General features: G+C 50.0%; 58 protein-coding genes and 1 tRNA gene (1 of these 59 cut by a window edge). 48 read left to right on the top strand and 11 right to left on the bottom strand.

Annotated features, from left to right (window positions below):
- Positions 1-11: 11 nt before the first annotated feature.
- The 3 genes from ilvN to ilvD all read left to right on the top strand — a co-directional run bounded on the left by ilvN (position 12) and on the right by ilvD (position 3,492).
- Positions 12-527, top strand: coding sequence for an acetolactate synthase small subunit (gene ilvN / locus H9X84_RS00860; protein ID WP_205132427.1), 516 nt, complete (start codon positions 12-14; stop codon positions 525-527).
- 40 nt (positions 528-567) lie between these two features.
- Positions 568-1,563, top strand: a complete 996-nt coding sequence (ilvC, locus tag H9X84_RS00855; protein WP_205132426.1) for a ketol-acid reductoisomerase — start codon at positions 568-570, stop codon at positions 1,561-1,563.
- Between the two features lie 270 nt (positions 1,564-1,833).
- Entirely contained in the window at positions 1,834-3,492 is a 1,659-nt protein-coding gene (ilvD, locus tag H9X84_RS00850; protein WP_243423481.1) for a dihydroxy-acid dehydratase, read from the top strand.
- Between the two features lie 258 nt (positions 3,493-3,750).
- On the opposite strand, the gene H9X84_RS00845 is transcribed toward ilvD, so the two are convergent.
- Positions 3,751-5,007, bottom strand: coding sequence for an ATP-binding protein (locus H9X84_RS00845; protein ID WP_205132424.1), 1,257 nt, complete (start codon positions 5,005-5,007; stop codon positions 3,751-3,753).
- Positions 5,008-5,241: 234 nt separating this feature from the next.
- Between H9X84_RS00845 and H9X84_RS00840 the strand changes: the two genes are divergently transcribed.
- From H9X84_RS00840 to H9X84_RS00820, 5 genes are all read left to right on the top strand, one after another.
- A complete protein-coding gene (locus H9X84_RS00840) occupies positions 5,242-6,228 on the top strand; it encodes an ABC transporter substrate-binding protein (protein WP_205132423.1) in 987 nt (328 codons plus the stop codon).
- Between the two features lie 10 nt (positions 6,229-6,238).
- Positions 6,239-6,976, top strand: a complete 738-nt coding sequence (locus tag H9X84_RS00835) for an ABC transporter permease (RefSeq protein WP_243424973.1) — start codon at positions 6,239-6,241, stop codon at positions 6,974-6,976.
- Positions 6,976-7,545: an ATP-binding cassette domain-containing protein gene (locus H9X84_RS00830; protein WP_205132421.1), complete on the top strand. Its 570-nt coding sequence runs from the start codon at positions 6,976-6,978 to the stop codon at positions 7,543-7,545. The genes H9X84_RS00835 and H9X84_RS00830 overlap by 1 nt, the downstream gene beginning before the upstream one ends.
- Before the next feature lie 207 nt (positions 7,546-7,752).
- Positions 7,753-9,228, top strand: coding sequence for a 4Fe-4S dicluster domain-containing protein (locus H9X84_RS00825; protein ID WP_205132420.1), 1,476 nt, complete (start codon positions 7,753-7,755; stop codon positions 9,226-9,228).
- 66 nt (positions 9,229-9,294) lie between these two features.
- Positions 9,295-9,822: a GNAT family N-acetyltransferase gene (locus tag H9X84_RS00820; protein WP_205132419.1), complete on the top strand. Its 528-nt coding sequence runs from the start codon at positions 9,295-9,297 to the stop codon at positions 9,820-9,822.
- A gap of 45 nt (positions 9,823-9,867) precedes the next feature.
- On the opposite strand, the gene H9X84_RS00815 is transcribed toward H9X84_RS00820, so the two are convergent.
- From H9X84_RS00815 to H9X84_RS00800, 4 genes are all read right to left on the bottom strand, one after another.
- The gene (locus tag H9X84_RS00815) at positions 9,868-10,530 is read right to left on the bottom strand and encodes a helix-turn-helix transcriptional regulator (protein ID WP_205132418.1); all 663 of its coding nucleotides are present in this window, start codon (positions 10,528-10,530) and stop codon (positions 9,868-9,870) included.
- 145 nt (positions 10,531-10,675) lie between these two features.
- Positions 10,676-10,748, bottom strand: a tRNA-Lys gene (locus H9X84_RS00810).
- A 110-nt stretch (positions 10,749-10,858) separates the two neighbouring features.
- Positions 10,859-11,230 carry a VOC family protein gene (locus H9X84_RS00805; RefSeq protein ID WP_205132417.1) on the bottom strand — a complete coding sequence of 124 codons (372 nt, stop codon included), beginning with the start codon at positions 11,228-11,230 and terminating at the stop codon, positions 10,859-10,861.
- 12 nt (positions 11,231-11,242) lie between these two features.
- Positions 11,243-12,790 (bottom strand): hypothetical protein, encoded by a 1,548-nt coding sequence (locus tag H9X84_RS00800; RefSeq protein ID WP_205132416.1) that lies wholly within the window; start codon positions 12,788-12,790, stop codon positions 11,243-11,245.
- 177 nt (positions 12,791-12,967) lie between these two features.
- Between H9X84_RS00800 and rbr the strand changes: the two genes are divergently transcribed.
- From rbr to H9X84_RS00785, 3 genes are all read left to right on the top strand, one after another.
- Positions 12,968-13,501, top strand: coding sequence for a rubrerythrin (gene rbr / locus H9X84_RS00795; protein ID WP_205132415.1), 534 nt, complete (start codon positions 12,968-12,970; stop codon positions 13,499-13,501).
- 39 nt (positions 13,502-13,540) lie between these two features.
- Complete coding sequence (sfsA, locus tag H9X84_RS00790; RefSeq protein WP_205132414.1) at positions 13,541-14,233, top strand: DNA/RNA nuclease SfsA; 693 nt, start codon at positions 13,541-13,543, stop codon at positions 14,231-14,233.
- Between the two features lie 70 nt (positions 14,234-14,303).
- A complete protein-coding gene (locus H9X84_RS00785) occupies positions 14,304-15,479 on the top strand; it encodes a D-alanyl-D-alanine carboxypeptidase family protein (protein ID WP_205132413.1) in 1,176 nt (391 codons plus the stop codon).
- 45 nt (positions 15,480-15,524) lie between these two features.
- On the opposite strand, the gene H9X84_RS00780 is transcribed toward H9X84_RS00785, so the two are convergent.
- From H9X84_RS00780 to H9X84_RS00765, 4 genes are read right to left on the bottom strand one after another with little or no spacing between them, the layout of a single operon-like run.
- Positions 15,525-16,028: a hypothetical protein gene (locus H9X84_RS00780; RefSeq protein ID WP_205132412.1), complete on the bottom strand. Its 504-nt coding sequence runs from the start codon at positions 16,026-16,028 to the stop codon at positions 15,525-15,527.
- A gap of 25 nt (positions 16,029-16,053) precedes the next feature.
- A complete protein-coding gene (locus H9X84_RS00775) occupies positions 16,054-16,476 on the bottom strand; it encodes a hypothetical protein (protein ID WP_205132411.1) in 423 nt (140 codons plus the stop codon).
- Positions 16,477-16,491: 15 nt separating this feature from the next.
- Positions 16,492-16,929 carry a hypothetical protein gene (locus H9X84_RS00770; RefSeq protein WP_205132410.1) on the bottom strand — a complete coding sequence of 146 codons (438 nt, stop codon included), beginning with the start codon at positions 16,927-16,929 and terminating at the stop codon, positions 16,492-16,494.
- Entirely contained in the window at positions 16,926-17,132 is a 207-nt protein-coding gene (locus tag H9X84_RS00765) for a helix-turn-helix transcriptional regulator (protein WP_205132409.1), read from the bottom strand. The genes H9X84_RS00770 and H9X84_RS00765 overlap by 4 nt, the downstream gene beginning before the upstream one ends.
- Positions 17,133-17,317: 185 nt before the next feature.
- On the opposite strand from H9X84_RS00765, the gene H9X84_RS00760 reads away from it, so the two are divergent.
- The 14 genes from H9X84_RS00760 (at position 17,318) to H9X84_RS00695 (ending at position 30,013) form a co-directional block, all read left to right on the top strand.
- Positions 17,318-17,920: a site-2 protease family protein gene (locus tag H9X84_RS00760; RefSeq protein WP_205132408.1), complete on the top strand. Its 603-nt coding sequence runs from the start codon at positions 17,318-17,320 to the stop codon at positions 17,918-17,920.
- Between the two features lie 12 nt (positions 17,921-17,932).
- Positions 17,933-18,697: a segregation and condensation protein A gene (locus H9X84_RS00755; RefSeq protein WP_205132407.1), complete on the top strand. Its 765-nt coding sequence runs from the start codon at positions 17,933-17,935 to the stop codon at positions 18,695-18,697.
- Positions 18,694-19,239 carry an SMC-Scp complex subunit ScpB gene (scpB, locus tag H9X84_RS00750; protein ID WP_205132406.1) on the top strand — a complete coding sequence of 182 codons (546 nt, stop codon included), beginning with the start codon at positions 18,694-18,696 and terminating at the stop codon, positions 19,237-19,239. Before H9X84_RS00755 ends, scpB begins: the two co-directional genes overlap by 4 nt.
- Positions 19,240-19,345: 106 nt before the next feature.
- Entirely contained in the window at positions 19,346-20,500 is a 1,155-nt protein-coding gene (locus tag H9X84_RS00745; RefSeq protein ID WP_205132405.1) for a D-alanyl-D-alanine carboxypeptidase family protein, read from the top strand.
- Between the two features lie 72 nt (positions 20,501-20,572).
- A complete protein-coding gene (locus tag H9X84_RS00740) occupies positions 20,573-21,295 on the top strand; it encodes a pseudouridine synthase (RefSeq protein ID WP_205132404.1) in 723 nt (240 codons plus the stop codon).
- Positions 21,296-21,445: 150 nt separating this feature from the next.
- The gene (locus H9X84_RS00735) at positions 21,446-22,093 is read left to right on the top strand and encodes a histidine phosphatase family protein (RefSeq protein ID WP_205132403.1); all 648 of its coding nucleotides are present in this window, start codon (positions 21,446-21,448) and stop codon (positions 22,091-22,093) included.
- Positions 22,094-22,095: 2 nt separating this feature from the next.
- Positions 22,096-23,334: an NAD(P)/FAD-dependent oxidoreductase gene (locus tag H9X84_RS00730; protein ID WP_205132402.1), complete on the top strand. Its 1,239-nt coding sequence runs from the start codon at positions 22,096-22,098 to the stop codon at positions 23,332-23,334.
- 13 nt (positions 23,335-23,347) lie between these two features.
- The gene (gene cmk, locus H9X84_RS00725) at positions 23,348-24,022 is read left to right on the top strand and encodes a (d)CMP kinase (RefSeq protein ID WP_205132401.1); all 675 of its coding nucleotides are present in this window, start codon (positions 23,348-23,350) and stop codon (positions 24,020-24,022) included.
- An 11-nt stretch (positions 24,023-24,033) separates the two neighbouring features.
- Positions 24,034-24,621 carry a lysophospholipid acyltransferase family protein gene (locus H9X84_RS00720; RefSeq protein WP_205132400.1) on the top strand — a complete coding sequence of 196 codons (588 nt, stop codon included), beginning with the start codon at positions 24,034-24,036 and terminating at the stop codon, positions 24,619-24,621.
- Entirely contained in the window at positions 24,618-26,588 is a 1,971-nt protein-coding gene (locus tag H9X84_RS00715) for a bifunctional 4-hydroxy-3-methylbut-2-enyl diphosphate reductase/30S ribosomal protein S1 (protein WP_205132399.1), read from the top strand. Before H9X84_RS00720 ends, H9X84_RS00715 begins: the two co-directional genes overlap by 4 nt.
- Before the next feature lie 396 nt (positions 26,589-26,984).
- Positions 26,985-27,638, top strand: coding sequence for a deoxyribose-phosphate aldolase (gene deoC, locus H9X84_RS00710; protein ID WP_205132398.1), 654 nt, complete (start codon positions 26,985-26,987; stop codon positions 27,636-27,638).
- Between the two features lie 74 nt (positions 27,639-27,712).
- A complete protein-coding gene (locus H9X84_RS00705) occupies positions 27,713-28,498 on the top strand; it encodes a transporter substrate-binding domain-containing protein (protein ID WP_205132397.1) in 786 nt (261 codons plus the stop codon).
- A 115-nt stretch (positions 28,499-28,613) separates the two neighbouring features.
- On the top strand, positions 28,614-29,288 hold the full coding sequence (locus tag H9X84_RS00700; RefSeq protein ID WP_205132396.1) for an amino acid ABC transporter permease: 675 nt from the start codon (positions 28,614-28,616) through the stop codon (positions 29,286-29,288).
- On the top strand, positions 29,285-30,013 hold the full coding sequence (locus H9X84_RS00695) for an amino acid ABC transporter ATP-binding protein (RefSeq protein ID WP_205132395.1): 729 nt from the start codon (positions 29,285-29,287) through the stop codon (positions 30,011-30,013). The genes H9X84_RS00700 and H9X84_RS00695 overlap by 4 nt, the downstream gene beginning before the upstream one ends.
- Before the next feature lie 84 nt (positions 30,014-30,097).
- Here the strand turns inward: H9X84_RS00695 and H9X84_RS00690 are convergent, their stop codons facing one another.
- Positions 30,098-31,291, bottom strand: coding sequence for an alanine racemase (locus H9X84_RS00690; protein ID WP_205132394.1), 1,194 nt, complete (start codon positions 31,289-31,291; stop codon positions 30,098-30,100).
- Between the two features lie 317 nt (positions 31,292-31,608).
- Here H9X84_RS00690 and rimP point away from each other — a divergent pair, with 317 nt between their 5' ends.
- The 21 genes from rimP to H9X84_RS00585 all read left to right on the top strand — a co-directional run bounded on the left by rimP (position 31,609) and on the right by H9X84_RS00585 (position 53,861).
- Positions 31,609-32,076 carry a ribosome maturation factor RimP gene (gene rimP / locus H9X84_RS00685; RefSeq protein ID WP_205132393.1) on the top strand — a complete coding sequence of 156 codons (468 nt, stop codon included), beginning with the start codon at positions 31,609-31,611 and terminating at the stop codon, positions 32,074-32,076.
- A gap of 16 nt (positions 32,077-32,092) precedes the next feature.
- Positions 32,093-33,226: a transcription termination factor NusA gene (nusA, locus tag H9X84_RS00680; protein WP_205132392.1), complete on the top strand. Its 1,134-nt coding sequence runs from the start codon at positions 32,093-32,095 to the stop codon at positions 33,224-33,226.
- Between the two features lie 22 nt (positions 33,227-33,248).
- Positions 33,249-33,524, top strand: coding sequence for an RNase P modulator RnpM (rnpM, locus tag H9X84_RS00675; RefSeq protein ID WP_205132391.1), 276 nt, complete (start codon positions 33,249-33,251; stop codon positions 33,522-33,524).
- Positions 33,517-33,849 (top strand): L7Ae/L30e/S12e/Gadd45 family ribosomal protein, encoded by a 333-nt coding sequence (locus H9X84_RS00670; protein ID WP_205132390.1) that lies wholly within the window; start codon positions 33,517-33,519, stop codon positions 33,847-33,849. Before rnpM ends, H9X84_RS00670 begins: the two co-directional genes overlap by 8 nt.
- A gap of 26 nt (positions 33,850-33,875) precedes the next feature.
- Positions 33,876-36,203 carry a translation initiation factor IF-2 gene (gene infB / locus H9X84_RS00665; RefSeq protein WP_205132389.1) on the top strand — a complete coding sequence of 776 codons (2,328 nt, stop codon included), beginning with the start codon at positions 33,876-33,878 and terminating at the stop codon, positions 36,201-36,203.
- A gap of 12 nt (positions 36,204-36,215) precedes the next feature.
- Complete coding sequence (rbfA, locus tag H9X84_RS00660) at positions 36,216-36,599, top strand: 30S ribosome-binding factor RbfA (protein ID WP_205132388.1); 384 nt, start codon at positions 36,216-36,218, stop codon at positions 36,597-36,599.
- Positions 36,586-37,539, top strand: a complete 954-nt coding sequence (locus H9X84_RS00655) for a DHH family phosphoesterase (RefSeq protein WP_205132387.1) — start codon at positions 36,586-36,588, stop codon at positions 37,537-37,539. The genes rbfA and H9X84_RS00655 overlap by 14 nt, the downstream gene beginning before the upstream one ends.
- Positions 37,540-37,551: 12 nt before the next feature.
- Positions 37,552-38,451, top strand: a complete 900-nt coding sequence (truB, locus tag H9X84_RS00650) for a tRNA pseudouridine(55) synthase TruB (RefSeq protein WP_205132386.1) — start codon at positions 37,552-37,554, stop codon at positions 38,449-38,451.
- 16 nt (positions 38,452-38,467) lie between these two features.
- On the top strand, positions 38,468-39,424 hold the full coding sequence (locus H9X84_RS00645) for a bifunctional riboflavin kinase/FAD synthetase (RefSeq protein WP_205132385.1): 957 nt from the start codon (positions 38,468-38,470) through the stop codon (positions 39,422-39,424).
- Positions 39,425-39,436: 12 nt separating this feature from the next.
- The gene (locus H9X84_RS00640; RefSeq protein ID WP_205132384.1) at positions 39,437-40,318 is read left to right on the top strand and encodes a DMT family transporter; all 882 of its coding nucleotides are present in this window, start codon (positions 39,437-39,439) and stop codon (positions 40,316-40,318) included.
- 203 nt (positions 40,319-40,521) lie between these two features.
- Positions 40,522-40,785, top strand: a complete 264-nt coding sequence (gene rpsO / locus H9X84_RS00635; RefSeq protein ID WP_205132383.1) for a 30S ribosomal protein S15 — start codon at positions 40,522-40,524, stop codon at positions 40,783-40,785.
- A gap of 180 nt (positions 40,786-40,965) precedes the next feature.
- Complete coding sequence (locus tag H9X84_RS00630; RefSeq protein WP_205132382.1) at positions 40,966-43,101, top strand: polyribonucleotide nucleotidyltransferase; 2,136 nt, start codon at positions 40,966-40,968, stop codon at positions 43,099-43,101.
- Positions 43,102-43,299: 198 nt separating this feature from the next.
- Positions 43,300-44,565, top strand: coding sequence for a M16 family metallopeptidase (locus H9X84_RS00625; RefSeq protein WP_205132381.1), 1,266 nt, complete (start codon positions 43,300-43,302; stop codon positions 44,563-44,565).
- Between the two features lie 69 nt (positions 44,566-44,634).
- The gene (locus H9X84_RS00620) at positions 44,635-44,871 is read left to right on the top strand and encodes a DUF378 domain-containing protein (protein WP_205132380.1); all 237 of its coding nucleotides are present in this window, start codon (positions 44,635-44,637) and stop codon (positions 44,869-44,871) included.
- Between the two features lie 47 nt (positions 44,872-44,918).
- On the top strand, positions 44,919-45,752 hold the full coding sequence (dapF, locus tag H9X84_RS00615) for a diaminopimelate epimerase (protein ID WP_205132379.1): 834 nt from the start codon (positions 44,919-44,921) through the stop codon (positions 45,750-45,752).
- Between the two features lie 14 nt (positions 45,753-45,766).
- Positions 45,767-47,050: a GTPase HflX gene (gene hflX, locus H9X84_RS00610; RefSeq protein ID WP_205132378.1), complete on the top strand. Its 1,284-nt coding sequence runs from the start codon at positions 45,767-45,769 to the stop codon at positions 47,048-47,050.
- Positions 47,051-47,329: 279 nt separating this feature from the next.
- Entirely contained in the window at positions 47,330-48,046 is a 717-nt protein-coding gene (locus tag H9X84_RS00605) for a phosphatase (RefSeq protein ID WP_205132377.1), read from the top strand.
- Positions 48,047-48,125: 79 nt separating this feature from the next.
- Positions 48,126-48,443 carry a YerC/YecD family TrpR-related protein gene (locus H9X84_RS00600; protein WP_205132376.1) on the top strand — a complete coding sequence of 106 codons (318 nt, stop codon included), beginning with the start codon at positions 48,126-48,128 and terminating at the stop codon, positions 48,441-48,443.
- Between the two features lie 110 nt (positions 48,444-48,553).
- Positions 48,554-50,794 (top strand): DNA helicase PcrA, encoded by a 2,241-nt coding sequence (pcrA, locus tag H9X84_RS00595; protein WP_205132375.1) that lies wholly within the window; start codon positions 48,554-48,556, stop codon positions 50,792-50,794.
- Between the two features lie 18 nt (positions 50,795-50,812).
- Positions 50,813-52,759, top strand: a complete 1,947-nt coding sequence (gene ligA, locus H9X84_RS00590; RefSeq protein WP_205132374.1) for an NAD-dependent DNA ligase LigA — start codon at positions 50,813-50,815, stop codon at positions 52,757-52,759.
- Positions 52,760-52,958: 199 nt separating this feature from the next.
- Positions 52,959-53,861 (top strand): LysR family transcriptional regulator, encoded by a 903-nt coding sequence (locus tag H9X84_RS00585; protein WP_205132373.1) that lies wholly within the window; start codon positions 52,959-52,961, stop codon positions 53,859-53,861.
- A 71-nt stretch (positions 53,862-53,932) separates the two neighbouring features.
- Here the strand turns inward: H9X84_RS00585 and H9X84_RS00580 are convergent, their stop codons facing one another.
- Entirely contained in the window at positions 53,933-54,871 is a 939-nt protein-coding gene (locus H9X84_RS00580) for a P1 family peptidase (protein ID WP_205132372.1), read from the bottom strand.
- Positions 54,872-55,001: 130 nt separating this feature from the next.
- Here H9X84_RS00580 and murA point away from each other — a divergent pair, with 130 nt between their 5' ends.
- Both murA and H9X84_RS00570 read left to right on the top strand, forming a co-directional pair.
- The gene (gene murA / locus H9X84_RS00575) at positions 55,002-56,267 is read left to right on the top strand and encodes a UDP-N-acetylglucosamine 1-carboxyvinyltransferase (protein WP_205132371.1); all 1,266 of its coding nucleotides are present in this window, start codon (positions 55,002-55,004) and stop codon (positions 56,265-56,267) included.
- On the top strand, positions 56,264-56,437 hold the 5' portion of the coding sequence (locus H9X84_RS00570) for a cell division protein FtsQ/DivIB (protein WP_205132370.1). It continues 621 nt past the right edge of the window; the window shows 174 of its 795 coding nt (coding positions 1-174); the start codon lies at positions 56,264-56,266; its stop codon lies beyond the right edge, outside the window. Before murA ends, H9X84_RS00570 begins: the two co-directional genes overlap by 4 nt.

Raw genomic sequence — 56,437 nt, 5'->3', positions numbered from 1 at the left:
GAGGCGACAGTATGACAGAATTAAAGGTAGATAAGAATGCACCCAGACAAGTGGTGCGCATGCTGGTGGAAAACCAGCCCAATGTACTTGCCAGGATCTCCAGTCTGTTTGGCAGACGGAATTTCAATATTAGCACTATTACCGCTTCCGAGACCCATATTCCCGGGGTAACACGTATTACGGTAGTGACAGGAGAAAGCGATGAAAATGTGCTGCATCAGATTATTTCTCAGACAGAAAAGCTGGAAGTAGTCAAAGAGATTTATCTGCTGGATATGAAAAACAGCGTATACCGTGAGCTGCTGCTTTTGAAACTGAAAGCAGATAAGACGAATCGGGCTGCGATCCGGGAGATCGTGGAAATTTATCGCGGGAAGATCATTGATCTTTCCAAGAGCAGTATGATTATCGAATTGACGGGCTCCCCTGAGAAGCTGGATGGGTTTATGAATATGATGGACTGCTATGACATCATTGAAGTATGCCGTACCGGTATCACAGGCATTGAGAGAGGCCTTCAAGAATAAACAGAAAACAAAAGAGTAAAAAGAAAAGGAGAGAGCACAAATGATAAAGAAGTATTATGATCAGGATTGTAATTTAGGAATGTTGGATGGTAAGACCATCGCAGTTATCGGCTTTGGCAGCCAGGGTCACGCACATGCGGAAAACCTGAAAGAAAGCGGCATGAACGTAGTTGTTGGTCTGAGAAAAGGCTCCGCACACACTGCAAAAGCAGAAGCTGCCGGCCTGAAAGTAATGGAAATCGAAGAAGCGGCAGAAGCAGGCGATGTAGTAATGATGCTGGTACCTGACGAACTGGCTGCTGATATCTATAAAAATCAGATTGCGAAACACATGAAAGACGGCGACATCCTGGCTTTCGCTCATGGTTTTAATATCCACTATAATCAGATCCAGCCTGCAAAGGGTCTGGACGTTATCATGATCGCACCGAAGGGCCCCGGTCATATCGTTCGTAAGCTGTACACAGAAGGCGCTGGCGTACCCAGCTTGATTGCTGTATATCAGGACGCTTCCGGCAAAGCAAAAGACTATGCTCTGGCTTATGCATGCGGGATCGGCGCAGGCCGTGCCGGCATTCTGGAAACAACATTCAAAGAAGAAACAGAAACAGACCTGTTTGGTGAACAGGCAGTTCTGTGCGGCGGCGTAACAGAATTGATGAAGGCTGGTTTCGAAACTCTGGTAGAAGCTGGTTATGAACCCGAAATGGCATACTTTGAATGTATCCATGAAATGAAGCTGATCGTTGATCTGATCTACGAAGGCGGCTTCGACAAGATGCGTTATTCCATCTCCAACACAGCTGAGTACGGCGATTACATCGCAGGCACACGTGTTATCACAAAAGAAGCAAGAGAAGGCATGAAGAGCCTGTTGGCTGATATCCAGGATGGTACTTTCGCAAGCACCTTTATCCAGGAAATGAAAGCCGGCGGCAAAGCAAAATTCCTGGCTTCCAGACGTGTACAGGCAGACCACCAGCTGTGCCATGTAGGCGCAGAACTGCGTAAGATGATGAGCTGGCTGAAAAAATAATTAAGACAAGAAGGAGGAAGGGGAATTCCTCAGTAGGGAAAAGCACCTGCCAAAAGCAGGCTCCCCTTAAGAAAACATTGTGTTTTTTTTCCTTGATTTCTTAAGAGGAACTGCGATGACTGTCTTTAGAAGAAAGCAATTCCAATCAAAATGTGATCGCTGGAATCCTTCATGATGCAAGGATTTCAGCGATATTTTTTTCTGATGAAGATGGACGCGAGGGTGCTTTTTCTGTATCGAAAGAAGTCCCTTATAAAAAGTATGAAAAATCTGAGAAGTGCGAATGTAACACAGGGCGTAGAAAAAGCGCCGATGCGCAGCTTATTCTATGCTATGGGCTATACCAAGGAAGAGCTGGAACGTCCTCTGATCGGCGTTGTGTCCGCTCACAGCGAGATCGTTCCCGGTCATTTCCATCTGGATAAGGTAGCGGACGCTGTCAAGGCCGGCATCCGTATGGCTGGCGGCACACCCATCGAAGTGCCTGCCATCGGCGTTTGCGATGGGATTGCCATGGGCCATATCGGCATGAAATACAGTCTGGCCAGCAGAGAACTGATCGCGGACAGCGTGGAGACCATGGCCATGGCACACTGCTTTGATGGTCTGGTGCTGGTGCCCAACTGTGATAAGATCGTTCCCGGTATGGTTATGGCAGCGGCAAGAATCAATCTGCCTGCCATTGTTTGTTCCGGCGGCCCCATGATGCCCGGCGTTGTGGATAACTGCCATAAGAGCCTGTCAGAAATGTTTGAGGCAGTAGGCGCCAGAAAAGCAGGTCTGATAGATGACGCTAAGCTGTATGAATTTGAAAATAACGCCTGCCCCGGCTGCGGTTCCTGCGCTGGTATGTTTACAGCCAACAGCATGAACTGTCTGTGTGAAGCCATTGGTATGGCTCTGCCCGGCAACGGCACCATTCCTGCTGTGGACAGCGGCAGACTCCAGCTGGCAAAACATGCCGGTATGAAGATCATGGAGCTGGTGGAAAAAGATATTAAAGCAAGAGATATTATTACAGAAGCATCCATCCGCAACGCTGTTGCCTGTGATATGGCACTGGGCTGCTCCTCCAACAGCGTACTGCATCTGCTGGCAATCGCCAATGAGGCAGGTGTGGATCTGAATCTGAATATTTTCAACGAAATTTCCGCAAAAGTACCCAATCTGTGCCATCTGGCGCCGGCCGGGGACACATATATTGTTGACTTGCAGCGGGCTGGCGGTATTCCCGCGGTACAGGCGGAATTGTCTAAGAAAGGTCTGCTGAATCTGGACTGCATGACGGTAACAGGCCACACCCTGAAGGAGAATATTGCGGGCGCGTACAATAAAAATCCCGAAATCATTCGTCCTGTGGAGAATCCGTACAGCCGGACCGGCGGTATTGCCGTACTGTGGGGGAATATCGCGAAGGACGGCTGCGTCGTAAAACGCAGTGCCGTTGCGGAGGAAATGCTCTGCCACAGCGGTCCTGCTCGTGTATTTGACGACGAAAGCGACGCTATTGCCGCTATCTACGACGGTCAGATCAAACCCGGTGATGTTGTGGTAATTCGTTACGAAGGCCCCAAAGGCGGTCCCGGTATGCGCGAAATGCTGAACCCTACCAGCGCGCTGGCAGGCATGCAGCTGGATAAATGTGTTGCTCTGATTACAGACGGCAGATTCTCCGGCGCCAGCCGTGGTGCTTCCATTGGCCATGTTTGCCCTGAGGCGGCAGCCGGTGGTGAGATCGGTCTGCTGAAAGACGGCGATATCATTGAAATTGATATCCCTAACGCATCCATTAACGCGAAACTCAGCGATGAGGAACTGGAAGAAAGAAGAAAAGCTTATGTGGCTCCCGCACCCAAGGTAACCACAGGCTGGCTGGCAAGATACGCCAGAAACGTAGCCGCTTCCAGCAAAGGCGCTGTAATGCAGTAAATGGCAAACGCCGGCAGAAAAGAAAAAAGAGGAAAAGTTGTCTTTATGAGAAGATAATTTCTTAAAAAATCTCTGAAGTCCTTTATATTGCGAGGATTTCAGAGATTTTTGCTTTTTATGAGGATACTCCGGAAGAGATCCCCAATTCAGATTATAATTTTAATCGAAAAAGAATTGCCGGAAGTCTTTCTGTTTCCAGAGATTCCGGCAATGTTTGTTTTTTATGAAACACAGAGCTGTGTTTTTGTTTTGTCTGATTTATAATCCGGCTTTTTGCAGTTCCACGAAATGTTTGGCTGTACGGGGACTTCTGCCGTTGGAGCGGATGGCATAGGCTTCCGCCTTGATGCAGAGCTCTTCATCGTCCATTTCCAGACCGTATTGTTTTGCCAGATCCCGAACGATGGAAAGATAAGCGTCTTTTCCGGGCTTCTGGAAGGTGATCGTCAGGCCGAAACGAGCGGCAAGGCTCATGGTTTCCTGTAATGTGTCGTTCAGATACAGCTCATCTCCCTGACGCTCCGTCATGGTCTCTTTTACCAGATGACGCCGGTTGCTGGTGGCGTAGATCAGTACATTTTTGCCGCAGGCGGCTACACCGCCCTCCAGAATGGCTTTCAGTGCGGCGAAATTATCGTCGTTGCCGCTGAAGCTCAGATCGTCGATAAAAAGAATAAATTTCAACGGATTGCCGGAAAGCTGATCCAGCAGGTCGGGGATACGGTAAAGCTGGTTCTTTTTTACCTCTACCAGCCGCAGGCCTCTGTTTTTCAGAGAATTGGCAATGGCCTTGATGGTAGAGCTTTTCCCGGTACCGGCATCGCCGTAAAGCAGGACATTGGAAGCGGTGCCGCCGTCCATAAAGTTTTCTGTGTTGCGCAGAACCTGAGTACGCTCTCTTTCATAGCCGGAAAGCTCGGAAAGACTCTGGAGATCGGGATGGCGCACAGGTACCAGACCACGCTCGTCAAAGAGGAAGGTATGGCAGGATGCGAAGATGCCCCAGCCTGTCTGCGGCAACAGTTCGATTCGGCGATAATAATCTTCCGCCAGAGAAATGGGGGAAGTATTCCAATGGGGCAGGGAGGTTTCCCAACCGCCGCTTTCCAGAGAGTCGCAGAAGGACTGATCGGAAAGGGAGGAAAGGCGCTGGAGGAAATCCAGTTCCTGCTGAAGTCTTGTTTCAATGGGCGCCGCTGTTTCATGACCGGAGGCTTTTGCACGCATATAGCAGTTTTCGCTGTCCAGTACCAATGTCCGCAGGATGCGGGAGAAATTGGCCGACAGGAAATCGCCCTTTTCCGGCGGATAAGCATAAAGCTCAGCCGCAAAATCGCAGTAGGCCTCCGCGGTCTGGGCCGTATGGGCGGGAGAGGGCAGCTTTTCCATCTGATCCGCCGCGTCCAGCAGTGCCATCAGCTTTTGGAACAGGGGCAGGGAAAGCAGATCCCGAAATACGGTCAGGGCGCGTAATTCCTGGTAATACTCTCTGTAAGGTTCTTTTGTTCTTTTCATGTGATACACCTCTTTTTTTCGGACGGCAAAATGATTTTCGCCGCCATGGTAAAAAATATGATACCTCAGATTATACCATTTTTCCTCTTTCGATTCAACGCAAAGGCGAGTGGAAAGCGGTTTTTTTCAGAAAATTGGTTTTTTGTGAAGGATGTGGCAAATGCAACTTGCCACTGGAAAAAGATTAGAGTACAATAAAAGCACATTATTTTACCAAGAAAGGAAGGGATAGAAATGAAAAAGATCATGAGTATTTTGCTGGCGCTGGCACTGAGCGTGACGGCCTTGGGGGGCTGCGGCACGCAGGAGACGGAAGCGGAACCGGCAACCTTGCGTGTGGGGGCGCTGAAGGGCCCAACAGCCATGGGGATGGTAAAGCTGATGGAGGATGCGGAAGAAGGACAAACCGAGACCAATACCTATGAATTTACACTGAAAGCTTCTCCTGATGAGATTACGCCTCTGCTTGTAAAAGGCGAGCTGGATATTGCGGCGGTACCGGCGAATCTGGCGGCAGTATTGTCCCAGAAAACAGATGTGCAGGTGCTGGCTATCAATACGCTGGGTGTGATCTACATTGTAGAGAACGGCAATACCATTCAGTCTGTGGAAGACTTGAAAGGAAAGACTATTTATGCCTCCGGCAAGGGCGCGACACCGGAATATGGCCTGAATTATATTCTGGAAGGAAACGGTCTGAATCCGGAAACAGACGTTAATATCCAGTGGAAATCCGAACATGCGGAATGTGTGGCGGCTATGGCCATTGATCCCGAGGGGATCGCGATGCTGCCCCAGCCTTTTGTGACAACGGCGCAGGCGCAGAATTCCGATATCCGTGTGGCGCTGGATCTGACGGAAGAATGGGACAAGCTGCAGGAGAACAGCGAAAACCCCAGCAGTATGATTACAGGCGTTGTGGTAGCAAGAACCGAATTTGTAGAGGCGCATAAGGACGCGGTAGATTTGTTCCTGGAACAGTATGGAGCGTCTGTGGAATATGTGAACGCCAATACGGCGGACGCAGCGCAGCTGATCGAAAAATATGATATCCTGAAAGCAGCTGTAGCGGAAAAAGCGCTGCCATTCTGCAACATTGTCTGCATGACAGGAGACGAAATGACGGACGCTTTGAGCGGTTACTTAAATGTATTGTACGAGCAGAATCCGGCGGCAGTCGGCGGCGCGATGCCTGCGGATGAATTCTATTACCATGAATAAGAAAAATCGTATGAAAATTTGGGCAGTTTTATTCTGGTTGGCAGTCTGGCAGGCTGCCAGCATGTGGATCGGGCAGGAGATTCTTTTGGTGTCTCCTGCCGCCGCTTTATACCGCCTGTTTTTTCTGGCGCGGGAGGGCTCTTTCTGGCAAAGCGTAGCCTTTTCCGCCGTAAGAATCCTGGGCGGCTTTTTCCTTGCCCTTCTGGCGGGTATTCTGACGGGAGCATTGGCGGCCAGATACAGAAACTTTCGCCATTTGATGGCGCCTCTGGTTATGGCAATGAAGTCTACGCCGGTGGCCAGCTTCGTTATTTTGGCGCTGTTCTGGTTTTCCGCTTCCGGCTTGTCGGTATTTATTTCGTTTTTGATTGCCTTTCCGTTGGTGTACGGAAATACATGGCAGAGTATCGTTCTGACGGACCAAAAGCTGTTGGAAATGGGGCAGGTGTTCCATTTGTCCTTTTGGAAAAAAATACGGTATCTTTATTTCCCACAGCTGTACCCTAATTTACAGATCGCTTCCGCTCTGGGAATGGGCATGTGCTGGAAGGCAGGTACGGCGGCGGAGGTCATCGGCGTGGCTGACGGCTCCATTGGAGAGCGGCTGTATGAGGCAAAGGCCTATTTACAGATGCCGGATCTCTTTGCCTGGACCATTACCATTATCGTGGTGAGTATTGTGCTGGAGAGACTGTTCCTGGCGCTGCTGGGCTGGATCGAGCGAAAGAACAGAGGAGGTGTGGCCTGATGATTCGGATTTCTCATTTGGAGAAAGCCTTTGGAGATAAAAAGGTATTTGCGGATTTTTCGCTGGATATTTCCGAGGGGGAAACGCTTTGCCTGATGGCTGCCTCCGGTCGTGGAAAAACGACTCTTTTTCGCATTTTATTAGGTCTGGAGCAGAAGGACGGCGGCACCATCACCGGTTTGGAGGGGAAACGTCTCAGCGCTGTTTTCCAGGAGGATCGTCTGCTGCCGGAGTTTACAGTGAAGGAAAATCTTTATGCCGTCTGCGTCAGTCAAAAGCAGAAGCAAAGCGTCCGGGAGATCCTGAAGGCCTTTGGACTGGAAGAATGGATGGGAAAAAAGGTTTCTGTTCTCAGCGGCGGCATGATGCGAAGAGTGGCCATCGCAAGAGCGCTGCTGCCGGAATTTGACATGCTGATCCTGGATGAACCCTTTCAGGGACTGGACGAAAACACCAGGAAAACAGTGGCGGATTATGTAAAAGAGGCGGCGAAAGGAAAGACTGTTCTGGCGGCAATCCATGATGAAGCGGACGCGTGTTTGCTGGAAGGGAAGATTCTGGAAATTTAGCCATAAATTTTATGTTAAAGTTATGTTGATTTGTTACTTTTTTTGCAAAAGATAGATTGCATGCGAACAAATTATGTGCTAGTATAACGGTGGTAGAAGTAAATTTTGAAACTGTGTGTAAGATTATTTCGGTAGCATTGTACACTGTATTCCGATGCATGTGGGGACAACGTCGGAAACGAAAAATTAGGAGAAAAGAGGAAAGCGATGGCTAAGAATTTTGAAAGCAATGTGCAATATATCAAATATCTGGTAAACAAGGAAATTGCCCGCCGTTTCTTTAAAGGGACGCTGAGCGATTCCGTGGATGTAATCCGTGAAATTTCGGAAGAGATCATACCAGGCCCGAAAGCACTGTTTCGCTGTTGTATTTACAAAGAAAGACATATTATTGAAGATCGTGTAAAATTGGTTATTGAGCCCACAAAGGATGACAGAGTCATCAATGTATTGGACTCTGCCTGCGACGAATGTCCTATCGACCGCTTCGTCGTTACGGAAGCCTGCCGCGGCTGTCTGGGACATAAGTGCCAGGAGGTTTGCCCCAGAAATGCCATTACCATTGTAAATCACCGTTCCTATATCAATCAGGAGCTGTGTATCGAATGTGGACGCTGCAAACAGGTTTGCCCCTTCAATGCCATCAGTGAGGTAAAACGGCCCTGTATCAGAGCCTGCTCCGTAGGCGCGGTGAAAATGGACGAAAACAGAAAGGCTGTTATCGATCATGACAAGTGTATCTCCTGTGGTGCTTGCGTATATCAGTGCCCCTTCGGCGCGATTGTGGACAAGTCCTTTGTGGTAGAGGTTCTGAACCTGCTGAAAAATTCCTGGAACAATACCAGCTATCATGTATATGCGGCGGTTGCTCCGGCGGTTTCCAGCCAGTTCCCGGGGATCACTACCGGGCAGATTTATGCGGCCATTAAAGAACTGGGCTTCCACGATGTTGTGGAGACTGCCATTGGGGCGGATATGGTTTCTGCTTTTGAGGCCAGAGAATTTGCGGATACTGTGGATGAGCTTGGATGGAAGACCACATCCTGTTGTCCCGCGTTCGTAGACTATGTGGAAAAGAATTATCCCCAGTTCAAGGATCATATTTCCACAGCGGTTTCTCCAATGATCGCCATTGGACGGGCCATCAAAGCAAAGGACCCTAAGGCCAGAATCGTATTTATTGGGCCATGCACAGCCAAGAAAGTGGAAATGAAGCAGGAAGGCGTGAAGGGCGTTATTGATATTGTTTTGACCTTTGAGGAATTGCAGGCCATTTTTGATGCCAGAAAGATCAATCTGGAGGAATTCGAAGAAAGAAGTGCCGGAGAGGCATCTTCCTATGGACGTAATTTCGCAAGAACCGGCGGTGTTACGGAAAGCGTAATCCGCACGGCGGAAATGGATGGCATTAACAAAGAGATCAAGGCAGTTCGCTGCAACGGCATTGATGAATGTATCAAGACTATGAAAATGGCATCCTTCGGAAAGCTGGACGCAAACTTTATTGAGGGTATGGCCTGCAAATTCGGCTGTACCGGCGGTGCGGCGTCTCTTTCCCATGATGTGAGAGGCATCGAGCAGATCAATCGTTACGGAAGAAGCTCTAAGAGCCAAAATCCCTTGGATATTCTGGAACAGTATAATATTGAAGAAATCAATATGGAGCGCCATCCTCACGAATAAGAAAGCATGGGCACAGTACCGTAAGGCGCTGTGCCCTTTATCATTTAGAAAAAAGGAGGACATCGGATGCGGGAAAAAATTGTGCTGGTGAGGGCGAAGGCAGAGGACTGGAAGGAATTTGCCGGAGAAATCCAGGCGGCTTTTGCGATTGCGCTGGAAGAGCATTATGGGCCCCAGGAAGAGCCTGTTCCTGAGGATACGGAGATACGGAAGGCCTTTGCCGCCGAAGACAGAGATGTTTATTATATTTTCCAGGGAGATCAAAAAGTGGGCGGCGCCGTTATCCGCCGAGGGCAGAAAGCTATGTATAATGAGCTGGAGCTGTTTTATATTTCCCCGGCGTACCATAGCAGAGGCGTAGGGTTGGCGGCCTGGCAGGCCATAGAGCGGGCCTATCCGCAAACGAAGGTATGGGAAACCATTACCCCTTATTTTGAACAGAGAAATATCCATTTTTATCTCAATAAATGCGGTTTTCAGGCGGTGGAATTCTTTAACCGGATGCATCCGGGACGGGATCTGCCGATGGGGGAGGATGGAGATCCAATGCCTGGAACAGAGGCGTTTTTCCGTTTTGAAAAACATATGCAGTAAAAAACGGCAGAAGATTCATAAAACATGAATGTTCTGCCGTTTTATTTATTTGTTCTGATTGCGCAGATGCATATAGACTGTATTTTTGGAGATGCCCAGATGTTCCGCTATGGTGACAACGGAATCCTTTAAATTGAAAATGCCTTTCTGGTAAAGGAGATTGATGATCTCCTTATTTTTGTTGGAGGAGGAAATGGAAGGATTGCCGTAAACGGCGTTTTTCGCGTTTTCCAGTGCCTCCAGCATCAATTCGCTGGTGTTTTCCACAAAAATCTCAGAAATGTTTTCCGCCTCTGTTTTGGAACAGGGCACAAAGGTGTGGAGAAAGGAATTCAAAGAGCAGTTCAGATAAAAATTGATGCAGAACAGCCCGATGATCCGCTGATTTTCTCCTAAAATGGCTGTGGTAGAGGCTTTAAAAGTTTCGCCCCGCCGGTTTTTTGCGAAATAAGTCACATGACGCAGCTGGGGGTCTTCCAGCATTTTATTTAAAAAGGACAGCGTAATCTCCGAAATGGGAGCGCCGGCCTGTCTGCCGGAGTGATACCCGTTGACGATCTTCATGACAGAGGCATCCAGATGCTCCAGATTATGGACGACTACTTCGCAGCTTTCTCCCCAGAATTCTGCCATTCCTTCCGCCACAGGCAGATAAGAGTCCAGTATTTGCCGGTCTGATTTTGTTAAGACCACGGTATAATGTTCCATGCCTTTTGTCCCCCCGTTTGTTGACATTGTAGTGATACTGTATTAAGTATTATACATAATTCGTATCTGATTTTCAATAGACGAAATCAGACGGTTCGCTCATGAAAAAAGGGAAATTTCTATTGAAGAAATTTCCCTTTGCAAATGAGTCACTCGGGACTCGAACCCGAGACACCTGGATTAAAAGTCCAGTGCTCTACCAACTGAGCTAGTGACCCGCAGCGAATTATAGTATAGTACAGGTTCCTGTTTTTGTCAATGGGGTTTCTGTTTTTTTTCAGGAACAAAAAAGTCTCTGCCCATAGGGCAGAGACAATATGATTGGGAATCATTTGCGGGGCGGCAGAATTTCCAGCCAGTAGCCGTCAGGGTCCACAATGAAATAAATGCCCATTTCCGGGTTTTCAAAGCAGATGCAGCCCATATCTTTATGCTTGGCGTGTGCCGCTTCAAAATCATCGGTCAGGAAAGCCAGATGGATTTCGTTTTCCCCCAGATTGTAAGGCTCTTTCCGATCCCGCAGCCAGGTCAGCTCCAGTTCAAAGTCTGTTTTGTCGTCGCCCAGATAAACCAGCTTCCAGCTGCCGTCAGTGGCTTCCTTCCGGCGGACTTCTTTTAAGCCCAGCGCCGCTTCATAAAAGGCCATGCTTTTTTCCAGATTTAAAACATTATAGTTATAGTGTGTAAACGCGAATTCCATAAGTGCCTCCTCTTAATGATGGTGATGATGGTCGTGGTCATGACCACAGCCGCAGTCATGATGATGCTCATGATCGTGACCGCAGCCGCAGTGATCGTGATGATGGTCATGTTCGTGATGGTGCTCAGAGCCGTCGGTAAGAGACTGGTAATGATTTTCCTGGAAGATCATGCCGATTTTATCCACGATCAGCATTTTCTGTTCCAGAGAGGATGATTTGTCAATGGCTTCCATTACCTGATCCATCACCTCATGCACAGTAAAGACCGGCGGCAGCGCACCCATCAATGTCTGCATAGACAGCTTTCTGGTCTGTACCGGCAGAGTTTCCAGCGCGTTTCTCGTTTTCTGAATAAAATCGTCAAACAGGGATTTCTTCTCTTCTTCGGATGCGGGCGGCAGATCCTCCGGCAGATGGAACTGGAACAGCTCGTCGTTCAGATCACCAAAGAAGCACTGGCGGATGAAATCCTCTGTCATAAGCACTTTTTGGGTATCCTCGCCGAAATCAGCAAAGGTAGATACCTTTTGGAGCAGTTCAAATTCTTCTTTTCCGATGGCGTTGGCCCGGTCAATAACAGGTTCAACGGCCTGTTCCAGACGTTCGTTCAAAGTATCCAGATAAGCCTCTTTCTGGGTTTCGTCCAGTTCCCCGTCCAAAAATTCGCAGACGGTGTGGTAAAGATCGGCATAGCTGGTGTCTTTTTCCGTCAGATCGGAGAAGCTGTATGTGAGATAGAACAGCAGGATCAGGGAGTTCAGGTCATGAAGGATGCAGGAGAAGTATTCTTCGATATCCTGCAGGCTTTCCAGCATCAGTTTCAGATCCTCATAATACTGCTGCAAAGGCTCGTCCTCCAGCTTATGGGGCTGGAGCAGACGTTTTTCACCCAGCCATGCGGCGATTTCGCCGAAATATTTCCCGTACAGCGGGTTTGTCTCCGGGCAGCAGAAGCCTTCAAAGGCTTCCAGAGAACGGGCGATCATTTCCTTGCTTTCTCCGGCAAAAGCGGCCGCCAGACTCTGGCGGAGCAGGTCGTAGTATTTTTCTCTGGCCATATGCAGAGGCAGACATTTCAAAATCTGGCCCATGGCGCTTTTCTGATCCAGCAGGCTTTCTCCGCTTTCCATGAAAGCGTGGCAGTCAGCGAAGAACAAAGACCAGTCGATTTTTTCCGCGTCGGTTTCCTCCTCGGCATATTTCCGCAGGGCTACCTGGTCGCTGACCAGTGTGGAGAAAATATTCCACTGGGAGAAATAGCTGTAAACGGTTTCATAAATTGAGAGCAGCTGTTCTTTCAGCTTAGCGCAGTTCTCCAGAGCGGCGGAGCGCTGTTCCTGTTCTCCCTCCAACAGGTCCTCCAGAGAGAAGAGATATGTTCTGATGTTATTTTTGATGTCCAGAATATCCTGGTGGATCTCAAAGGGGAGGGGCTGGGGGCCTTTTTCCACATCCTCCATGGCGCTCATAAGCAGCAGCAGAAGGCTGCCCACAGCTTCCTCATAAATATAATCGGCGGACAGATTCCGTATTTTTTCTTCCAAAGCCGTATGTTCCAAGCGTAAGACTCCTTTCTTTTCAATGTTTTTCCTGTAATATTATAGCGGATGACAGCCAGAAGCACAAGACAGGTTTTTTCTGCTGGCATGGCGGCAGGAATTGCGGTAAAATACTGCATAAGCCTTCCTGCTTTTGGACAGACTGAAAAAAGAAACCAAAAACAGGGAGGAATGAACATGATTGTAAGAGGAAGCAGAACAGAGCAGAACCTGCTGGCGGCCTTCGCCGGGGAATCCATGGCGGCGAACAAATATGACTTTTTCGCCGAGCAGGCGGGCCAGGAAGGATTGGAGCAGATCAAAGGGTATTTTCAGGAGACGGCGGAAAACGAACGCCAGCATGCCAAACGTATTTTTACGTTTTTGCAGGGCATTGGAAATACAGAGGCCAATCTGGATGCCGGCATTGCGGGAGAGCATGAGGAATGGACAGAGCTCTACAAAGAAATGGAGCAGACGGCCAAAGAGGAGGGCTTTTCCGAAATCGCCTTGTTTTTCCAGAATGTGGCTGCTGTGGAAAAGGAGCATGAGGCCAGATACGCCGCCCTGCGCCATCGCCTGAAGGAGGGCGAAACCTTTAAAGGGGATGCCAAAACCGTCTGGGTCTGCCGGAACTGCGGCTTTGTTCACGAGGGCGAGGAGCCGCCCAAAACCTGCCCTGTCTGCAAATATCCCCAGGGCTATTATGAACGGAAGGCGAAGAATTACTGAGAGGGTCTTCCCTCTCCCTACATAGAAAAGAGGACGTATATGAACTATGAAAACAAGATCCGGGAAGGAAGATTCCTCTCCCGGCCCAATCGGTTTCTGGCGGAGGTGGAATTGCCGGAGGGCGTGGAAATGGTCCATGTGAAAAATACAGGCAGATGCCGGGAACTGCTGGTGCCTGGCGCAAGGGTATTTTTGGAGGAAAGCGGCAATCCCGCCCGAAAGACGAGGTATTCTCTGGTAGCGGTCTATAAAGGAGATATGCTGGTGAATATGGATTCCCAGGCGCCCAATGCTGTGGCGGCGGAGGCGTTGGAAGAGGGGAAGATCCGGGAGCTGGGGCCGGTGACGCTGGTACGGCGGGAGAAGAAATACGGCGCCTCCCGCTTTGATATTTATTATGAAAAGGAACATGGGCAAAAGGGATTTCTGGAGGTAAAGGGCGTGACGCTGGAGGAAAACGGTACGGCCATGTTCCCCGACGCGCCCACAGAAAGAGGGGCGAAGCATTTGCTGGAACTGGCGGAGGCGGCAAAGGAAGGCTATGAGGCGGCGGTGCTGTTTCTGGTCCAGATGAAGGGGCCGAAGATATTCCGTCCCCATGTGGAGCGTGACCCCGCCTTTGCGGCGGCACTGCGTCAGACGGCATCAGCAGGGGTGCGGGTGCTGGCCTACGACTGTGAGGTAGAGGAACGGGGGTTTTGGCTGGAGGACCCCATAAAAGTGGAACTGTAAAGGAAAATCAGGCATAGAAGGAAACCGCCGGACATAAAGTAGTAATACTTTAGAGTGCGGAGGGAAAAACATGGGCAGAAAAACAGGGAGCATTTTTTGCGCGTTGCTGTTGAGTATGATTTGTGCCCTGCCTGTTTCTGGGGCGCAGGAATCGTATGAAAATCTGGCGGATCTGGGGCTGTCCTCCAAGGCCGCTTTGCTGATGGAGGAAGACACGGGAACGGTGCTCTATGAGCAGAACAGCCACGAGCAGTTGCCGCCGGCCAGTGTCACCAAAGTTATGACGCTGCTTTTGATCTATGAGGGGGAGCGTGACAGGAAATTCCAGTGGGAGGATACGGTGCAGGTCAGCGCCCATGCCGCTTCTATGGGCGGTTCCCAGGTCTATCTGGAGGAAGGAGAGACCCAGACGGCGGCGGATCTGACAAAATGTATTGCTATTGCCTCTGCCAACGACGCCGCTGTGGCTATGGCGGAATTCCTGGCGGGCAGTGAAGAGGCCTTTGTACAGAAAATGAACGAAAAAGCGGCGGAACTGGGCATGGAGGATACCCATTTTGTCAATGCCTGCGGTCTGGATACGGAGGGCCATGTGACCAGCGCCTATGACATCGCACTGATGAGCCGGGCTTTGATGAAAGAATTTCCGGAGATACAGGAGTATACTACCACATGGCAGGACAGCATTACCCACGAGACAAGAAAGGGTTCGCAGGAATTTGGCCTTACCAATACCAATAAGCTCATCAAATGGTACGAAGGTGCTACCGGGCTGAAAACAGGCTCTACGGGAAACGCTTTGTATTGTCTGTCCGGTACGGCGGAGCGGGACGGCATGGGGCTGATTGCCGTGGTGATGGCGGCGCCGGATTTTAAAACACGGTTTGAGGAAGTCATGGAGCTGCTGGATTATGGCTTTGCCCACTATGCTGTGGAAAAAGGCCGCCCGGCAGGCTATGGCGCCGGATATGTGGCGGTGGAAAAGGGAATGGAAGAACAGGTGGAGGCAGTGACCGCCCAGGAGATTTCTGTTCTGGTGCCCAAGGGAGAAGGAGCGCAATGGGAAACGAAAACAGAGCTTCTGCCCGCCGTGCAGGCGCCGGTGGAGGCAGAAACCAAGGTGGGCGAAATGATTTACATACTGGATGGCGAGGAAGCGGGCCGGGTGGATCTGGTGACGGCGAAGGCGGTGGAGCAGATCGACCTTCGTACCATGCTGTACCGCCTGCTTTCCCTTTGGTGCTGAAAAAAAGGCACGAGGTCTCTTTTTAAAGAGGACTCGTGCCTTGCTTTATTCGTAAATAGTTCCGTTTTTGTCCAGGTAGCGGACGGAGAGGGTATAGGATTTGAAATCTGTCTGATGAAAAATAATGTTGCCTTGGGTGGTGTCAAATTCCAGGACTTCTTCTGTTCCGCCGGCGTCGTAGCGCATTTCGCCTTTTGTGGTGGAAATGCCGCTGATCCAGGCGATGTCGTAATATTTGCCGTTTATGACAGCCTGCTGAAGCAGAACGTCCTCGTCCTCCCGGATGACTCTGGTCTGCTGCTGCCATCCGCCGGAAGAGGTGGGGGCGAATACCACCAGAGCGGCGGAGCCGTCGGTGCTGTAAGCACCGCTGATGATATAGTCCTCAATATTGGTTTCTTCTTCAATGGTCCATTGGATCCCTTTGGGAAGATCCTCCAGTAGTTTTTCCCGGCTTTCTCGTGTTTTGCCGTCCGGTGCGTGCAGAACCGTCCAGCAGCATATTATGGCCAGAAGCAGAATCGGAATCAGAAAATATCTTTTTTTCATGAGGGTGCCTCCTTTTTTGATGATGTCAATATTTCTTCTGGAAGTAAAAGAGGCAAATCAGAAGCAGAACGGCATGGCCCGCAAACACGAGAAACAGAATGGGGCTGTACGCCGGGACTACAAAGCCTGCCACCAGAATCACCGCCAGCAAAAAGACCAGCGAAAGTACGGCGTAGGTGCTGTATGCCTGTTTTTCGATAAAGTTATTTCGTTCATCGGTCACTTTGATACGGTAGGCCGACAGATTGTCCGGATGCCGGAGCACCAGCTCCAAGCGGATATAGCTGACGGCAGTGACAACTGCGCCGGAAAAGCCGCAGCTTTGATAAAATCGTTTAGGATAAAGTTCGATTTTTGCGAAAATATACATCATGAGAAAGACCAGAAAAAGGGCGGCTACCATGTATTTTTCACGCTTGAGTTTTTGTTCAAAAGGATCGGGCTTCATGAAATCTCCTCCTTATCAGCAGCTGTTTTTCATGCGGAAAACGGCGGTGGTAACCAGCAGAAGCGCCACATCGGCGATCATCAGAAAAATAAAGGGCAGCAGCAGATCCTGCCGGCAAATGGCGGCCCAGAGAGTAGCGCCGTAGAGCAGTGCCAGAGAAAGGGTGCTGTGCAGGGACGAAATCTGTTTCTGGATGTAGACATTTCTTTCGTCATAGAGCCGGATTTCCTCTTTTCGGCACAGTTCCTCGTTTCGCATCAGGCGCAGGGAACGGAGGATGGAAAGACCTCCGATGGCAAATAAACTGCCGCCGGTGCCGCATAGATAGGAAAAAGGATATCCGCCGCCGGAAGAGGGAATCCGAAAAACGGCACAGCAGACGGCGAGGATGCCCAGAGCAATCCACAGAATGCCGAACAGGATGCTCCATTTCAGTTTTCGTTTATAATTCATTTCTCTTCCTCCTCTTCAAATAAAAATACCTCTTCTATGGTCAGTCCGAAAAACTTGGCGATTTTATAGGCCAGCATCAGAGAGGCCGTATATTTCCCCACCTCCAAAGAGGTGATGGTCTGGCGGGTGACGCCCACATGGTTTGCCAGCTGATCCTGGGAAAGATGTCTCGCTTTTCTTAATTCCGCGATTCTTGTTTTCATAAGAACCTCCTTTCGCAAAGTTCGCTTTGCAATTTTAGTATAGTTCGCTTTGCAAAAAATGTCAAGCGAACTTTGCAAAAATGTGTGGAGTTTTTTTCGCCGGAGACAGCAGGAGGTTTGACTTCCGGGGAAAAGTCTGGTATCATAACATGGGGTAAAATCCGAAGAAGAAAGGAATTGAATGAATGGATAATTATTTAATGGCATTTATTTTAAGCATACCAGGTCTGATTGTGGCGCCGACCCTTCACGAATTTGTCAGAGCCCTGGCCTCTACGGCGCTGGGAGACGATCTGCCGAAAAAGCAGGGACGTCTGACGCTGAATCCCGTGAAGCATTTTGAGCCCATCGGCTTTCTGCTGCTGTTTTACAGCGGCGGCTTTGGCTGGGGAAAACCGGTGGAGACCAGCGGCCTTTATTATAAAAACAGAAAACGGGATTCTCTTATTGTAGCCATCCTGCCTTCTGTGGTAAATCTGATTCTGGGCATGGTCTTTCTGTCTTTGACCCGATGGACCGATGGGGTACTGATGCAGATTTTGGTATATCTGTGCTACTACAATGTGGGCATCGCCGTATACAACATTCTGCCGGTTTCGCCCATGGACTGCGTTAAGGTTCTGGCTGTGGTACTGCCCGCCAATAAGTACTTTACCTATTTGCAGTATGAGAAGATGATCCAGATGATCTTCCTGTTCCTGCTGTTTTTGGGCTTCTTCGGCGGTGTGTTCCAGGGCATCATTTATGGTATCATGAATTTCCTGGGGCAGGCCCTGTTTATACTGTAAGGAAGTGGCGTTATGCAGAATGTGACCATACGGCTGGATGCCTTTGAGGGCCCGCTGGATCTGTTGTATCATCTCATTGAGAAAAATGAGATTGATATTTACGATATTCCCATCGCCCAGCTGACGGATCAATATCTGGCCTATCTGGACGCGGCGGAAGATCGGAATATGGACGGCATGAGCGAATTTCTCGTCATGGCGGCGACCCTTCTGGAGATCAAAAGCAAAATGCTTCTGCCTTCTACCAAAAAAGAGACGGAGGAGGAAGGTCCTGACCCCAGAGAGGAACTGGTGCTGCGGCTGCTGGAATACAAAAAGATCAAGGGAGTCACCGACGACTGGAAGCACCGGGCGGAAGAAGCGGCGCAGGTGTTTTATAAAGAAGCTGATGAGGCGGTGAAACGGCTCCGCCAGAGAGAGGAACAGCCTTTGGATGATTTTTTGCAGGGAATTACCATGGAGGACCTGTATCATGTTTTTCAGGAGGTTATGAACCGAAGAGAATCCAAGGTGGACCGTGTCAGAAGCAGCTTCCGCGCCGTGGAACGGGATCTGTTTACGGTGCAGGATAAAATGGAGTATATCCGGGATCTGCTGATTCTTCGGCCGAAGATCACCTTTTTCGGTATTTTTAGAAAAGGCGCCAGAAAAATGGAAAAGGTAGTTACCTTTCTGGCTTTGCTGGAACTGATTAAAACAAAGGAAGTAAAGATCACGCAGGAGAGGACCTTTGGCGAGATCCAGATCACTGCGAGTGACGGAAGTGAGCGTATATGAGATTGGCACAATTAGAAGCGGTGGTGGAATCCCTGCTTTTCATATCAGGGGAGGCGGTAAGCCTTTCCGCGATCGCCCAGACCATTGAAATGGACAAGGCCACAGCCAGAGCCATCATACAGTCTCTGGCGGATAAATATGAGGAAGAACATCGGGGCATCCGTATCGTGGAGATCAATGACGCCTACCAGATGTGTACGGCGGCGGAATGCTTCGAATACATCCGGAATATGTACAAAAGCCCTCAGCGTCAGGGCCTGACCCAGTCTTTGCTGGAAACTCTGGCCATTATCGCCTATAAACAGCCCATCACCAAGGGGCAGATTGAGGAGATCCGCGGCGTCAGCGCCGACCATGCCGTCAACAAGCTGGTAGAGAAAAAGCTGGTTTGTGAGGTGGGGCGGCAGAATACGCCGGGCAAGCCCATTTTATTTGGCACCACGGACGATTTTCTCCGGTATTTCGGTTTTAAATCCGTAGGAGAGCTGCCTCCGCTGGAGGAAGAAATGACAGAAGAAACAGAAGAAACTGCACAGCCGTAAGTCTTTTGAGAAAAAGACCTGCGGCTTTTTCTTTTGTGCGGCAAAGGACGGCGAAAAACATAATCCCTTTCCCTTTGGAATAGAATGATGGGAGGAGGGGATGTCTGTGAAAAGGCTATGGATCTGTTTGGGAATCATATTGCTGCTGGCGTGTCCCGTTTATGGGGCGGAGCCGCAGGTGGCTGCCAGAGGGGCGGCGCTGGTGGATGGGGAAACGGGCCGTGTACTGTGGGAATATCACGGGGATAAACCCATGGAAATGGCCAGTACCACCAAGATCATGACCGCTATTATGGTTCTGGAAAAATGCGGTATGGAGGAAGTGGTGACCATCAGCAAAAACGCCGCCGCCCAGCCGGATGTACAGATGGGGCTGAAAGAAGGGGAGCAGTGGTACGTGGGAGATCTTCTGCGGGCCATGATGCTGAAGTCCTATAATGATGCGGCAGTGGCACTGGCGGAGCATGTCAGCGGATCTGCGGAAGCCTTCTGCATGGAAATGACTGCCAGGGCGAAATCGCTGGGAGCGGAGGATACGGTCTTTGGGTCGCCCAATGGACTGGACAGCAGTCTTTCGCTGGAGCAGCATCATACTACGGCGGCGGATCTGGGTATTCTGACGGCTTATGCGCTGAAAAATCCAGTATTCCGGGAGATCATTCAGCTGCCTTCTCATACTTTTTCCGATGTTACGGGAAAGCTGTGTCATACGGCCGTGAATACGGATCGTTTTTTGCAGATGTATGATGGGGCCATTGGCGTGAAAACAGGCTATACCAATAAAGCGGGAAACTGCTTTGTGGGAGCGGCCCAGCGGGAAGATACACTGCTGGTGGCGGTGGTTCTGGGCTGCGGCTGGGGTGCGGAAGGAAGAGAACAGAAATGGAAGGACGCGAGAGTCCTTTTGGATTATGGCTATGAGTATTTTGAACATCATCCGGTAACGGAGGAAGAGCAGGTTTGCGGCACGGTGGCTGTGACGCGTTCCGCTATGGGGGAGGTTCCGCTGGTGACGGCGGAGAGCTTTTCCGGTATTTTTTCCGCCGAGGAACTGGAAAAGATGGAAAAGACCGTTGCCGCGCCCCTTTCCGTAGAGGCGCCGGTGGAGCGGGGGATGGAACTGGGTACATTGGAGATTTCTCTGGGAGGGGAAACTTTGGCGAGAGTACCGCTTCTGGCGGGGGCCGACGCGCCATCCTATACCTTTGGCCAGTGGATGAAAGTGCTGCCGGGGCAATGGCGGAGCCTGAGCAGGAACTAAGACCTATTTTCCTTTGACTTTCCGCCGGTTCTCCTGTATACTGTTGAGCGACAGAAAAACGGAGGGGATGGCATGGAAGAAAGATTACAGAAATTTTTGGCGGAGGCAGGCGTTGCTTCCAGAAGAAAGGCGGAGGAACTGATTGCCGCTGGAAGAGTCAAGGTAAACGGCGTTGTTATCAGGGAACAGGGCGTCAAAATCGACCCCAAAAAGGATAAGGTGGAGTTTGACGGCAAGGCGCTTTCTCAGAAAGCGGAAAAGAAGGTTTATCTGATGCTTCATAAGCCGGAGGGCTATGTGACTACATCCAAAGAACAGTTTGGCCGTCCCGCGGTGCTGGATCTGATCCATGGGGTGCCGGAACGTATTTTCCCGGTAGGCAGACTGGATTATGATACTTCCGGACTGCTGCTTTTGACCAATGACGGTGATTTGACCTACCGTCTGACCCATCCCAAGCATGATGTGGATAAGACATATATCGCAAAGCTCTTTGGCGTCCCCGATGACGGCGAATTGCAGAAATTCCGCCGGGGTGTCACCATAGACGGCAGAAAAACAAGCCCGGCGAAAATACAGATTATTTCCCGGGAAAAGGATCTGCGTTTCTGTACTGTGGAAATCCAGATTCACGAAGGAAGGAATCGTCAGGTAAGAAAAATGTGCGAGGCTATCCGTCATCCGGTGGCCCAGCTGAAACGGACCGCTACGGGGGAATTGAAGCTGGGAGACCTGCCTAAGGGGAAATATCGTTTCCTGACGGAGCAGGAGATCAAATATCTGAAATCTCTGTGAGCAAAAAAGGAGTTCCATGGCAGAGCCGGAGGGACTCCTTCTTTTGATTTTTCGGCGGAAAGCGGGAAAATGTCGATTTTCGGTTGAAAGTAAGGAAGTTATACCATATAATTTAAGTTTAGAGTATGAAATAAAGGAAGGCAGAACAAAATGGAAGAGAAGAAAACAAGATTTTACCTGATCCGCCATGGGGAGACCCTCTGGAACAGACAGGGGCGGTATCAGGGTTCCACAGACATAGAATTATCGGAAGAAGGATTGGCCCAGGCGGAACTGATGGCGAAGCGGTTTCGTTATCTGCCGTTGGATGCTGTGTATGTTTCCCCGCTGAAACGGGCCAGAGCTACAGCCGATGCCATTGCCAGAGAAACGGGGTTGACACCGGTGGTAGAGGATCGGTTCCGGGAAATCAATTTCGGGGAATGGGAAGGCAAAAGTATTCCGGAACTACAGGAGATTTATGGACAGGCTTACCGGGATTTTTACGCGGATCCATTTTCTCATCCTTTCCCCGGGGAAGGCTCTTTTGCCAAGGTAACGGAGCGTTCCATGGAGGCTTTTGAGGAGCTGCTGAAAAAGCACGAAGGTCAGAGAGTGGCTATTGTTTCCCATGGCGGACTGCTGCGGGTGCTGTTGGTGGCTATTATGGGCATGGATCTGAATTTTTACAGAAAAACGTGGATGACCAATACCTCCATTACGACGGTGGATGTGATGGCGGACGGACGGCGTCTGCTGATGACGCTCAACGATAAGGCCCATCTGGAGATGGCGGAGCTTTTGAACAAAGGGGAATGAATATGGCAAAGATCGCGGTCATTGGCGGCGGCGCCGCGGGAATGCTGGCGGCGGGACGCTGTGCGGCAAGAGGGCATGAGACCCATTTATATGAAAAGAACAATCGGCTGGGAAAGAAAATCCTCATTACGGGAAAGGGTCGCTGTAATGTGACCAACAACGGCGAACTGGAGGATTTTCTGGATAATATCCCCGGCAATCCCTATTTTATGTACAGCTCATTTTATCGCTTCGACAATCAGGCGTTGCGGGCGCTTTTGCTGGATATGGGACTGGAGACCAAGGTGGAGCGCGGGAACCGGGTGTTTCCTGTGAGCGACCGTTCTCAGGACGTGGTGGACGCTCTGGCGGCCTATATGAAGAAAAACGGTGTCCGGCTCCATCTGGAAACACCGGTGGAAGGACTGCGCATTTCGGAGGGACAGGTGCGGGGCATTACCCTGAAAAATAAAAAGTCGTTGGATTTCGACGCGGTCATCGTTGCCACCGGCGGGCTGTCCTATCCCACCACTGGTTCTACGGGGGACGGCTATCGCATGGCAAAGGCGGCGGGACATCATGTGACAAAGCTGTATCCGTCTCTGGTGCCTCTGAAAACGGCAGAGGACTGGTGTCAGGAATTGATGGGGCTGAGTCTGCGGAATATTTCCATCCGTATCTGCAACGAAAAGGGAAAATGCGTTTACGAGGATTTCGGGGAACTGCTTTTTACCCATTTCGGCGTATCCGGTCCGGTGATCCTCAGCGCCAGCCGTCATATTCTGACGGAGACAGAAAAGGGCTACCAGCTTTTGATCGACCTGAAGCCTGCGCTGGATGAGAAAATGCTGGACCATCGTCTGCTGCGGGATTTTGAGAAATACAGCAATAAGGATTTCCGCAACGCTTTGGGGGATCTGTTGCCCCAGAAGCTGATCCCGGTGATGATCCGTCTTAGCGGTATCAACCCGGAGAAGAAGGTCAACAGCGTTACCAAGGAAGAGAGAAAAAGCCTTCTGCGGCTGATGAAGGCTCTGCCGCTGACCATTACCGGCGTGACAGGGTATCATGAGGCCGTTGTGACCAGCGGCGGTATTCTGGTGGATGAGATCGACCCTTCCACCATGGAGAGCAAGCTGGTAAAGAACCTGCATTTCGCGGGGGAGGTTTTGGATGTGGACGCCTACACAGGCGGCTTTAATTTACAGATCGCTTTTTCCACTGGCTATGCCGCCGGAGACAGCGTCTGCGGCGAGGAATAAGGAGGAAGACAGTATGAGAAGATTCGCGGTGGCGGTGGACGGACCTGCCGGTTCCGGCAAAAGCACGGTAGCAAAGGCCATTGCAAAAGAGTTGGGGATTATTTATGTGGACACCGGCGCTATGTACCGCACAGTGGCTTATGACTGTATCCAGAAAGGGGCGGATCTTTCCCGGGAGGAAGAAGTGGCGGCCTGTCTGGAGGAAATGAAAATGGAAATCCTTCCGGAAAAAGGCGGCCAGAGAATCCTTTTAAACGGGGAGGATATTACCACAAAGATTCGGACGCCGGAGATTGGCAAAGGCGCATCCCAGGTGGCGGTATACGGCAGTGTGCGAAACCACCTGACCAGACTGCAGCAGCAGCTGGCGGCGGAACATTCTGTCATTATGGACGGCAGGGACATTGGCACAGTGGTACTGCCTCAGGCGGAAGTGAAAATCTATCTGGATGCGGGCGTAGAAGAGCGTGCCAGACGCCGTGTAGGCGAGCTGGAACAGCAGGGCAGAACCGCCGATCTGGAAACAGTAAAAAAGGAAATTCAGGCCAGAGACGAAAACGATATGAACCGGGCCCTGAATCCTCTGCGCTGTGCAGAGGATGCGGTGCGGCTGGATTCCACCGGCCTTGGCATTGAGGAAGTAAAGGAGAAAATCCTTTCCTATATCGCGGAAAAAATAAAAGAATGAGGTGAGAAGAGATGTCATTATATCCTATTGCGAAAAATCTGGTAAAAATTTATATGCACCTGTTGTTTAAAATCGACATACAGGGAGAGGAACGTATGCCCAAAGAAGACGGTTTCGTCCTTTGCAGCAATCATATGAGCAATTATGACCCTCTGACGGTGGCGGCTTTTATTCCCAGACAGGTCCGTTTTATCGCAAAGAAAGAGTTGTTTCACAAACGCATGATGGCAAAACTCCTGTTTTCTCTGGGCGCTTTTCCGGTGGACCGGGAAACAACAGATATGAAGGCATTTAAGACAGCCATCAAGCTGCTGAAAAACAACGAGGTGCTGGGGATTTTTGCCGAAGGCACCAGAGTCAAGGAAGGGGAGGCCAAGGCGGCCAAGGCCGGTGTTGCCATGTTTGCCATGAAGGCTGGCGTTCCCATTGTTCCTGTGGCGGTCAGCAGCACATACCGCTTCCGTTCTACGGTCCATATCCGTTATGGGGAACCTATTTCTCTGGAGGAATATCAGGGCCAGAAGCTGACTACGGAACTGATGGAAGAAATCACGGAGCACGTTATGGAAAAAATCCGGGAAATGAAGGTGAAGGAATGAGCCAGATCAAAGTGGCGGAATCAGCAGGCTTCTGCTTTGGCGTAAAACGGGCCATTGAGATGGCCTATGACGCCATCGGTAAGGAAAGCCCGCTGTATTCCTATGGACAGCTGATTCATAATAAAACTGTAACAGACGATCTTGCCAGCAAGGGTGTGCAGATCGTAGACAGTCTGGAAGGACTGACGGAAGGAACGCTCATTATCCGTTCTCATGGCGTAGGCAAGGCCTTGTATGACCAGGCGACGGAAAAAGGACTGAAAATTCTGGACGGAACCTGTCCTTTTGTGAAAAAGATACATAATATCGTTCATGAGCAAAAGGAAATGGGCCGGGGCATTATTATTGTCGGGGACGGCAGTCATCCCGAGGTGCAGGGCATCAACGGCTGGTGTGAGAACAGCGCTGCGATCCTGGAAAGCCCGGAGGCGGCGCAAACGGCCCAGATCCCGCCTATGGAGCGGTATGCTGTGGTGGTCCAGACCACATTCCGCCAGAGCAAATACGATCAGATTCTGGATATCCTGAAGGAAAGAGGTATTTCCATGGAGGTCTTCCAGACCATCTGTTCCGCTACGGAAAAGCGGCAGAATGAGACGGTGGAACTGTCCCAATCCGTAGACAAAATGATCGTCATTGGCGGAAGAAACAGCTCCAATACGCAGAAGCTTGTGGAAATCTGCGCAAAAAACTGTCGAAATACCGTCCATATTGAAACAATTTGCGATTTGGTGTTGAATAATTTTAAGAAAGATGATAAAATAGGGATAACTGCGGGTGCGTCAACACCGCCCGCAATAATTAAGGAGGTAGTTGTTACTATGAGCGAAGCATTAGAAAATGCAGTACAAAATTTAGGAGGAAGTGAGGAAGCTACATTCGAACAGTTGTTAGAACAGTCCCTCGTTACTCTGCATACAGGTGACGTGGTAAAAGGCACTGTAATTCAGGTTTCCAACGAAGAGGTATCCGTAAACCTGGGATTCAAGTCCGATGGTATTATTTCCAGAGGCGAATTCAGCAGTGATCCTACTGTAATCCCCAGCAAAACAGTTCAGCCTGGAGATGAGATCGAAGTATTCGTAGTACGCGTAAACGACGGCGACGGCAATGTAGTTCTTTCCAGAAAGCGCATTGAAGCACAGAAAGGCATGGAAGAACTGGAAGCTGCTTACAACGAAAAATCTGTTGTAACAGGTAATGTAACACAGGTAGTAAAAGGCGGCCTGATCGCTGTTGTAAACGGTGTGAATGTCTTCATTCCTTCTTCTCAGGTTTCTAATAGATTTATCGAAGACCTGAGCGTATTCAAAGGTCAGGATCTGGAATTCAACATCATTGAAATGGATAGAGTAAAACGTCGTATCATCGGCGGCAGAAAAGCTCTGGTAGAACAGGAAATCGCTGCAAAACGCGCTGCTCTGTTTGAAACCATCCAGGTTGGCTCCAAGATCACAGGTACAGTAAGCAGACTGACAGATTTCGGTGCATTCGTAGATCTGGGCGGCGTAGACGGCCTGATCCACATTTCCGAAATGAGCTGGGGCAGAATTTCCAACCCCAGAGAAGTTCTGAAGGAAGGTCAGACAGTAGAAGTATTCGTTCTGGACGTTGACAAGGAAAAAGGCAAAATCAGCCTGTCCCTGAAAGACGCAGACATGAACCCCTGGAAACTGGCTGTGGACAAATACGCAGTTGGCTCCATCGTAGAAGGCAAGGTTGTACGTATGGTACCTTTCGGTGCTTTCGTAGAACTGGAACCCGGCGTAGACGGTCTGGTACACATTTCCCAGATCGCTAACAAGCACGTTGTAAAACCTGAAGACGAACTGAAGGTTGGCGAAATCATCAATGTGAAAGTTCTGGAAGTAAATCCCGAACAGAAGAAGATCAGCCTTTCCAAGAGACAGGCAGACGCTCCTGTGGAAGAAGCTCCCGCTGCAGAAGAAGCTGCAACAGAGGAATAATTCCCATCTGCATTTTCGCAATCAAAAGTCGATAAGGCCGTTTGGCTTTATCGACTTTTTTCTTTCGTTTCTTAAAAGTAAAAATGTAATAATTATGCATAAATTGCGTGGTCTATGCGTCCTAAGGCTAAATTTTGAAAAAAAGCAGGCATCCTATTCATTTTTTGCATTATCGAAAAATGGCATGGGAGGAAAAAGGCGGCAGATTCACATTTGAAAAGAAGCGGTGATTTCGGGCAAAAATCCAAATGGGGCAAAAATATGTGAAATTTTAATAACAAAGGCGAATTTATAGAAAAAACTTTTGGAAATTCATTAAGATTTCTGTATTGTTGTGCGAAAGATTTTGTGCTATACTGATTGAGTATGTATAACAATGAAAAAGAGGGTGAATATATGCAAAAACAGGAGATCCTTTCTCATGTGGATCATACGTTGCTGAAACAACAGGCAACCTGGCGGGAGATCGAAAAAATCTGCGAGGAAGCCTTGGAGAATCATACCGCTTCTGTTTGTATTCCCCCAGCTTTCGTCAAGCAGGCAGCCGATTTTCTGGCTGGACGGGTTCCCGTATGTACGGTCATTGGTTTTCCTAACGGATACCAGACAACAGCCGTAAAGGCCTTTGAAACAAAGGACGCTGTGGCAAACGGCGCCGATGAGATCGATATGGTCATCCATGTGGGAATGGTAAAAGAAGGCCGTTATGAAGATGTACTGGCAGAGATCAATCAGGTGAAGGAAGCCTGTGACGGCAGAATTTTGAAGGTCATCATAGAGACCTGCATGCTGACGGAAGAGGAAAAAAAGGAGCTTTGCCGGATTGTGAGCCGCTCTAACGCTGATTATATTAAAACCAGCACCGGTTTTGGCGGTGGCGGAGCAACGGCGGAGGATGTAGCCCTTTTTGCGGAATATACCACAGACGGAACAAAGATCAAAGCGGCCGGCGGCATTCGGTCCGTGGCGGACGCGGAGGAGTTTCTTCGTCTGGGGGCAGATCGTCTGGGCAGTAGCTCTCTGGTGGCTATGCTCCATGAACAGGACTGATACAGACCGGTTTCGGGAAGAAGCGGCTTGTACCATATAAAACTTTAATTCATTTATCTAAGGGAGGAATTGAAATGAGTTTATTCAAGAAATTCGCAGCAACAGCAATGGCACTGACCATGGTATTCGGTCTGGCAGCATGCGGCGGCACCACAGATTCTACAGAAGGTACAGATTCTGCAGAAGGCAAGACTTATGTGATCGGTACAGATACAACTTTCGCGCCTTTTGAATTCACAACAGAAGCTGGTGACTTCGTTGGTATCGACATCGACCTGATGAACGCTATCGCAGAAGATCAGGGCTTCACAGTAGAATTCAACTCTCTGGGCTTCAACGCAGCAGTACAGGCTCTGGAAGCTGGTCAGGTTGACGGCGTTATCGCTGGTATGAGCATCACAGAAGAAAGACAGGAAAAATTCGACTTCTCCGAACCTTACTTCGACAGCGGCGTTGTTATGGGTATCAAGGCTGACAACGAAGAAATCACAAGCTACGAAGATCTGGCAGGCAAAAAAGTTGCTGTAAAGATCGGTACAGAAGGTCAGGCTTTTGCTGAATCCATCAAAGATCAGTATGGCTTCACAACCGTTACATTCGATGATTCCAACGCTATGTACATGGACGTAACAGCAGGCAACTCCGTAGCTTGCTTTGAAGACTATCCTGTAATGGGCTACGCAATCACACAGGGCGTAGGTCTGAAAATGGTAACAGAAAAAGAACAGGGCAGCTCCTATGGTTTCGCTGTAAACAAAGGTGAAAACGCTGAACTGCTGGAAATGTTCAACGCTGGTCTGGCTAACCTGAAGGAAAGCGGCAAATACGACGAAATTCTGGCAACATATATCCAGGAATAATTAAAACAAACAGTACGGTCAAGCCCCGGCCTTTGGCCGAGGCTTGCGCCTTGCTTTTTGCAGGATAAGACATTATCCGAAAAATCTTTTGTAATTTAGTTGGGAGTAGTGCCTTATGGGTGAGTTTTTTCAAGCAATTTTAAATTTTATATCTTATGCTGTATCGATTGCCCCCAGACTGTTTGAGGGGCTGAAGCTTACGGCGGGAATGACGGTATGTTCTCTGGCATTGGGGATCATTGTAGGTTTGATTTCCTGTTTCTTCTCCATTTCCAGAGTCAAGGTCCTGAATAAGATTTCCGGCGCATATTTGAGCGTGATCCGTGGTACCCCTCTGATGGTACAGGCCATGTTCATTTATTTTGGTATTACCGGCGCGCTGGATATCCGTATTACATCGTTTTCCGCGGCGGTTATCGTTCTGATGCTGAACGCGGGCGCGTATCTGTCTGAGATCTTCCGAAGCGGTATCAACGCCATCAACAAAGGCCAGATGGAGGCAGCAAGAAGCCTTGGACTGCCCCACGGCGTGGCGATGCGGAAGGTAATTCTGCCGCAGGCCATTCGTATCGTGATTCCTTCTGTAACCAACCAGTTCATTATTACGCTGAAGGATACTTCTATTTTGTCTGTTATCGGCGTAGCGGAACTGATGCGTCAGAGTAATCAGATTGTATCCGGCAACTTCCGTGGGTTTGAAACCTATGCCGTAGTTGCGATCTGGTACTACGTTCTGGTTATCATCCTGACCAAGCTCTTTAAGATCCTTGAGAGGAGGCTGGCAAATTGATTAAGGTAAAAGTGGAAAACCTGAAGAAAAGCTTTGGCAGTCTTGAGGTTCTGAAGAATATCAATCTGGAAGTAAAGGAAGGGGAAGTGGTTTGTCTCATTGGGCCTTCCGGCTCTGGGAAAAGTACCTTCCTGCGCTGTCTGAATAAACTGGAGGAGCCCACCGGCGGCGTGGTAATCGTTGATGACTACGACCTGATGGCAAAAACCTCCGATATCAATAAAATTCGAGAGAACATCGGTATGGTGTTCCAGCAGTTCAATCTGTTCCCGCATCTGACAGTATTGAAAAATATCATGCTGGCTCCTGTGGACAGAAAACGCATGACAAAGGAACAGGCGGAAGAAAAAGCGAAAAAGCTTTTGGATCGTGTCGGCCTTTTGGAAAAGGCGGATGTATATCCCGCCAGCCTTTCCGGCGGTCAGCAGCAGCGTGTGGCCATTGCCCGTGCGTTGGCTATGGAACCCGATATCATGCTTTTTGACGAGCCCACCTCCGCGCTGGACCCGGAAATGGTAGGGGAAGTTCTGGAGGTTATGAAGAAACTGGCGGCCGACGGTATGACTATGATCGTCGTAACCCATGAAATGGGCTTTGCCCGTGAGGTGGCGGACCGCGTAATCTTCATGGATGGCGGTTACATCGTAGAGGAAGGCACACCGGAAGAGGTGTTTGGCAATCCTCAGAATAAAAGAACCCAGGATTTCCTGAACAAAGTGCTGTAATGAGAAAAGCCCATAAGGAAAAAATGAAAGCCGAGATGGTCAATGACGTTCTCGGCTTTTTCTTTGTTTTAAAGAATATTTTTGTTAACGATCGCTGTCTTCCTCCAGCCAGATCTGCGCAGGCATCGGCTGGGACGCGAATAGCAAAGGAGAGAGCGAATACCCATAACTGCCGGCGTGGGAAAATACGATCCGATCGCCGATTTTGGCCTGGGGCAAACAGATATTGGATGCCATGACATCCTGGGCGGTACAGAGATGCCCTACAATATCTGCGGAAATCTCTTTTCCGCCTTCCGCCAGAAGGGAAATCCGGCAGGGAGCACTATGGGTATAAAAGGGTTCCGCCGCGGCGGGATGGCCGCCGTCCTTCAGCAGAAGCTCTTTCAGGACAGGACGGAAAAATCCGTTGGCGCCGTTTTTGACGATATAATACGTTTTCCCGTGAGAGACCTTGATGTCGACAATTTCTGTAACGTAGTTTCCGCAGGCCCCTACAAGAAAGCGCCCGCTTTCCAGAAGGAATTTTGCCTTCAGACGGGGGCGGTAAGATGCTATCAGGGGCAGGAGGGACTCTTTCAGGACAGTCAGATCCAGAGCGGGGTCCTGCGCCTGGTCATATATGATGCCAATGCCGCTGCCAAAATTGATATAATCCAGAGAATTGCCTAAAAGATGCTCCATTTCCAGAGCCAGTTCCAGAATATCCCGGTAGTAGTCAATGAGCGTCTGTGCTGAAAGAACCTGTGAGCGCAGATGGATATGCAGGCCGTTGATGCGGATCTGAGACAATGCTCCAAGACGGCCGATGTCAGTACGCAGCTGTTCCCAGTCGATACCGAACTTGGAGGGGGTGCCTTCGCCGCCGCCCATGGAAAAGGGCGGGTTGATGCGCAGCCCTGCGGAAAGGCTCTGCTGTTTTTGGAGGGCAATTTCCTGACACAGTTCCAGCTCATGGAAACTGTCGGCGATCAGATGACATTCTCTCCAGGTCTGGAGAAGATCCTCCTTTGTTTTTCCAGGGGCGGAATAATAGATTTTTTCTGCCGGAATACCGGACCTGCGGCATTGCAGCACCTCGGCGGCAGAAGCCGCGTCCGCGCCGTAGCCCAGTGCCGCCATGGTCTCCAGAATTGGCAAAAAGGGGTTTGTTTTCACAGAATAGAGAATTTCAAAGACGGAAAGATCGTTTAATTTTTCCGCCTGGGACAAAATATCCTTTTTATGATAAGCATAAAATGGTGTTGGGGTGGTAATATATTGTTCGGGTAATTTCATATATGGCACATCCTTTCCCGCTTATGTACAGCTAGGGTATTTTCAGACAGAGGACAGGAGCGAAAAGGGACATGATTATTTTCCTGCCGCTGTGTTCTCCGATGTCTTCGCACTGTTCTGTTTGCAGTATATCATATGGGCGGAGAAAGTCCAGAAAGGCCAGGTATTTTGGTAAAAATGAGAAAAACCCTTGCATGAATTGGGGAAGAATGGTATACTATGTAAAGTAAATGATAGTTGTTCAGAAAAAGAGTGGGTGAAAGCCCACTCTTTATTGTTGCATAGGCAGAAAATACTTTGGATAATGAGGTGAAAGAATGGCAAAAGGCAGCAATACGGAAAAGAAGGTCCTGCCCCTGCTGGAACCCATCGTGGAAGAAAATGGGCTGGAGCTGGTAGATCTGGAATTTGTGAAGGAAGGCGCCAACTGGTATCTGCGTATCTATATCGACAAGGAAGGCGGCGTGACCATTGACGACTGCGAGACCGTCAGCCGTCTGCTGGAAGAAAAAATGGACGCGGCAGACCCCATTGAACAGGCGTATATTCTGGAGGTAAGCTCTCCCGGTATCGACCGTCCGCTGAAAAAAGAAGCGGATTTTCAACGGTTCCAGGGCGAAATCATAGATGTAAAGCTGTATCAGGCAAAGGACGGCAGAAAACAGTTCCAGGGCAAGCTGGCTGGTTATGCCGACGGCGTGATTACGTTGGAAGAAGAAGACGGAAGTGTATTTGAGTTTACATTGAAAGATACAGCCAGTGTGAGACTGGCAGTGATTTTCTAAGGGAGGAATAGGAAAAATGGACAGTAAGGAATTTTTGGATGCGCTGAATCTGATCGAAAAAGAAAAGGGCATTGATAAAGAAATCATTTTTGAGGCCATTGAGGCCTCTCTGGTTTCCGCCTGCAAAAAGAACTTCGGTTCCGGTCAGAGCATTAAGGTGACCATTGACAGAGAAAGCGGCGAAGTAGCCTGCTACGCGCAGAAGGAAGTTGTAGAAGAGGTTATGGACCCGCAGACAGAAATCTCCTTGGGAGAAGCCAGAGTACTCAGACCCAATTATGAACTGGGTGATATGATTGATTTCGAGGTAACACCCAGAGACTTTGGCCGTGTGGCTGCCCAGACAGCAAAACAGGTGGTGGTACAGAAATTCAGAGAAGCGGAAAGAGAAATCCTTTATAATCAGTACATCACCAAAGAACGTGAAGTCGTAACCGCTATTGTACAGCGCAGAGAAAGAAGAAATGTCATTGTGCAGATGGGCAAGATCGACGCGGTGCTTTCCGCTAACGAGCAGATCCCCGGTGAGCAGTATAATTTCATGGACCGCATCAAGGTATATGTGCTGGAAGTAAAACAGATGCCCAAGGGTCCCCAGATCTTTGTTTCCAGAACCCATCCCGAACTGGTAAAACGCCTCTTTGAACAGGAAGTTCCGGAAGTGCATGACGGTACTGTGGAAATCAAGAGTATTGCCAGAGAAGCGGGCAGCAGAACAAAGATCGCCGTTTATTCCAAGAACCCCAATGTGGACGCTCTGGGTGCCTGCGTTGGTCAGAATGGCTGCCGTGTCAATGTAATCGTGAACGAACTGGGCGGCGAAAAGATCGACGTCATCAACTGGAGCGAAGACCCGAAGGAATTTATCGCGGCGGCTCTGAACCCTTCCAAAGTAGTGGAAGTGGCTGTAAATGAGGAAGAACAGAGCGCGAAGATTGTTGTGCCGGATCATCAGCTGTCCCTGGCTATCGGCAAGGAAGGCCAGAACGCGAGACTGTCCGCGAAGCTGACCGGATGGAGAATCGACATCAAGAGCGAGACACAGGCCAGAGAAACCAATTTCCTGGACGACACACCTGCGGTGGAAGAACCTCTGGAAGATGTGGAACTGGCGGAAGAGGCACAGGAAGATGTGCTGACAGAAGAATAAGAGATCGGGAGGCGGCAGGAACATGAAACAGAGAAAAGTACCTCTTAGAAAATGCACCGGCTGTCAGGAGATGAAGGATAAAAGAGAACTGATCCGTATTGTCAGAAATGACGAAGGCGAGTTTTCTTTGGATCGTACAGGCAAGAAACCGGGCAGAGGCGCATATATTTGTCCCAATGCGGATTGTCTGGCTAAGGCGCAGAAATCCAAGGGCCTGGAAAGATCCTTCAAGGCGCCGGTCCCCAAAGAAGTCTATGAGGCGCTTTTGGCGCAGCTGGAGGAAGAAAACCATGCGTAAGGTATACTCCCTTTTGGGACTTTGCAAAAAAGCAGGAAAACTGGCAGGCGGCGAAGCGGCGGCGGAACAGGCTGTTCGTGACGGCAGTGCCAGATTATTGATCGTAGCGGAGGACGCCTCCGCCAATACAAAAAAGAAATTCCATAATTCCGCGGCCTATTACCATATTCCCATTGTGGAGGCGGGAGAAAAGGCGCAGCTGGGCAGAGCCATTGGACAGGAGATCCGGGCGGTACTGGCTGTAACGGAGGAAGGCTTTGCCAAAAAGCTGGAAGCGCTGTGCGCGGAAGAGAGGAAAGAACGGATGGAACTTATGGAAGATTGAAGATAGAGAAAGACGAGGTGCGGCGAATGTCGAAAATGCGAATTTATGAACTGGCAAAGCAGCTTGGCGTTGCCAATAAAGATCTGATGGAAAAAATGAAGAGCATCGGGCTGGAGGCAAACAGCCATATGAGTATGGTATCAGAAGCAGATGCGGAAAAGATCACTGCCCTGTACCAGCCCGCGGCACAAAAAGCGGAAGAAAAGAAAGAGGAAAAAAAGGCGGCGCCTGCCCAGCAGAAAAAGCAGAACGCCCCGAAACAGGAAGCATCCAGACAAAAGCCTCAGGAAAAACAGAAACCTCAGGACAGACAGGAAAAGAAAGACGGACAGGAGCAGAAGAACAGAGGCGACAGAAAGCCTCAGGACAGCAGACCTGCCCAGAATAACCAGAATCAGAAAAACAGACCAAACAATCAGAGCGCCCAGAATGGACAGAATAACCAGAATCAGGGCAAAAAGGATAAAAAGGGCAAAGGCAAAAAAGATCAGAAACCCAGAGAAAACCCCATGGAACGCAGAAGACGGGAAATGGAAGAGGAAGCGGCTCTGATGGCGGAACTGGAAGCACTGGAAGCTGCGGAAAAAGCGGCAAACGCGGACCCTGTTATTAAGACCATTCCTGCCACTATTTCCGTAAAGGAACTGGCGGAGGTTCTGGGCAAGAAGGGTTCTGATCTGGTCATGGCGCTGATGAAAAAAGGCCAGATGCTCAATATCAATGCGACACTGGACTTTGATTCCGCCGCTGCTATCGCGGAGGATTACAATGTGATCCTGGAAAAAGAAGAAGAAAAGGATATCATGGAGACTGTATTCGCCGAAGAGGAAGACGACGAAAAGGATTTGCAGGAACGTCCTCCCGTTGTTGTAGTTATGGGCCACGTTGACCATGGCAAAACCTCTCTGCTGGACGCTATCCGCCACAGTAATGTAACAAAGGGTGAGGCCGGCGGTATTACCCAGCACATCGGTGCTTATACCGTACAGATCGACGGCAAGCCCATCACTTTCCTGGATACCCCCGGTCATGAAGCCTTCACGGCTATGCGTATGCGCGGCGCTCAGATCACGGATATCGCTGTTCTGGTGGTTGCGGCTGACGACGGCGTAATGCCCCAGACCGTAGAGGCGATCAACCATGCCAAGGCGGCTGGCGTCGAGATTATCGTTGCCATCAATAAAATGGATAAACCCTCCGCTAACCCGGACCGTGTAAAACAGGAACTGGTGGAATATGAACTGCTGGCAGAGGACTGGGGCGGTCAGACCATTTGTGTGCCTGTTTCCGCGGCAACCAAAGAGGGTATTGATACTCTGCTGGAAATGATTACACTGGTGGCGGAAATGAAGGAACTGAAGGCAAATCCTAAGAAAAAGGCCAGAGGCGCCATCGTAGAAGCACAGCTGGACAAAGGCAGAGGACCTGTGGCAACGGTACTGGTACAGAACGGTACTTTGCAGGTAGGCGATCCTATCGTAGCGGGAGCCGCTTACGGCAAGATCCGCGCTATGACCGATGATAAGGGCAGACGGGTGAAAAAAGCAGGCCCTTCCACTCCTGTGGAAATCCTGGGCCTTTCCGAAGTACCTTCCGCCGGTGACAGCTTCTATGTAGCGGAAAGTGAAAAACAGGCAAGACAGGTAGCAGAAAGCATTATTGCCAAGAACAGAGAAAACCTGATTAAAGAAACACCTCAGAAGGTATCTCTGGACGATTTGTTCAGCCAGATCCAGAGCGGCAATATGAAGGAACTGAATATCGTTGTAAAGGCGGACGTACAGGGCTCCGTAGAGGCTGTGCGCCAGAGTCTGGAACGTCTGTCCAATGAGGAAGTGCGGGTACGCATCATCCATGGCGGTGTCGGCGCCATTACAGAAAGCGACGTTATGCTGGCTTCCGCCTCCAACGCCATCATCATTGGCTTTAATGTACGTCCCGAGCCTGCGGCAAAGGCCTTTGCCGATGAGGAAAAAGTCGATGTACGTCTGTATCGTGTCATTTATAATGCCATCGAGGACGTGACAGCGGCAATGAAAGGGATGCTGGACCCTGTCTTTGAAGAACAGGTACAGGGTCATGCGGAAGTACGTCAGCTCTTTAAGGCTTCCGGCGTAGGCACTATTGCGGGCTGCTATGTCAAGGACGGCAAGTTCACAAGAAGCAGTCAGGTACGTATCATTCGGGATGGTATCGTTGTTTACGAAGGCGATCTGGAAAGCCTGAAACGCTTCAAGGATGACGTAAAAGAGGTTGCGGCCGGTTACGAATGCGGTCTGGTATTCAAGAAATTTAATGATGTAAAGGAAGGCGACTGGGTAGAAGCCTTTACCATGGTAGAGGTGCCCCGGTAAGCAGGTGATAGAATGAAGAAAAATACTAGAATTTCCCGTGTCAATGACGAGATTTTTAAGGAAATCTCTCAGATTGTGCGGGCAGAACTGAAAGACCCCCGTATCGGCGCCATGACCAGCGTTGTGCGGGTGGATACCACACAGGATCTGAAATACTGCAAGGTATATGTTTCTGTTCTGGGAGATGAGGCGCAGAAAGAAAGCGTGATGAAGGGCCTGAAAAACGCCGGCGGCTTCATCCGCCATCTGATTGCGGAAAGAGTGAATCTGCGGATCACACCGGAATTGATTTTCAAGCTGGATGAATCCGCGGAATACGCTGTGCGCATGGAACAGCTTATGCGTCAGATCTCTCAGGACCGTGAGGAGAGAGAAGGAGCCCATGAGGGAGAATAATACAAAACAAGAAATTCTGGAACAAATCGCCAGAGCAAATACCATACAGATTGCGGGGCACACCAATCCCGATGGGGACGCCATCGGGGCCTGCCTCGCCATGGGCGCGGCTCTGGTGGCGGCCGGGAAGAAAGTGACGGTGCTTTTGGAGGCCTATGCGCCCAAATACACGGTCATTCCCAATGGTCATCTGGTAAAGGCGGCGGAAGGCCCCGCGGACTTGTTTCTGGCGCTGGACTGCGGCGATGAAGGCCGACTGGGACAGGCGGCGGAGTGGTTCCATCAGGCAGCCTATACCATCAACATCGACCATCATGGCAGCAATACCCGGTATGGACAGATGAATTATGTGGAGGGAGACGCTTCCTCTACCTGTGAGATCGTTTATGGCTTTCTGGAAGGGAACTATGAAATTGACAGAGATATGGCCTCCGGCCTTTATGCCGGTCTGATTTATGATACCGGCGGTTTCCGTCATTCCTCTACCTCTCCGGAGACCATGCGGATTGCGGGAGAATTGATGAAGAAGGGCATCCCCTTTACGGAGATCTACAACCGCTTCTTTGACAGCCGCAGCTTTTCGGAACTGAAAATCATGGGACAGGCCCTGGAAAACGCGGCGCTGTTCTTCGATGGAAAAGTGGTGTGTGCCACAGTGACCACAGAGGAGATTGTACGCTGCCACGGCACCAACAAAGAACTGGACGCCATTATCAATTATCTTAATGGGGTACAGGGAACGGCGGTGGCCTGTTTCCTTTATGAAAAAACACCCACAGAGGTCAAGGCCAGCTTCCGGGGGAAAGACGGATATGACGTATGCGCGCTGGCCCAGAAATTCGGCGGCGGCGGCCATGTGAAGGCGGCAGGCTGTACCATTGCGGCGCCCATAGAAAAGGCAAAGGAAATGGTGCTGGCGGAAATGGAAAAAATGCTGTAAGGAGGAAATCGCTTGGACGGTATTTTCAATATCTATAAGGAAAAGGGATATACCTCTCATGATGTGGTGGCGGTGGTGCGAAAAACCCTGCATATGAAAAAGGTAGGCCATACGGGAACTCTGGACCCGGACGCGGAAGGCGTGCTGCCGGTGTGCGTAGGGAAAGCAACAAAGCTGTCAGATATTATCATGGACGGCAGAAAAAGCTATCGGGCTGTGGTCCGGCTGGGGATTACCACTACCACAGAGGATGCCTCCGGGGAAGTGCTGGAGGAAAAGACTGTGGATTTTGACGAGGATCAGATCCGCCGGACGGTGGCAGAATTTACAGGAGAGATCCGTCAGATCCCGCCTATGTATTCCGCCATCAAGATCAATGGCAAAAAACTGTATGAACTGGCAAGGGAAGGCAAGGAAGTGGAACGGAAGGCGAGGACTGTAACCATTTACGGCATCACCATCCGGAATTTCCTGCCTCCCGACGCCTTTGAAATAGATGTGGACTGTTCCAAAGGGACTTATATCCGTACCATTTGCAGCGATATTGGCAAGGCTTTGGGCTGCGGCGCCCATATGGCCAGCCTGCTTCGTACAAAAACAGGCGCCTTTTGTCTGGAAAACGCCATCCGGCTGGAGGAACTGAAGACGCTGGCGGAGGAAGGCCGGGCGGAAGAGGCGCTGCTGTCTATGGAGCGGGCTTTGGCCGGCTACAAGGAAGTGGTGGTTTCGGAACAGTCGGAAAAGCTGCTGTATAACGGCGGAAAGATACGTTCCGCTTTTTACCGCAGCCGGCAGCCGCTGGCGGCGGGAGAGATCGTATCTGTTTATGACAGCAAAAAACAGCTGGTAGGACTGTATCAGGTATGTGAAGAGGACGGATTTTTTATCAAGCCCTTTAAAATGCTGATTTAAAAGGAGTAGCAGAATCATGGAACATATTACAGACGGACGTGTGGACCGGATCAGACCGACTGCCATTACTTTGGGGAATTTTGACGGCCTGCATCAGGGACATCGCGCCTTGATTCAACTGACAAAGCAGTTTGCGGAGGAGGAAGGTCTGGAAAGCGTGGCATTTTCCTTTTCTCCTCATCCCATGCTGGTATTCAGGAAAAAAGAGGATTTCGCCCTGATTATGGCACCTTCAGAAAAGAAGTTCACTATGGAGCAGATGGGCGTAGATACCTATATCGAATATCCCTTTGATAAAGAGTTCGCGGCAACCTCAGCGGAGGATTTCGCCGTAAAGCTGCTGTTTGAAAGAATGAAGTGCAAGGTGCTGGTGGTAGGGGAAAACTACCATTTCGGCAGCAACCGTAGCGGAAATTATGAGTTCCTGCGCCGGGTAGGGCAGGAACACGGCGTTAAGGTCATCGCGGTGCCTTCAGTACAGTACGAGGGCGAGCGTGTCAGCAGCTCCCGCATCCGCCAGTGTCTGGTGGAAAAGGATCTGGAGGACGCCAACCGTATGCTGACGGTGCCTTATTTTATTCTGGGTACCGTAAAGGAAGGAAAGAAACTGGGGCGGACCATTGGGTTCCCTACAGTAAATATCGAGCCCCATCCTTTGAAGCTGTTCCCTCCCAACGGGGTATACGCCACAAAGACACTGTATCAGGGAAAATATTACTATGGTGTGACCAATATCGGCAAAAACCCTACGGTCAACGGTACACAGAAAATTGTAGAAACCTATCTTTTTGACTTTAACCAGACCATTTACGGCGAAACTTTGCAGACCTTCTTTTATAAATTCCTGCGCAGCGAGCGGAAATTTGAAAGCGTAGAGGAACTGCAAAAACAGATCGCTGTCAACGCGGAACAGACAAGGGCTTATTTCGCTTCGGAGGAATACGCCCACTGGAAGGCACCGGAGGAGAAGTAAGGAGAAGGGCTTATGGAACAGGGAAGAAGAATGCGTGCCCACCTTCTGCTGCTTTTGACGGCAATGATTTGGGGCAGTGCCTTTGTTTTTCAGAAATTTGCCACGGAGGAGCTTTCCTCCTGGTTTATTACGGCGGCAAGATTTACGCTGGCCGCCGTTTTGATGTGGGTGATTACCTTTCCGAAATGGGGGAAACTGGATAAGGGGTATCTGCTGGGTGGTATCATCACAGGCGCAACCATGGGAACAGCCACGGCGGTGCAGACAGTCGCTCTGACCATGGGGACCACCCCGGGAAAAAGCGCTTTCCTGACAGCGGTTTACTGTGTGATTGTGCCTTTTTTCTACTGGTTCGTATCTAAGGAACGGCCCCAGAAAAATCATGTATTTGCCGCTGTGCTGTGTCTAGCCGGCATCGGGCTGATCTCTTTGAACGGCGACATGACAATGCAGGACGGGGATATCGTAACATTGATCTGCGGCGTAATCTATGCCTGTGACCTGACGGCTATCGCCTGGTTTTCCAAGGGCAGAGATCCTCTTCTGGTAACGACCATGCAGATTACTTTTTCCGCCGTCATTGGCTGGATCGGAACTATCGCTACCGGCGGGTTTCCGTCCTCCATCTCTCTGGGGGCCGCTGGAAATGTGCTGTATCTGGCGTATCTGTCCACGGCGCTGTGTCTGTTCCTCCAGTCCTATGGGCTGAAGTATACGGATGCCGCTGTGGGGACCATCCTGCTGAGTCTGGAATCCGTCTTCGGCGTCATTTTTTCCGTTCTGCTCTATCATGAGGTAGTTACGCCCAGAATGGCGGTTGGCTTCGCGGTGGTATTTGCGGCAGTGCTCCTTTCTCAATTTCGGTTTGAGAAAAGCGCCGGGAAGGAAACCTGAGAAGGCCGGAGAGCGCCAAAGACAGATAAACCCTCTGATTTTCAGGAAAAACAAGGAAAAAACATCGTTTTTTCTTGCAATCGGGGAAAGTGTATGATAAAATGAAAACGTTGTAAAAACCAGGACTCAGTTGCTGGACGCTCCGACCATAACTTAGTCCTTGGGGTTACGCAAAAAATATTTTTATTAAGGAGGCCAAAATTATGGCAACAATCAACAAACAGGAAATCATCGCAAAATACGGCAGAACACCTAACGACACAGGTTCTCCCGAAGTACAGATCGCTCTGCTGACAGCAAGAATCACTCTGCTGACAGACCATCTGAAAACCCACAAGAAAGACCATCACTCCAGAAGAGGTCTGCTGAAAATGGTTGGTCAGAGAAGAGGTCTGCTGAACTACCTGAAAGAACTGGATATCGAAAGATATCGTGCTGTTATCGCAGAACTGGGTCTGAGAAAGTAAGAAACAACCCAAAAGATAAGGAAAAGGGAGGATTTTTTTCCTCTCTTTTCTTCTATCAGACAAAGAAACCCAAAAGAAGGCGCACTATAGATTTCCAACTTTGCAAATATGGGATGCCCATGTTTTTGAAGTTGAAGATCTATGGTGCAGGGAAAAAACAAAAAGAAAAGGAGATTGATTATGTTTAGAACCTATTCCATGGAACTGGCAGGCAGAACATTGAGCGCGGAGATCGGCCGTGTAGCGGAACAGGCCAATGGCGCTGCGCTGATGCGTTACGGCGATACCACAGTGCTGGTGACCGCTACCGCATCCGAAAAGCCCAGAGAAGGCATTGATTTCTTCCCTCTGAGCATTGATTATGAAGAAAGACTGTATTCCGTAGGCAAGATCCCCGGCGGCTTTATCAAAAGAGAAGGCAGACCTTCCGAAAAAGCCATCCTGACAGCAAGATGCATCGACAGACCCCTGCGTCCGCTGTTCCCGAAGGATTACAGAAATGATGTTGCTATTGTGGCGACAGTTATGTCCGTAGATCAGGACTGCTCTCCCGAAGTGCTGGCTATGATCGGCGCTTCTCTGGCGCTGAATATTTCCGATATCCCCTTCACATATCCCGTTGCTTCTGTAAATATCGGTTATGTGGACGGCCAGCTGGTGGTAAATCCCACAGCGAAACAGAGAGAAAAAACAAAACTGTCCTTGACGGTATCTTCCAAAGAGGATAAGGTCATGATGATTGAAGCAGGCGCTGATGAAATTCCCGATGATCTGATGATGGAAGCCATCCATCTGGCTTTTGACACCAATCTGGAAGTGGTGAAATTCATTCAGGAAGTTACCGCTAAGGAAGGGAAGGCAAAAGCGCCTTATACAGAGCATGTGATCCCTGAGGACGCATACCAGATGGTAACAGAATATATTACCGACGCAAGAATGGAGGAAGCTGTATTCGCGGAACTGAAACAGGACAGAGATGCGAAGATCAAAGTTATCACAGAAGAAGTTCTGGAACAGCTGACAGAAAAACTGACAGAAATCTCCGCGGAGGATATAGATATCCCCGCTCTGGTAGATGAAATCATCTATAAATTCGAGAAAATGACCGTAAGAAGAATGATCCTCAGAGAGCACAAGCGTCCTGACGGCCGCGGCATTGAGGAAATCAGACCTTTGAGCGCGGAAGTAGACGTTCTGCCCCGGGTACATGGTTCTGCGCTGTTTACCAGAGGTCAGACACAGGCGCTGACTGTAACCACACTGGGTGCCATCAGCGAAGGCCAGCGTCTGGATGGTCTGGACGCCAACGAAACCGGCAAGCGTTATATCCATCACTATAACTTCCCCGGCTTCTCCGTAGGCGAGGCGAAAACCTCCAGAGGCCCCGGCAGACGTGAAATCGGTCACGGCGCACTGGGTGAAAGAGCACTGCTGCCCGTAATCCCCAGCGAAGAGGAATTCCCTTACGCTATCCGTCTGGTTTCCGATATTTTGAGCTCCAACGGTTCTACTTCTCAGGCATCCATCTGTGGCTCCACACTGTCTCTGATGGCGGCCGGCGTACCCATCAAACGCCCCGTAGCAGGTATTTCCGTAGGTCTGGTAACGGGCGATACAGACGATGACTTCATCGAAATTACAGATATTCAGGGTGTAGAGGACTTCTTCGGCGATATGGACTTTAAAGTAGCCGGTACCTCCGAAGGTATCACCGCCATCCAGATGGATATGAAGATCAAGGGTCTGACTTTTGAAATGATCGAACAGGCTTTTGCCCAGACTGGCAGAGCAAGAGAATATATCCTCAACGAAGTTATGCTGAAGGCCATTGCGGAACCCAGAAAAGAACTGTCCAAATATGCGCCTAAGATTGCGACTATGCAGATTGACGTGGACAAGATCGCTGAGGTCATCGGCACCAGAGGCAAAGTTATCAAGAAGATTATTGAGGAAACAAACTGCGAGATCGATACAGAGGACGACGGCAAGATCTTCATCAAAGGCACAGACCCTGCGGATATGCAGCGTGCCATTGATATGATTACCGCCATTGTCAGCGATCCTGAAATGGGTAAGGTATATAAAGGTACCATCACAAGACTGATGACCTTCGGTGCTTTTGTCGAGATCGCACCCGGCAAGGAAGGTCTGATCCACATTTCCAAGATGGCAAACAAGAGAGTTGCCAAGGTTGAGGATGTTGTGGCGCCTGGCGATGAAGTTATGGTAAAACTGATGGAGATCGACAAGCAGGGCAGACTGAACTTCTCTATGAAGGACGCTCTGGTGAAAGATGACGCTCCTGAACAGGAATAAGATCTAAGGTAAATCAAAATGGGTAAAGCAGAGGAGACTCTGTTTTATCCATTTTTTTTTCATTCGATTTTTTTGCCGGGAAAGAAAAATAAAGAAGAAGATTGCGCAAAAGCATTGATTTTGCTATGCTATAAAAGGAAATGCATAGATTTTGGAAAATGGAATATCCTAACAAGAAAAACAGGCAGGAGAGAAAATATGCTGACCATAGAAAAATTGGAAAACGGAATACAGGTGGTGCTGGAGGAAATCGGTTATGTTCGTAGTATTTCCTTTGGTATCTGGGTAAAAAACGGCACCAGAAACGAGCGGCCGGAGGAAAACGGCATTTCTCATTATATAGAGCATATGATGTTCAAGGGAACAGAACACCGCTCCGCCAAGGAGATCGCCGAGGAAATGGATGCTTTAGGCGGCCAGATCAATGCCTACACTACAAAGGAATATACTTGCTACCATACCCGGGTGCTGGACAAGCATATCACAAGGGCCATGGATGTCATGAGCGATATGCTCCTTTATCCGGCGTTTCGGGAAGAAGATGTACGGCGGGAGAGAAATGTGATTCTGGAAGAAATTGATATGTATGAGGACGCGCCGGAGGAACTGGTTCATGACTGCCTTCAGGATGCCATTTGGCAGGACTGCAGTCTGGGGATGCCTATTTTAGGCACGGAGGAGACCATATCCGCTTTTACCGCTGAGACCATACGGGAGTATTACGAGAAAAACTACCACACGGAGAATACAGTTCTATCTGTGGCGGGGAATTTCAAAAAAGAGGAAATGATGGCGCTGCTGAATCGGTACTTCGGCCAGTGGCAGCCCAAAGCGGCCTATCATCCTTATGAGACAAGGGCTGTGACGAAACAGGTGCGCATCCATCGGGAGAAGGATGTGGAACAGCTTCATACCTGTATCGCTTTTCCGGGACTGGAACGGGAGCATCCTTTAAAATACGCTTTGGCGGTGTTCCAGACCATTTTTGGCGGCGGCATGAGTTCCCGGCTGTTCCAGAAGGTAAGAGAGGAACAGGGGCTGGCCTATTCCATTTACAGCTATACCACGGCTTTTGCGGATACGGGATTATTCTGTATTTACGCCAGCATGAATCCGGCGCAGGCAGACGCCGTGTATAGAAGTATATACCATGAGATTCAGCAGATTCGCAAGGAAGGAGTTTCCCGGCAGCTGCTGGAGGTAACAAAAGAGCAGATGATCAGCAATTTTATCATTGGTTCTGAAAGCACATTGAACCGGATGACTTCCGCCGGGGCGGCGCTGCTGCTGCGTGGCGAGGTCATGGAAATGGAGGAGGTTATCTCCCGAATTGAAACCATAACGGAGGAGGATATCCATCAAGTGATGGAATTGATCTTCGGCGGAAATGATGTCAGCTATTCCGCTGTGGGAAATTTGAAACAGGCGGATTTTGCCAGCACGGCAGATCAATTTTTTTCATAAAAAAAGCAGACACAGGCATACTATGAGTACGGAATCATCCGTTTATTCATATACAGGGAGGTCGGAAGCATGAAAACAGGTAATTTTATTGCTTTGACTCTTGTGATCATCGGCGCGCTGAACTGGGGTCTCATCGGATTTTTCGGTTTCGATCTGGTGACTACCATTTTCAGCGGCTCTATGTTCTGGCTGGCCCGGGTGATCTTCGGACTGGTTGGGCTGGCTGGCCTTTGGTGCCTGAATCTGTACCGCACCGTGGGAAATGAGCCGGAACTGCATTTCGCGGGACATGGACCACAGGACTGAGCAACAGGGCGGTTCGCCGCCTTACATAGAAGAAATGGGGGAAAAAGATGCGGTTTACAAAAATGGAAGGCTGCGGCAACGATTATATTTATATCAACTGTTTTGAGGAAGAGGTAAAATGGCCGGAGGCTTTGGCGGTCGCCATGAGTGAGCGCCATTTCGGCGTTGGCGCCGATGGATTGGTTTTGATTCTGCCATCGGAAACGGCGGATTTTCGGATGCGGATGTTCAATCTGGATGGCTCCGAGGGAGAAATGTGCGGCAATGCCGTGCGCTGTATCGGGAAATATGTCTACGAACGGGGCCTGACGAAGAAAGACACTGTGACACTGGAAACTATGGGCGGCATCAAAACACTGAAACTCCATATTCAGCAGGAGAATGTTATTGCTGTGACGGTAGATATGGGCGAACCGATTTTGGAGGCGGAAAAAATTCCTGTCCGCAGTGAAAAACATCCTGTTATCGGCGAGACATTGCGGATACTGGATCGGGAATTTGCTTTTACCTGTGTTTCCATGGGAAATCCGCATGCTGTGACCTTTGTGGACAACACACAGGATTTTGATGTGGAGAAATACGGAAGTCTGGTGGAATACGCCCCTATTTTCCCAAATAAGACCAATACGGAATTTGTGCAGGTCATTGACCGGACCCATTTGGCGATGCGTGTCTGGGAACGGGGCAGCGGCGAAACCATGGCCTGTGGCACGGGAGCCAGCGCGGCTTTGGTGGCGGCGGTGCTCAATGGGCTGTGTGAACGGAAGGTGCGTATTCAGCTGCTGGGCGGTACACTGGAAATCGAATGGAGAGAATCGGACAACCATGTCTATATGACTGGTCCTGCCAGATTTTCCTTTGACGGCGTCTGGCTGCGGTAAGAGAGGAGAGCAACATGGCAAGAGAAATGCATGAAAATAAAGAGGCGGAGGAACGGCTGATTCTGGTAGGCATTGAACTGGAGGACAAAAATGCGCCTTCCGCCATGGAAACGGAGGCCTGTCTGGATGAGCTGGAAGAGCTGGTAAAAACGGCAGGCGCCGAGACAGTTGCCCGCACCATCCAGCGCCGGGAAAAAGTACATCCCGCCCACTATCTGGGCAAGGGAAAGATCGAGGAACTGAAAATGATGCTTCGTACCTATGACGCTACGGGCATCGTCTGTGATGATGAACTGTCTCCGGCCCAGCTGAAAAATCTGGAAAAAATGCTGGAAACCAAGGTCATGGACCGTACCATTGTCATTCTGGATATTTTCGCCGCCCGGGCCATTTCCGGCGAGGGGAAAATCCAGGTGGAACTGGCCCAGCTGAAATACCGTCTTTCCCGCCTGACAGGCATGGGCGCGTCCATGTCCCGATTGGGCGGCGGTATCGGTACCAGAGGCCCCGGTGAGAAAAAACTGGAAACAGACCGCCGGTACATCAAGGAACGGATTGCCGAACTGAACCGAGAGGCGAAGGAAATACAGATCCATCGGGAACTGCTGCGCAGCCAGAGAGGAAAAAAGGGCACGCCGGTGGTTTCTCTGGTAGGCTATACCAACGCGGGAAAATCTACGCTGATAAACACACTGACAGACGCGGGAGTACTGGCGGAGGATAAGCTTTTCGCCACACTGGATACTACTACCAGAAAAGTGGAACTGCCCGGCGGTTCGGAAATTCTGCTGACAGACACCGTTGGCTTTATCCAGAAACTGCCCCATCATCTGATTCAGGCGTTTCGGGCCACATTGGAGGAAATGAAGTACGCGGATATTCTGCTGCATGTGGTGGATGCTTCCAATCCCAACCGGGAGGAGCAGATGCAGGTGGTATATGACACCCTGCGGGATCTGGGCTGTCAGGATACACCGGTCATTACCGTATATAACAAAATGGACCGGGAGGTGGAACTGCCTCTGCCTATGGACAGAACGGCGAGGGATACGGTACAGATTTCCGCCATGAAACGGACCGGGCTGGAGGGGATGCTGTCCTGTATCGAGCAGCTGCTGAAAAGCTTCCGTACCTCCATGCAGGTATTGATCCCCTATCAGGAAGGGGCGTTGACGGGATGGGTCCATGGCAGATGTGAGATCATCCGGGAGGAGCATCGCGCAGACGGCGTATTTCTGGAAATTTATGCCGATGAAGAGGCCAAAAACAGACTGGCCAGATTCCAGGTGGAAGAATAAAAAACATGAAGACGGAGAGGAAACTTTCCGTCTGTTTTTTTGCTGGAAAGAGTGGGGAAAGGGTAAAATTTTGCAGTGTTTTTGGCCGCCTTTGGCTTTCTTTTTGACGGGAAAAATGGTATAATGTCTTCGCATTCAAAAATACAGCCGAAATCACGGCAAAAGAGATCATTCCCGTTCCTGTGGCCTGACGGTCCCTGCCTTTGGGGCGTTCGTGCCGCTTATTTTTGCGTCTGCAAAAAACGGGTTTTGTTTTTGCCATATAAGGGGGACAGACCCATGAAAATACAAATCGATACCCATACCCATACGCTGGCCAGCGGGCACGCATACAGCACACTGGATGAAAATATCAGCTACGCGGCCCAGATCGGTCTGAAAGCGGTGGCTATGACGGATCACGCGCCGATGATGGCGCATACGACCTGCCACGCTTATTTCGCTAATCTCCATGTGCTGCCGAATATGCTTCATGGGGTACAGCTGCTCAAAGGCATTGAGCTGAATATCATGGATTTTGATGGCACTGTGGATATGGATGATAAAGTTCTGGGAAGACTGGATATGGCCATTGCCAGCCTTCATACGCCCTGTATCAAGCCGGGTACCAGAGAAGAAAATACGAGAGCCTGCCTGAAGGTTATGGAAAATCCCATGGTGGATATTCTCGGCCATCCGGGAGACCCCAGATATCCGATGGATTATGAGGCTTTGGTAGAGCAGGCTGTAAAAACCGGCACACTGCTGGAGATCAATAATACCTCTTTGATCCCCGGCGGTTTTCGGGACGGCAGCAGCGTCAATGTGGAATATATGCTGCGGCTGTGCAAGGAGGCCGCTTTGCCGGTAGTCATTGGCAGTGATGCCCATTTTTACACCAGCATCGGAGAGTTTGGATATGTATTCGATCTGATGAAGAAGGTGGATTTTCCGGAGGAACTGGTGCTGAATCAGGACATCGACCGGCTTCTTGGCGCCTTAAAGAGGAACCGGTAAAAAGGGAAAAAAACCTTTACTTTAACACTTTAGTATGCTAATATGTATAAGAGAATTGAAAAGTAAAGGTGGCGTGGCAATGAATAAGAAAATCAAAAGTGAATTAACCGACAAACTTTTTCGTTGTATCCTCAGTATGGAAACCATAGAAGAGTGTTACCAGTTATTTGAGGATCTGTGCACAGTCAATGAGATCCAGGCCATCGCGCAGCGGATGGAGGTTGCCGCTATGCTGGACGCGAAATGCACTTATGTGGAGATTGCGGAGAAAACAGGCGCCTCTACGGCGACCATCAGCCGTGTGAATCGGTGTCTGCATTATGGCACGGACGGCTATAAGCTTGCCATTGACCGTGTGAAAAAACAGCAGGAAGAAGAGGCCGGAAAGGCAGAATAAAAACAGTATTGCAAAAAGGCGGACAGGGAAGTCGGCGGGCGGTTTTCCTCTTTCGGAGGACCGGAGCGGCTTCCTTTTCTTTGCGTAGAAACAAGAAGGAGAATAGAGTGATGATTGGATTTGAACAGCTGAACAAGATGCAGCAGCAGGCTGTATTGCAGCAGGAAGGCCCCGTATTGGTACTGGCAGGGGCAGGCAGCGGAAAAACGGGGGCGCTGACCGTCAGAATCGCCCATTTGCTGGAAAGCGGTGTAAAGCCCTGGAATATTCTGGCCATTACCTTTACCAATAAGGCGGCAAAAGAGATGCGGGAGAGAGTGGACGCTCTGGTGGGCAGCGGCGCCCAGGATGTGTGGATCAGCACCTTCCATTCCACCTGCGTGCGTATTTTGAGACGGGAGATCCACCATCTGGATTATGATAATCAGTTTTCCATTTACGATGCCGACGACCAGGAAAAGCTCATGAAGGAAGTCTTTAAGCAGCTGAATTACAGCCCTGTGGACAAATCCTTTTCTTCCCGGGCGGCGCTGGCGGCCATCAGTAAGCTGAAAGAGGAAATGGTCAGCGTGGAGGATTATGTGAAGTCTGTGGACCCTATGGATATCCGGGCTTCCAAGACAGCCAAGTGCTATCAGCTGTACCAGAAGATGCTGAAGGAAAACAACGCGCTGGATTTTGATGATCTGATTTATAAAACAGTACTGCTGTTCCGTACCTGTCCCGATGTACTGGACAAATATCAGGAACGGTTCCGCTATATTATGGTAGACGAGTATCAGGATACCAATACTTCCCAGTATGAACTGGTTTATCGGTTGGCATCCAAATACCAGAACCTTTGTGTAGTAGGGGACGACGATCAGAGCATTTACGGCTGGAGAGGCGCCAATATCCGCAATATTCTGGACTTTGAAAAGGATTTCCCCAATACGGTCGTGATTAAGCTGGAACAGAATTACCGCTCCACAAAGAAGATTCTGGACGCGGCCAACGCGGTGATCCACCATAACTTGACCCGAAAGGAAAAGAGCCTCTGGACAGAAAATGACGGCGGCAGCATCCTTCATATCTATAAAGCCGACAATGAGTATGATGAGGCAAGATATGTGGCGGAGCAGATCGAGAAAATGCACGGGGAAGGCCAGAGCCTGAACCGGTTCGCTGTATTGTACCGCACCAATGCCCAGTCCCGGGCGGTGGAGGATCAGCTGGTAAAGAAGGGGATTCCCTACCGTCTGTTCGGCGGCGTGCGCTTTTATGAAAGAAAAGAGATTCGTGATATCCTTTCTTATTTGAAGGTACTGGCAAATCCCGCCGATACTATTGCTCTGCGGCGTATTATCAATGTGCCCAGAAGAGGCATTGGGGAAACCTCTCTGGAGAAGATCTCCAATTATGCCCAGCTGCATGGTCTTAGCTTTTATGACGCTCTGGCCCATCTGGATGAAATTACGGAGCTGAAAACCAGAGGGAAAAAATGTAAGGAATTTTATGAGCTGTTCGAGGGACTGCGGGCAGATTTTGCGCAGATGAAGGTATCGGAGCTGATGGACGCCGTCATCAAGCGGACGGGCTACCTCCAGCAGCTGGTGATGGAAGGCACCGACGAAGCGTTGGCGAGAATCGAAAATCTGGACGAGTTTGTTTCCAAGGCCACAGAATATGAGGAACAGAATCCCGAAGGCGGTCTGGAAGGATTCCTGGAAGATGTGGCGCTGGTGGCGGATATTGACGGCTATCAGGAAGGGGACGAGACCGTGGTGCTTATGACGCTGCACAGCGCTAAAGGTCTGGAATTTCCTTATGTGTTCATGATCGGTATGGAGGAAGGGATTTTCCCCGGTTTCCGGGCGATTATGTACGGCGGAGAAAAGGAAATCGAGGAGGAACGCCGTCTTTGCTATGTGGGCATTACAAGGGCCAAGGAAGAACTGTTCCTTTCTCATGCCAAGAGCAGAATGCAGCATGGTTTGACACAGTACAATCCCCCTTCCCGTTTCCTGAAGGAGATCCCAGAGGATCTGGTGGATATGCCTACCAGACAGATTTCCGATATGGCGAAGAAGTATGCGATGCGCAACAGCATGAAGGTTGGCCCCATTACCACCCGCAGCAAGACCAGCCCCTTTGCCCCGGCGGCGAAGAAATTCGAGATGCCGGCGCCTAAGGAATTTGTGCTGGATTATCAGGTAGGGGATAAGGTACGTGCGCCCAAATACGGTATTGGTACTGTAAAATCCATAAACCCCGGCGGCGCTGATTATGAAGTAGAGGTATCCTTTGGAGAAAAGGGTACGAAAAAATTTATGGCGAAACTTTCCAAGCTGATTAAGGTCAGTGAGGGTTGATATAAGGAGTGATGCACCATGGAACGGATGAAGGAACTGATCGGCCTTTTGAATCAGGCGTCAGAGGCCTATTACCAGCAGGACAGAGAGATCATGACAGACCACCAGTATGATGAATTGTATGACGAACTGGTGCGGCTGGAGAAGGAGACAGGCGTAGTCATGGCCGGCAGCCCCACCCAGCGGGTCGGCTATACGGTTCTCAGCAATCTGGTAAAGATCCGTCATGACAGCCCCATTTTGTCCTTGGATAAAACGAAAGAACCGGAAAAACTGGTGAGCTTTCTGGGGGACAAAACAGGTATCCTTTCCTGGAAACTGGACGGCTTGACCATTGTGCTGACTTATCAGGACGGCGTTTTGCAGCAGGCGGTCACCAGAGGAAACGGAGAGGTCGGCGAGGATGTGACCCATAATGCCAGAGTGTTTTCCAATCTGCCGGTACGGATTTCTTTTCCGGGAGAACTGGTACTGCGGGGAGAAGGCGTGATTTCCTATTCTGAGTTCCGCCGCATCAACGAAGAACTGGAGGAAGGGGAAGAATACAAAAATCCCCGAAATCTGTGCAGCGGTACAGTGCGCCAGCTCAACAGCGAAATCGCCGCAAAGCGGAAAGTACAGTTTTTTGCCTTTACGCTGGTGAGTGCCGAAGGAAAGGAATTGTCCGACAGCAAGGAGGAGAATCTGCGGTGGCTGGAATCCATGGGCTTTACAGCGGTGGAACGCCGTGTAGTGACGGGAGAGAACGTGCTGGAGGCACTGGAGTATTTCCGCAGTCATATTGAGCAGAACGATATTGCCTCCGATGGGCTGGTGCTGACCTTTGACAGTGTGGCTTACAGTCAGAGCTTAGGGCGGACCTCCAAATTCCCCAAGGATTCTATTGCCTTTAAATGGGCCGATGAAATGGCGGAGACCACTCTGCGGGAAATCGAATGGAATACTTCCCGGACAGGGCTCATGAACCCTATCGCTGTTTTCGATCCGGTGGAGCTGGAAGGCTCTACGGTAAGTAGGGCCAGCGTCCATAATGTCAGCATACTGGAAGAACTGGCTTTGGGCATTGGCGATACCATCAAGGTCTATAAGGCCAATATGATTATTCCGCAGATCGCGGAAAACCTGACCCGTTCCGCAACGGCGGAGATCCCGTCCCACTGTTTCGTCTGCGGCGGGGAAACGGAGGTGCGCAGTCTGCGGGACGGCAAGGCACTGTACTGCACCAATCCCAGCTGTCAGGCCCAGAGACTGCGGATGCTGAGTCATTTCGTTTCCAGAGACGCCATGAATCTGGAGGGGCTTTCGGAGGAAACCCTGAAAAAATTCATGGAGCGGGGCTTTGTAAAGCAGTATCCTGATCTTTTCCGTTTGGAGCAGTATCAGGATGAAATACAGGAATTGGAGGGCTTTGGAGAAAAGTCCTATAATAACTTGATGGCTTCTGTGGAAAAGGCAAAGGATGTAGAACTGGCCAATTTCATTTATGCGCTGGGCATCAACCATGTGGGTCTGCGCAACGCCAAGCTTCTCTGCAAGGCCTTTGACAATGATCTGGAAAAGATCAAGGCGGCGAATACAGAGGAACTGACAGCGGTGGAAGGCTTTGGGGAGGTTATTGCCCATAGTGTGTATGCCTACTTCCGGGATGAGGAACATCTGGCGTTTCTGGCGGAGGTTTTGCCCTATTTGAGATGGAAGGAACAGGAGGCGCCAGCGGAGGCGTCGCTTTCCGGCATGACTTTCGTAGTGACGGGAGATCTGCGCCATTTTGAGAACCGAAAGGTGCTGACGGCACGGATTGAGGCCATGGGCGGCAAGGTTACCGGCAGTGTGACGAAAAAAACCAGCTTTTTGATTAACAATGATGTGGACTCGTCTTCTTCCAAAAATAAGAAGGCCAAGGAACTGGGCATTCCAATTCTGGATGAAGAGGAATTCCTTCGCAAGTTCCAGATTGAGGTATAATACTATGCGCTCTTTCCTAAAAGGAAGGGGCGTATTTTTTATATGAGAAAGAGGATTCGATGTTTTGCATTATAATATACTGCCTCTATGCAAAAAATTTCTTTAAAATAGCATTTTTCCCTATTTTTATGATTTTTTTCGTGGATTTTTCTGTGTTCTTTGGTATAATATAAATATAGAAAGGCGGAGGAAAAGCAACATGAATCTGAATCAGTTGTATTATTTCAAAACACTGGCGGAATTGGAGCATTACACAAAAGCGGCGGAAAAGCTGAATATTTCCCAGCCGACTCTGAGCCATTCCATTGCGGCCATGGAGAAGGAGCTGGGCGCGTTTCTTTTTGAGAAACAGGGCAGGAATGTGGTTTTGACCAAATACGGCAGGATTTATATGTTTTATGTGGAAAACGCGCTGACACAGCTGGAGCTGGGCAAAAACCAGATTGAGCGGCTGGTGGCGGAAGGCGGCGGTCATGTGGGACTGGCCTATATGACTTCTGTGGGGACCAATTTTGTGCCGGAGATCATCGCGGGATTTCTGGATGATCCCCAGAACAAAAATATTTCCTTTTCCTGCTATGAGGGGAATACCAAAACACTGCTCTATAATCTGAAACGGGAAAAATATGACCTGATTTTCTGCTCAATGGTGGAAAATGAAAGCGATGTGGAGTTTATTCCAGTGTATGAACAGGGATTGGTGGTGATTGTGCCGGAGAATCATCCTTTGGCGGAAAAGGAAAAAGTGGCGATACAGGATATCTGCCCTTATCCTCTGATCTGCTATACAAAGGAAAGCGGGATGCGCCGGATCATTGACGATCTTTTCGTCAAGGCGCAGATTATGCCCAATATCCTTTGTCAGTTCGAGGACGTCAATTCCATGGCAGGGCTGGTGGCGGCCAATCAGGGTATTGCCATTATTACGGACAACCCTTCCATACAGAATTACCGGGTAAAGAAACTGGAGTTTGACACACCTTATTCCAAGAGAATGGTATATATGGCTTATGTACTGAATCGGTATCTGCCGCCCGCGGTAGAAAAGTTTAAAGAATACATCATCCAGCGTACCAAAGACCGGAAGGGACTGGATACGTAAGACAGAAAAGAAAAAAACAGCACGGGTTTTCCCAGAAGAGGGAAGATCCGTGCTGTTCTGTTTGTCCGGTTTCAGAATTTTTCATTCTGGGCGGCTTTTACTGCCCGCAGGACGGCCTGTTCTGTGACCCGTGCTGCCAGAATACCGACCACATCTACGGGAGCGGCATCCAGTTCAACTTCTCCCGTGGAAAGGCAGAAAAGGGTATCACCGTCCAATGTGGTATGGATCGGGCGGATGCACCGGGCCAGGCCATCGTGAGCCATACCGGCTACTTTTTGTGCCTGCGCCTTGGTGAGCTTTACATTGGTGGCAATCACGCCGATGGTGGTGTTTTGTCCGGCGGCGAAGGAGAGTTTAGAGGCCATTTGCAGTACACCTTCTTCTGTGTTGACAAAATTTCCATTCTCATCCTTGGTACCGGCGATGATGGTTCCGTTTTCCAGGACATCCCCAAAGGCGTTGACGGCAATGAGAGCGGCAACGCAGATGCCGTTTTCCGTGCGCTCCGACCAGGAGCCGATGCCGCTGTTGCAGCAGTGGTCCATGCCATTAAGTTTGCCAACGGTAGCACCGCAGCCGGCACCAAAACTGCCTTCTTTTAAAATAGAATCACTGGCAGCGGCACAGGCGTCTATGCCCATCTGCCGATCGGGACGGCAGAAAGCGTCTCCGTTGGCCAGATCGAAGAGTACCGCGCCGGGAACGATAGGGACCTTTGTGCAGCCCACATCAAAGCCGATGCCCTGCTGTTCCAGATATTCCATGATACCGCCGGCTGCGTCCAGACCAAAGGCGGAACCGCCTGCCAGCATAACGGCGTGGACACGTTCCATGGCGTTAAGAGGCTGGAGCAGATCTGTTTCTCTGGTGCCGGGGGCGGCGCCTCTGACATCTACGCCGCAGACGGCGCCCTGTTCTGCCAGAACCACGGTTACGCCGGTTCTTCCTTCTTTATTTTCCGCCTGACCCACTTTCAGGCCCTTGATATCCAGAATATTTCTTTTCATGAGCTTTCCTCCTGTATCTGTCCATATTTATTTCCATCTTACCTGTTTTGCCGGAAAAAGTAAACATGGAAAAGCACCAAAGAGACTGTCCCTGTTTATTATGGGTTATATGAATGTGCGAGGTGGGACTATGGGGTATTACGTAGTGGAGGGCGGCAGAAAGATCGGCGGAGAGTTTCAGGTCCATGGCAGCAAAAACGCGGTGCTGCCGCTGCTGGCGGCCAGTATTCTGGCGGAGGATGAGGTAGTACTGGAAAACTGCCCCCTGATCGCGGATCTGTTTGTGTCTTTGGATATTCTGCGTTCCCTGGGCTGCACGGTAAAACTGGACGGAAGGACCGTCATCATAGACAGCCGAAGGCTGGATGGGACCGAAGTAGGGGAAGAGATGGTGTCCAAAATGCGTTCCTCGGTTTTGTATCTGGGAGCACTGCTGGGTCGGAAAAAGGAAGCCAAACTGGGACACCCCGGCGGATGCGCCATTGGCAGACGGCCCATTGATCTGCATTTGAAGGCCTTTGAAAAAATGGGTGTGGTGATTACAGAGGAAAACGAGATTTTCTGCTGCAAAGCGCCGCTGCTGCTGGGCTACCATATTTATCTGGAATATCCCAGTGTAGGAGCCACAGAGAATATCCTGCTGCTGGCGGTAAAGGCGGAAGGGACTACCGTGATCCATAATGCTGCCAGAGAGCCGGAGATCGTTTGTCTGGCACGGTTTCTGCGGGCCTGCGGCGCGGAGATCTATGGAGAGGGAACACCGACCATTATGGTGGAAGGCGTCAGAAGACTTCATGGGGCCTATTTTACGGTGCCCTTTGATCGGATTGAGGCAGGTACCTTTTTATGCGCTACGGCGGCTACCGGCGGAGAAATTCGCCTTTTGGGGGCGGAACGGCAGCAGATGGAAGGAACGCTGGAGGTGCTAGAGCAGATGGGCTGTGGTCTGCGCTATGGACAGGATAGTGTGTTTTTGCAGGCACCCAAGCGCCTGCTTTCAGATTTTACCCTGACAACAGGCCCTTATCCTGCCTTCCCCACGGATATGCAGCCCATGGTCATGAGTCTATTGACATTGGCAAGGGGAACTTGTATGATTAGTGAAACGGTGTTTGAGGCCCGTTTTCAGCATGCTGACGCTTTGTGCCGCATGGGTGCGAATATTCAGAAGCAGGGAAGAAACGCCGTTGTTTTTGGTGTGGAACGGCTCCATGGCGCTGTTGTGACCGGTTCTGATCTTCGGGGCGGGGCGGCGCTGTTGATCGCCGCTCTGGCGGCGGAAGGGGAAAGCCGGATCTATGGCTCGTCCTATGTGGAACGGGGCTATGAAAAAATAGAGGAGGCCCTGACCTGTTTGGGAGGCAGGGTACGCCTGAAAAAAGGATGGAACGAATGAGAAAAAAGAATACGAAAAAGCAAATAACGGATATCGACCTGATGGAGGAACTGGAGTATTATCATCCGCAGAAGAAACGCAGACAGATTCCTCAGAAATACCTGATCGCGGCGATTTTGGTCATCATCGCGGGTGCGGCTTTTCTGCTTTCGCCTTTTTTTGCCATCAAG

Origin of the sequence: Anaerotignum lactatifermentans, from assembly GCF_016902535.1 — a bacterium.
In the GTDB taxonomy this organism is placed as follows: Bacteria; Bacillota; Clostridia; order Lachnospirales; family Anaerotignaceae; genus Anaerotignum; species Anaerotignum lactatifermentans_A.
This window is presented reverse-complemented; position numbering and strand designations above follow the sequence as displayed.

What these genes read in the sequence shown, in the direction of transcription:
- H9X84_RS00620 (WP_205132380.1), top strand. Translation starts at nt 44,635, where the DNA reads ATGAAAACAGGTAATTTTATTGCTTTGACTCTTGTGATCATCGGCGCG.
- H9X84_RS00655 (WP_205132387.1), top strand. Translation starts at nt 36,586, where the DNA reads ATGAGGGAGAATAATACAAAACAAGAAATTCTGGAACAAATCGCCAGA.
- H9X84_RS00775 (WP_205132411.1), bottom strand. Translation starts at nt 16,476, where the DNA reads ATGAAGCCCGATCCTTTTGAACAAAAACTCAAGCGTGAAAAATACATG.
- hflX (WP_205132378.1), top strand. Translation starts at nt 45,767, where the DNA reads ATGGCAAGAGAAATGCATGAAAATAAAGAGGCGGAGGAACGGCTGATT.
- H9X84_RS00605 (WP_205132377.1), top strand. Translation starts at nt 47,330, where the DNA reads ATGAAAATACAAATCGATACCCATACCCATACGCTGGCCAGCGGGCAC.
- H9X84_RS00820 (WP_205132419.1), top strand. Translation starts at nt 9,295, where the DNA reads ATGCGGGAAAAAATTGTGCTGGTGAGGGCGAAGGCAGAGGACTGGAAG.
- H9X84_RS00760 (WP_205132408.1), top strand. Translation starts at nt 17,318, where the DNA reads ATGGATAATTATTTAATGGCATTTATTTTAAGCATACCAGGTCTGATT.
- sfsA (WP_205132414.1), top strand. Translation starts at nt 13,541, where the DNA reads ATGAACTATGAAAACAAGATCCGGGAAGGAAGATTCCTCTCCCGGCCC.
- nusA (WP_205132392.1), top strand. Translation starts at nt 32,093, where the DNA reads ATGGACAGTAAGGAATTTTTGGATGCGCTGAATCTGATCGAAAAAGAA.
- H9X84_RS00715 (WP_205132399.1), top strand. Translation starts at nt 24,618, where the DNA reads ATGAGCCAGATCAAAGTGGCGGAATCAGCAGGCTTCTGCTTTGGCGTA.
- H9X84_RS00785 (WP_205132413.1), top strand. Translation starts at nt 14,304, where the DNA reads ATGGGCAGAAAAACAGGGAGCATTTTTTGCGCGTTGCTGTTGAGTATG.
- H9X84_RS00670 (WP_205132390.1), top strand. Translation starts at nt 33,517, where the DNA reads ATGCGTAAGGTATACTCCCTTTTGGGACTTTGCAAAAAAGCAGGAAAA.
- murA (WP_205132371.1), top strand. Translation starts at nt 55,002, where the DNA reads ATGGGGTATTACGTAGTGGAGGGCGGCAGAAAGATCGGCGGAGAGTTT.
- H9X84_RS00580 (WP_205132372.1), bottom strand. Translation starts at nt 54,871, where the DNA reads ATGAAAAGAAATATTCTGGATATCAAGGGCCTGAAAGTGGGTCAGGCG.
- H9X84_RS00640 (WP_205132384.1), top strand. Translation starts at nt 39,437, where the DNA reads ATGGAACAGGGAAGAAGAATGCGTGCCCACCTTCTGCTGCTTTTGACG.
- H9X84_RS00730 (WP_205132402.1), top strand. Translation starts at nt 22,096, where the DNA reads ATGGCAAAGATCGCGGTCATTGGCGGCGGCGCCGCGGGAATGCTGGCG.
- deoC (WP_205132398.1), top strand. Translation starts at nt 26,985, where the DNA reads ATGCAAAAACAGGAGATCCTTTCTCATGTGGATCATACGTTGCTGAAA.
- H9X84_RS00600 (WP_205132376.1), top strand. Translation starts at nt 48,126, where the DNA reads ATGAATAAGAAAATCAAAAGTGAATTAACCGACAAACTTTTTCGTTGT.
- cmk (WP_205132401.1), top strand. Translation starts at nt 23,348, where the DNA reads ATGAGAAGATTCGCGGTGGCGGTGGACGGACCTGCCGGTTCCGGCAAA.
- dapF (WP_205132379.1), top strand. Translation starts at nt 44,919, where the DNA reads ATGCGGTTTACAAAAATGGAAGGCTGCGGCAACGATTATATTTATATC.
- H9X84_RS00585 (WP_205132373.1), top strand. Translation starts at nt 52,959, where the DNA reads ATGAATCTGAATCAGTTGTATTATTTCAAAACACTGGCGGAATTGGAG.
- ilvC (WP_205132426.1), top strand. Translation starts at nt 568, where the DNA reads ATGATAAAGAAGTATTATGATCAGGATTGTAATTTAGGAATGTTGGAT.
- H9X84_RS00765 (WP_205132409.1), bottom strand. Translation starts at nt 17,132, where the DNA reads ATGAAAACAAGAATCGCGGAATTAAGAAAAGCGAGACATCTTTCCCAG.
- H9X84_RS00625 (WP_205132381.1), top strand. Translation starts at nt 43,300, where the DNA reads ATGCTGACCATAGAAAAATTGGAAAACGGAATACAGGTGGTGCTGGAG.
- rpsO (WP_205132383.1), top strand. Translation starts at nt 40,522, where the DNA reads ATGGCAACAATCAACAAACAGGAAATCATCGCAAAATACGGCAGAACA.
- H9X84_RS00630 (WP_205132382.1), top strand. Translation starts at nt 40,966, where the DNA reads ATGTTTAGAACCTATTCCATGGAACTGGCAGGCAGAACATTGAGCGCG.
- H9X84_RS00805 (WP_205132417.1), bottom strand. Translation starts at nt 11,230, where the DNA reads ATGGAATTCGCGTTTACACACTATAACTATAATGTTTTAAATCTGGAA.
- H9X84_RS00705 (WP_205132397.1), top strand. Translation starts at nt 27,713, where the DNA reads ATGAGTTTATTCAAGAAATTCGCAGCAACAGCAATGGCACTGACCATG.
- H9X84_RS00700 (WP_205132396.1), top strand. Translation starts at nt 28,614, where the DNA reads ATGGGTGAGTTTTTTCAAGCAATTTTAAATTTTATATCTTATGCTGTA.
- rbr (WP_205132415.1), top strand. Translation starts at nt 12,968, where the DNA reads ATGATTGTAAGAGGAAGCAGAACAGAGCAGAACCTGCTGGCGGCCTTC.
- scpB (WP_205132406.1), top strand. Translation starts at nt 18,694, where the DNA reads ATGAGATTGGCACAATTAGAAGCGGTGGTGGAATCCCTGCTTTTCATA.
- H9X84_RS00780 (WP_205132412.1), bottom strand. Translation starts at nt 16,028, where the DNA reads ATGAAAAAAAGATATTTTCTGATTCCGATTCTGCTTCTGGCCATAATA.
- H9X84_RS00690 (WP_205132394.1), bottom strand. Translation starts at nt 31,291, where the DNA reads ATGAAATTACCCGAACAATATATTACCACCCCAACACCATTTTATGCT.
- H9X84_RS00815 (WP_205132418.1), bottom strand. Translation starts at nt 10,530, where the DNA reads ATGGAACATTATACCGTGGTCTTAACAAAATCAGACCGGCAAATACTG.
- H9X84_RS00755 (WP_205132407.1), top strand. Translation starts at nt 17,933, where the DNA reads ATGCAGAATGTGACCATACGGCTGGATGCCTTTGAGGGCCCGCTGGAT.
- H9X84_RS00770 (WP_205132410.1), bottom strand. Translation starts at nt 16,929, where the DNA reads ATGAATTATAAACGAAAACTGAAATGGAGCATCCTGTTCGGCATTCTG.
- infB (WP_205132389.1), top strand. Translation starts at nt 33,876, where the DNA reads ATGTCGAAAATGCGAATTTATGAACTGGCAAAGCAGCTTGGCGTTGCC.
- ilvN (WP_205132427.1), top strand. Translation starts at nt 12, where the DNA reads ATGACAGAATTAAAGGTAGATAAGAATGCACCCAGACAAGTGGTGCGC.
- pcrA (WP_205132375.1), top strand. Translation starts at nt 48,554, where the DNA reads ATGATTGGATTTGAACAGCTGAACAAGATGCAGCAGCAGGCTGTATTG.
- H9X84_RS00825 (WP_205132420.1), top strand. Translation starts at nt 7,753, where the DNA reads ATGGCTAAGAATTTTGAAAGCAATGTGCAATATATCAAATATCTGGTA.
- rbfA (WP_205132388.1), top strand. Translation starts at nt 36,216, where the DNA reads ATGAAGAAAAATACTAGAATTTCCCGTGTCAATGACGAGATTTTTAAG.
- H9X84_RS00735 (WP_205132403.1), top strand. Translation starts at nt 21,446, where the DNA reads ATGGAAGAGAAGAAAACAAGATTTTACCTGATCCGCCATGGGGAGACC.
- H9X84_RS00835 (WP_243424973.1), top strand. Translation starts at nt 6,239, where the DNA reads ATGAAAATTTGGGCAGTTTTATTCTGGTTGGCAGTCTGGCAGGCTGCC.
- rimP (WP_205132393.1), top strand. Translation starts at nt 31,609, where the DNA reads ATGGCAAAAGGCAGCAATACGGAAAAGAAGGTCCTGCCCCTGCTGGAA.
- H9X84_RS00840 (WP_205132423.1), top strand. Translation starts at nt 5,242, where the DNA reads ATGAAAAAGATCATGAGTATTTTGCTGGCGCTGGCACTGAGCGTGACG.
- ligA (WP_205132374.1), top strand. Translation starts at nt 50,813, where the DNA reads ATGGAACGGATGAAGGAACTGATCGGCCTTTTGAATCAGGCGTCAGAG.
- rnpM (WP_205132391.1), top strand. Translation starts at nt 33,249, where the DNA reads ATGAAACAGAGAAAAGTACCTCTTAGAAAATGCACCGGCTGTCAGGAG.
- H9X84_RS00845 (WP_205132424.1), bottom strand. Translation starts at nt 5,007, where the DNA reads ATGAAAAGAACAAAAGAACCTTACAGAGAGTATTACCAGGAATTACGC.
- H9X84_RS00720 (WP_205132400.1), top strand. Translation starts at nt 24,034, where the DNA reads ATGTCATTATATCCTATTGCGAAAAATCTGGTAAAAATTTATATGCAC.
- H9X84_RS00830 (WP_205132421.1), top strand. Translation starts at nt 6,976, where the DNA reads ATGATTCGGATTTCTCATTTGGAGAAAGCCTTTGGAGATAAAAAGGTA.
- H9X84_RS00740 (WP_205132404.1), top strand. Translation starts at nt 20,573, where the DNA reads ATGGAAGAAAGATTACAGAAATTTTTGGCGGAGGCAGGCGTTGCTTCC.
- H9X84_RS00645 (WP_205132385.1), top strand. Translation starts at nt 38,468, where the DNA reads ATGGAACATATTACAGACGGACGTGTGGACCGGATCAGACCGACTGCC.